60 protein-coding genes (1 of these 60 only partly in view) are annotated in these 56,295 nt (G+C 65.1%); 30 read left to right on the top strand and 30 right to left on the bottom strand.

Going from position 1 to position 56,295, the window contains the following annotated elements; translation table 11 throughout:
* Nucleotides 1-474, bottom strand: the start of a protein-coding gene (locus QM588_RS23600; protein WP_027494152.1) for an MMPL family transporter. Its footprint begins 1,593 nt before the window's first position; the window shows 474 of its 2,067 coding nt (coding positions 1-474); its start codon is at nt 472-474; its stop codon lies off the left edge, out of view.
* A gap of 962 nt (nt 475-1,436) precedes the next feature.
* Between QM588_RS23600 and QM588_RS23595 the strand changes: the two genes are divergently transcribed.
* The 5 genes from QM588_RS23595 to QM588_RS23575 all read left to right on the top strand — a co-directional run bounded on the left by QM588_RS23595 (nt 1,437) and on the right by QM588_RS23575 (nt 3,745).
* A complete protein-coding gene (locus QM588_RS23595) occupies nt 1,437-1,694 on the top strand; it encodes a hypothetical protein (protein WP_032374125.1) in 258 nt (85 codons plus the stop codon).
* A 357-nt stretch (nt 1,695-2,051) separates the two neighbouring features.
* Entirely contained in the window at nt 2,052-2,216 is a 165-nt protein-coding gene (locus tag QM588_RS23590) for a hypothetical protein (protein WP_155419085.1), read from the top strand.
* Between the two features lie 86 nt (nt 2,217-2,302).
* Complete coding sequence (locus tag QM588_RS23585) at nt 2,303-3,157, top strand: hypothetical protein (RefSeq protein WP_037174611.1); 855 nt, start codon at nt 2,303-2,305, stop codon at nt 3,155-3,157.
* Nucleotides 3,154-3,498, top strand: a complete 345-nt coding sequence (locus QM588_RS23580; RefSeq protein WP_283317019.1) for a hypothetical protein — start codon at nt 3,154-3,156, stop codon at nt 3,496-3,498. The genes QM588_RS23585 and QM588_RS23580 overlap by 4 nt, the downstream gene beginning before the upstream one ends.
* An 82-nt stretch (nt 3,499-3,580) precedes the next feature.
* Entirely contained in the window at nt 3,581-3,745 is a 165-nt protein-coding gene (locus QM588_RS23575) for a hypothetical protein (protein ID WP_155291232.1), read from the top strand.
* A 139-nt stretch (nt 3,746-3,884) separates the two neighbouring features.
* Here the strand turns inward: QM588_RS23575 and QM588_RS23570 are convergent, their stop codons facing one another.
* Complete coding sequence (locus QM588_RS23570; RefSeq protein ID WP_283317017.1) at nt 3,885-4,649, bottom strand: DUF2510 domain-containing protein; 765 nt, start codon at nt 4,647-4,649, stop codon at nt 3,885-3,887.
* A 960-nt stretch (nt 4,650-5,609) separates the two neighbouring features.
* On the opposite strand from QM588_RS23570, the gene QM588_RS23565 reads away from it, so the two are divergent.
* From QM588_RS23565 to QM588_RS23555, 3 genes are read left to right on the top strand one after another with little or no spacing between them, the layout of a single operon-like run.
* Entirely contained in the window at nt 5,610-5,888 is a 279-nt protein-coding gene (locus tag QM588_RS23565; protein ID WP_032382539.1) for a hypothetical protein, read from the top strand.
* 35 nt (nt 5,889-5,923) lie between these two features.
* Complete coding sequence (locus tag QM588_RS23560; protein WP_155289018.1) at nt 5,924-6,064, top strand: hypothetical protein; 141 nt, start codon at nt 5,924-5,926, stop codon at nt 6,062-6,064.
* A gap of 47 nt (nt 6,065-6,111) precedes the next feature.
* The gene (locus QM588_RS23555; RefSeq protein ID WP_080966390.1) at nt 6,112-7,122 is read left to right on the top strand and encodes a DUF4192 domain-containing protein; all 1,011 of its coding nucleotides are present in this window, start codon (nt 6,112-6,114) and stop codon (nt 7,120-7,122) included.
* Between the two features lie 185 nt (nt 7,123-7,307).
* Here QM588_RS23555 and QM588_RS23550 read toward each other — a convergent pair whose 3' ends face one another.
* Nucleotides 7,308-7,478, bottom strand: coding sequence for a hypothetical protein (locus QM588_RS23550; protein ID WP_155289019.1), 171 nt, complete (start codon nt 7,476-7,478; stop codon nt 7,308-7,310).
* A gap of 483 nt (nt 7,479-7,961) precedes the next feature.
* Here QM588_RS23550 and QM588_RS23545 point away from each other — a divergent pair, with 483 nt between their 5' ends.
* The 4 genes from QM588_RS23545 to QM588_RS23530 all read left to right on the top strand — a co-directional run bounded on the left by QM588_RS23545 (nt 7,962) and on the right by QM588_RS23530 (nt 9,988).
* Nucleotides 7,962-8,204, top strand: a complete 243-nt coding sequence (locus tag QM588_RS23545) for a glutaredoxin domain-containing protein (protein WP_008719967.1) — start codon at nt 7,962-7,964, stop codon at nt 8,202-8,204.
* 27 nt (nt 8,205-8,231) lie between these two features.
* Complete coding sequence (locus tag QM588_RS23540) at nt 8,232-8,363, top strand: hypothetical protein (RefSeq protein WP_254924082.1); 132 nt, start codon at nt 8,232-8,234, stop codon at nt 8,361-8,363.
* A gap of 87 nt (nt 8,364-8,450) precedes the next feature.
* Entirely contained in the window at nt 8,451-9,047 is a 597-nt protein-coding gene (locus QM588_RS23535) for a DnaB-like helicase N-terminal domain-containing protein (protein WP_053068867.1), read from the top strand.
* Between the two features lie 86 nt (nt 9,048-9,133).
* Nucleotides 9,134-9,988, top strand: coding sequence for a hypothetical protein (locus QM588_RS23530; RefSeq protein WP_048320457.1), 855 nt, complete (start codon nt 9,134-9,136; stop codon nt 9,986-9,988).
* An 84-nt stretch (nt 9,989-10,072) separates the two neighbouring features.
* Here QM588_RS23530 and QM588_RS23525 read toward each other — a convergent pair whose 3' ends face one another.
* The 7 genes from QM588_RS23525 to QM588_RS23495 all read right to left on the bottom strand — a co-directional run bounded on the left by QM588_RS23525 (nt 10,073) and on the right by QM588_RS23495 (nt 14,776).
* The gene (locus QM588_RS23525) at nt 10,073-10,402 is read right to left on the bottom strand and encodes a hypothetical protein (RefSeq protein ID WP_283317006.1); all 330 of its coding nucleotides are present in this window, start codon (nt 10,400-10,402) and stop codon (nt 10,073-10,075) included.
* Nucleotides 10,399-10,818, bottom strand: a complete 420-nt coding sequence (locus QM588_RS23520) for a hypothetical protein (RefSeq protein ID WP_283317005.1) — start codon at nt 10,816-10,818, stop codon at nt 10,399-10,401. Before QM588_RS23520 ends, QM588_RS23525 begins: the two co-directional genes overlap by 4 nt.
* Before the next feature lies 1 nt (nt 10,819).
* Nucleotides 10,820-11,626: a methyltransferase gene (locus QM588_RS23515; RefSeq protein ID WP_283316999.1), complete on the bottom strand. Its 807-nt coding sequence runs from the start codon at nt 11,624-11,626 to the stop codon at nt 10,820-10,822.
* 30 nt (nt 11,627-11,656) lie between these two features.
* Nucleotides 11,657-11,878, bottom strand: a complete 222-nt coding sequence (locus tag QM588_RS23510) for a hypothetical protein (protein ID WP_283316997.1) — start codon at nt 11,876-11,878, stop codon at nt 11,657-11,659.
* 3 nt (nt 11,879-11,881) lie between these two features.
* Nucleotides 11,882-12,301, bottom strand: coding sequence for a hypothetical protein (locus tag QM588_RS23505; protein WP_283316995.1), 420 nt, complete (start codon nt 12,299-12,301; stop codon nt 11,882-11,884).
* Nucleotides 12,302-12,442: 141 nt separating this feature from the next.
* Complete coding sequence (locus QM588_RS23500) at nt 12,443-13,819, bottom strand: pentapeptide repeat-containing protein (protein ID WP_283316994.1); 1,377 nt, start codon at nt 13,817-13,819, stop codon at nt 12,443-12,445.
* An 81-nt stretch (nt 13,820-13,900) separates the two neighbouring features.
* On the bottom strand, nt 13,901-14,776 hold the full coding sequence (locus tag QM588_RS23495) for a hypothetical protein (RefSeq protein WP_048320448.1): 876 nt from the start codon (nt 14,774-14,776) through the stop codon (nt 13,901-13,903).
* A gap of 421 nt (nt 14,777-15,197) precedes the next feature.
* On the opposite strand from QM588_RS23495, the gene QM588_RS23490 reads away from it, so the two are divergent.
* From QM588_RS23490 to QM588_RS23480, 3 genes are all read left to right on the top strand, one after another.
* Nucleotides 15,198-15,578, top strand: coding sequence for a plasmid mobilization protein (locus QM588_RS23490; protein ID WP_283316993.1), 381 nt, complete (start codon nt 15,198-15,200; stop codon nt 15,576-15,578).
* Between the two features lie 26 nt (nt 15,579-15,604).
* Entirely contained in the window at nt 15,605-17,323 is a 1,719-nt protein-coding gene (locus QM588_RS23485) for a relaxase/mobilization nuclease domain-containing protein (protein ID WP_283316992.1), read from the top strand.
* A 77-nt stretch (nt 17,324-17,400) separates the two neighbouring features.
* Entirely contained in the window at nt 17,401-18,465 is a 1,065-nt protein-coding gene (locus QM588_RS23480) for a hypothetical protein (RefSeq protein ID WP_283316990.1), read from the top strand.
* A gap of 13 nt (nt 18,466-18,478) precedes the next feature.
* Here the strand turns inward: QM588_RS23480 and QM588_RS23475 are convergent, their stop codons facing one another.
* From QM588_RS23475 to QM588_RS23385, 19 genes are all read right to left on the bottom strand, one after another.
* Nucleotides 18,479-19,027, bottom strand: coding sequence for a hypothetical protein (locus QM588_RS23475; RefSeq protein ID WP_283316988.1), 549 nt, complete (start codon nt 19,025-19,027; stop codon nt 18,479-18,481).
* 120 nt (nt 19,028-19,147) lie between these two features.
* Nucleotides 19,148-20,722, bottom strand: a complete 1,575-nt coding sequence (locus QM588_RS23470) for a hypothetical protein (protein ID WP_283316986.1) — start codon at nt 20,720-20,722, stop codon at nt 19,148-19,150.
* Entirely contained in the window at nt 20,719-21,498 is a 780-nt protein-coding gene (locus QM588_RS23465) for a DUF4913 domain-containing protein (protein WP_230678346.1), read from the bottom strand. The genes QM588_RS23470 and QM588_RS23465 overlap by 4 nt, the downstream gene beginning before the upstream one ends.
* A complete protein-coding gene (locus tag QM588_RS23460; RefSeq protein WP_283316983.1) occupies nt 21,495-23,360 on the bottom strand; it encodes a type IV secretory system conjugative DNA transfer family protein in 1,866 nt (621 codons plus the stop codon). The genes QM588_RS23465 and QM588_RS23460 overlap by 4 nt, the downstream gene beginning before the upstream one ends.
* Nucleotides 23,361-23,389: 29 nt before the next feature.
* Nucleotides 23,390-23,971, bottom strand: coding sequence for a hypothetical protein (locus QM588_RS23455; protein WP_048320439.1), 582 nt, complete (start codon nt 23,969-23,971; stop codon nt 23,390-23,392).
* Nucleotides 23,968-25,662 (bottom strand): peptidoglycan DD-metalloendopeptidase family protein, encoded by a 1,695-nt coding sequence (locus QM588_RS23450; protein ID WP_442972971.1) that lies wholly within the window; start codon nt 25,660-25,662, stop codon nt 23,968-23,970. The genes QM588_RS23455 and QM588_RS23450 overlap by 4 nt, the downstream gene beginning before the upstream one ends.
* Nucleotides 25,662-25,979 (bottom strand): hypothetical protein, encoded by a 318-nt coding sequence (locus tag QM588_RS23445; protein WP_048320437.1) that lies wholly within the window; start codon nt 25,977-25,979, stop codon nt 25,662-25,664. Before QM588_RS23445 ends, QM588_RS23450 begins: the two co-directional genes overlap by 1 nt.
* The gene (locus QM588_RS23440; protein WP_283316979.1) at nt 25,976-27,871 is read right to left on the bottom strand and encodes an ATP-binding protein; all 1,896 of its coding nucleotides are present in this window, start codon (nt 27,869-27,871) and stop codon (nt 25,976-25,978) included. The genes QM588_RS23445 and QM588_RS23440 overlap by 4 nt, the downstream gene beginning before the upstream one ends.
* 52 nt (nt 27,872-27,923) lie before the next feature.
* Nucleotides 27,924-29,417, bottom strand: a complete 1,494-nt coding sequence (locus tag QM588_RS23435) for an SCO6880 family protein (protein WP_283316977.1) — start codon at nt 29,415-29,417, stop codon at nt 27,924-27,926.
* Nucleotides 29,414-30,970 carry a hypothetical protein gene (locus QM588_RS23430; protein WP_048320432.1) on the bottom strand — a complete coding sequence of 519 codons (1,557 nt, stop codon included), beginning with the start codon at nt 30,968-30,970 and terminating at the stop codon, nt 29,414-29,416. Before QM588_RS23430 ends, QM588_RS23435 begins: the two co-directional genes overlap by 4 nt.
* On the bottom strand, nt 30,961-31,842 hold the full coding sequence (locus QM588_RS23425) for a hypothetical protein (protein ID WP_053068865.1): 882 nt from the start codon (nt 31,840-31,842) through the stop codon (nt 30,961-30,963). The genes QM588_RS23430 and QM588_RS23425 overlap by 10 nt, the downstream gene beginning before the upstream one ends.
* Nucleotides 31,839-32,498 carry a hypothetical protein gene (locus QM588_RS23420; RefSeq protein WP_283316972.1) on the bottom strand — a complete coding sequence of 220 codons (660 nt, stop codon included), beginning with the start codon at nt 32,496-32,498 and terminating at the stop codon, nt 31,839-31,841. The genes QM588_RS23425 and QM588_RS23420 overlap by 4 nt, the downstream gene beginning before the upstream one ends.
* Nucleotides 32,495-32,851: a hypothetical protein gene (locus QM588_RS23415; protein WP_008720864.1), complete on the bottom strand. Its 357-nt coding sequence runs from the start codon at nt 32,849-32,851 to the stop codon at nt 32,495-32,497. Before QM588_RS23415 ends, QM588_RS23420 begins: the two co-directional genes overlap by 4 nt.
* Nucleotides 32,848-33,141: a hypothetical protein gene (locus QM588_RS23410; protein WP_048320431.1), complete on the bottom strand. Its 294-nt coding sequence runs from the start codon at nt 33,139-33,141 to the stop codon at nt 32,848-32,850. The genes QM588_RS23415 and QM588_RS23410 overlap by 4 nt, the downstream gene beginning before the upstream one ends.
* A gap of 188 nt (nt 33,142-33,329) precedes the next feature.
* Entirely contained in the window at nt 33,330-33,887 is a 558-nt protein-coding gene (locus tag QM588_RS23405) for a hypothetical protein (RefSeq protein ID WP_283316970.1), read from the bottom strand.
* The gene (locus QM588_RS23400; RefSeq protein ID WP_283316968.1) at nt 33,884-34,651 is read right to left on the bottom strand and encodes a hypothetical protein; all 768 of its coding nucleotides are present in this window, start codon (nt 34,649-34,651) and stop codon (nt 33,884-33,886) included. Before QM588_RS23400 ends, QM588_RS23405 begins: the two co-directional genes overlap by 4 nt.
* Nucleotides 34,648-35,610, bottom strand: coding sequence for a hypothetical protein (locus tag QM588_RS23395; protein WP_283316966.1), 963 nt, complete (start codon nt 35,608-35,610; stop codon nt 34,648-34,650). The genes QM588_RS23400 and QM588_RS23395 overlap by 4 nt, the downstream gene beginning before the upstream one ends.
* 137 nt (nt 35,611-35,747) lie before the next feature.
* On the bottom strand, nt 35,748-37,025 hold the full coding sequence (locus tag QM588_RS23390) for an insoluble domain protein (RefSeq protein ID WP_283316965.1): 1,278 nt from the start codon (nt 37,023-37,025) through the stop codon (nt 35,748-35,750).
* A gap of 29 nt (nt 37,026-37,054) precedes the next feature.
* Nucleotides 37,055-38,620, bottom strand: a complete 1,566-nt coding sequence (locus tag QM588_RS23385) for a cutinase family protein (protein ID WP_283316963.1) — start codon at nt 38,618-38,620, stop codon at nt 37,055-37,057.
* 1,204 nt (nt 38,621-39,824) lie between these two features.
* On the opposite strand from QM588_RS23385, the gene QM588_RS23380 reads away from it, so the two are divergent.
* The 5 genes from QM588_RS23380 (at nt 39,825) to QM588_RS23360 (ending at nt 43,314) form a co-directional block, all read left to right on the top strand.
* On the top strand, nt 39,825-40,271 hold the full coding sequence (locus QM588_RS23380; protein ID WP_336620094.1) for a helix-turn-helix domain-containing protein: 447 nt from the start codon (nt 39,825-39,827) through the stop codon (nt 40,269-40,271).
* A gap of 259 nt (nt 40,272-40,530) precedes the next feature.
* On the top strand, nt 40,531-41,208 hold the full coding sequence (locus tag QM588_RS23375; RefSeq protein WP_283316959.1) for an XRE family transcriptional regulator: 678 nt from the start codon (nt 40,531-40,533) through the stop codon (nt 41,206-41,208).
* 203 nt (nt 41,209-41,411) lie between these two features.
* Nucleotides 41,412-41,759 carry a hypothetical protein gene (locus tag QM588_RS23370; RefSeq protein WP_283316956.1) on the top strand — a complete coding sequence of 116 codons (348 nt, stop codon included), beginning with the start codon at nt 41,412-41,414 and terminating at the stop codon, nt 41,757-41,759.
* 131 nt (nt 41,760-41,890) lie between these two features.
* Entirely contained in the window at nt 41,891-42,370 is a 480-nt protein-coding gene (locus tag QM588_RS23365; RefSeq protein ID WP_283316954.1) for a hypothetical protein, read from the top strand.
* A gap of 92 nt (nt 42,371-42,462) precedes the next feature.
* A complete protein-coding gene (locus QM588_RS23360) occupies nt 42,463-43,314 on the top strand; it encodes a hypothetical protein (protein ID WP_283316952.1) in 852 nt (283 codons plus the stop codon).
* On the opposite strand, the gene QM588_RS23355 is transcribed toward QM588_RS23360, so the two are convergent.
* Entirely contained in the window at nt 43,304-43,903 is a 600-nt protein-coding gene (locus tag QM588_RS23355) for a methyltransferase family protein (protein ID WP_283316950.1), read from the bottom strand. The genes QM588_RS23360 and QM588_RS23355 overlap by 11 nt on opposite strands.
* Before the next feature lie 72 nt (nt 43,904-43,975).
* Here QM588_RS23355 and QM588_RS23350 point away from each other — a divergent pair, with 72 nt between their 5' ends.
* From QM588_RS23350 to QM588_RS23305, 10 genes are all read left to right on the top strand, one after another.
* Entirely contained in the window at nt 43,976-45,001 is a 1,026-nt protein-coding gene (locus QM588_RS23350; RefSeq protein ID WP_283316948.1) for a DUF3068 domain-containing protein, read from the top strand.
* Nucleotides 45,002-45,134: 133 nt separating this feature from the next.
* On the top strand, nt 45,135-45,335 hold the full coding sequence (locus QM588_RS23345) for a hypothetical protein (protein ID WP_283316946.1): 201 nt from the start codon (nt 45,135-45,137) through the stop codon (nt 45,333-45,335).
* 334 nt (nt 45,336-45,669) lie between these two features.
* Entirely contained in the window at nt 45,670-47,508 is a 1,839-nt protein-coding gene (locus QM588_RS23340) for a hypothetical protein (protein WP_283316945.1), read from the top strand.
* Nucleotides 47,509-47,657: 149 nt separating this feature from the next.
* Entirely contained in the window at nt 47,658-48,698 is a 1,041-nt protein-coding gene (locus tag QM588_RS23335) for an acyl-CoA dehydrogenase (RefSeq protein WP_283316944.1), read from the top strand.
* 559 nt (nt 48,699-49,257) lie between these two features.
* A complete protein-coding gene (locus QM588_RS23330; RefSeq protein ID WP_283316942.1) occupies nt 49,258-50,052 on the top strand; it encodes a ParA family protein in 795 nt (264 codons plus the stop codon).
* Nucleotides 50,053-50,246: 194 nt separating this feature from the next.
* Nucleotides 50,247-50,456, top strand: a complete 210-nt coding sequence (locus QM588_RS23325) for a hypothetical protein (RefSeq protein ID WP_283316941.1) — start codon at nt 50,247-50,249, stop codon at nt 50,454-50,456.
* Between the two features lie 167 nt (nt 50,457-50,623).
* On the top strand, nt 50,624-51,553 hold the full coding sequence (locus QM588_RS23320) for a DUF2637 domain-containing protein (protein WP_283316939.1): 930 nt from the start codon (nt 50,624-50,626) through the stop codon (nt 51,551-51,553).
* Between the two features lie 200 nt (nt 51,554-51,753).
* On the top strand, nt 51,754-53,433 hold the full coding sequence (locus tag QM588_RS23315; RefSeq protein WP_094648402.1) for a Mu transposase C-terminal domain-containing protein: 1,680 nt from the start codon (nt 51,754-51,756) through the stop codon (nt 53,431-53,433).
* Between the two features lie 4 nt (nt 53,434-53,437).
* On the top strand, nt 53,438-54,376 hold the full coding sequence (locus QM588_RS23310; RefSeq protein ID WP_121113358.1) for a TniB family NTP-binding protein: 939 nt from the start codon (nt 53,438-53,440) through the stop codon (nt 54,374-54,376).
* Nucleotides 54,373-55,605 (top strand): TniQ family protein, encoded by a 1,233-nt coding sequence (locus tag QM588_RS23305; RefSeq protein ID WP_229745858.1) that lies wholly within the window; start codon nt 54,373-54,375, stop codon nt 55,603-55,605. Before QM588_RS23310 ends, QM588_RS23305 begins: the two co-directional genes overlap by 4 nt.
* Nucleotides 55,606-56,295: the final 690 nt, after the last annotated feature.

Below are 56,295 nucleotides of genomic sequence, written 5' to 3'. Positions count from 1 at the left end.
GTCCGACCACAGTGCGGAGGATCCGGTCGGGTAGACCTCGATGCCGTCGCCGGAGAGTTCGGTCAGCTCGCCCTTCACCTCGTCGACGGCCTTGACCATGTCGTCGGTACTCGCGTTTGCGCCGGCGATCAAGATGCCGGTGTGACCGTCGGGACTGATCGTCATGCCCGGCTGGGGGGCGATGACCTCACCGAAGCGAGTGTCACCGTCGAATACGGCCGCGACGTCGGTGAGTGTCTGCTGCATCGCTGCGTCTTCGATCGTGGCGGTGTCGGAGTGAACGACCACCTGCACTGCTGCAGAGGAATTGCCGCCGAAATGCTGCTGGGCGAGCTCGCGGACCTGGACGGATTCGGAACCGTTGGCCTGCCAGCCGGCCCCGGCCAAGGATGAGAACACCGATGGTGCAGCCGATCCCAGTGCAACGAGGGCGATCAGCCAGATGCCGAACACCCACCGGCGGCGGGCGACCATCGTGCTTCCCAGGCGGCCTAGTGCGCCGGGTGCCGGTGGCCGATGGCGGTCGTGGCGGCCGGTGGCCGCCGCGGTAGCGGGCTTGGTCACAATTGCTTCTCCTAATACGGGTGGGGGTATTCAGAAGTGTTGAAGACGCCCAGAGATTCCTGCGAAATGCAGTGGAGTGCTGTTGGGGTGGGGGTCAGCGACGAAACAGGGAACGAAAGAAGTTGTCGCGTGTAGCTGGGGCGGGTGTCTCCATGGAGCAGGAGCACTGCTGCGACCGCGGAACGTTCTTCATGACGCTGTCGACATGTCGACCGCAGCCAGCCCAGGTGGTCTTACCGCATGCCGGGCACGGGACGGGGTAGCACATGGCGGTCCTTTCTGGCGGGTACATCACTACTGTGACACATACCTAGGGGGGTATGCAAGTACCCGTGGGGGTATGAGGGAAGGGGTGGGCCGGAGCCGATCGGTAGACGGCAGTGGTTTTGCCGGATCCAACGCGAGGCTGTGCTGGCGGCCGCAGGAGGCGTTTGATGGTCGCCAGTCTGCGAATGCGGTTGTCCCTCAGGGGTTGATGCTCCACCCACGCGCGAGTTGCGCCGCTATCGTCCGCGAGTTTCTGTGAACCCGCGCAGTTGCGTCCCACTTCCATTCCCACACCCAGGCCGGTCCGGACGGGAGCGGCCCAGGAGTGGCGAGCATCGGAGACAACGGATTCGGGGGCATCGACGACGAATGCCCGCGTAGGGGATCGGCGAACCATCGAAAGCCGACCGCAGGCGGTCGCACGTCCCCTCCGGGGCCGCCCCATATGGGTCACCAATTTGGTCGTACGAGTCGCCCGAGTCTGACATGCCGGGGACCCCGACCAGTCAACCCACGGTCGCAAGCTCCCTCTGCGAGGTTGACAGGCCACCCTCGTCATGTCGATCGGGGACGTCTCATCCGAACCTTTGGAAGGTGTCCCTGTCATGAACAACAACCTGCTCAACGATCACCAGATCATCACCGAGCTCATCGGCAATGCCGCTCAGCTCCCCGCCGAAGATCCGCGCGCGGCCCGGTGGGCCACCGAAGCGCTCGCGCTCGCCAGCGCAGCAGAGCTGCCCCTCCTCATCGAGGAGGCCGAAGGAGTGCTCGGACGGATCGAGCACGACACCACCTGCCGGTGGTGCGCCGGGCAGCCGGGAGCAGCCATCCCGGTCGGGTCCTTCTGGTGCACCCACTGAGCACCAGGCCCTCCGGGGGTCCCGGTCCCACCACGGGGCCGGGACCCCCCTTTTTTGTCTCCCGCACAGGCTGGAATACCACCGACAGCACTGTCGTTGTAGGACTTGACGGCGTTCGATCCCAATGCCCCGGGTACCAACCATCAGCCGCTACGAGCGGCCATCTGCCGAGAGGCGCACTGGCGAACACCGTCACCCAACATCGAACAGGGCTGCGCATCACAGATGCGCGGCCCTGTTTCGTTCGAAGCGGCCCGTCGACGCGGCCACCGCCGCGCCTCCGAACCTTCTCGTCCAGTCATTCGAGTAAATGACTGTTGCCGGAACCGCCGCACCACCCCGTGCGTCCAATAAGACATGGACGACGACGAGCGCGCAGCAATCCGATCGGAAGGCCACGACCCCGACCACCCGGCCGTCTCCCAGGCCCTCGACCAGGTCAAACACGCTCTACGCCTGTACCGGCACCTCGCCTGGACCTTCACTGCGGATGACCTCGACGGCTGCGCCGTTCCTCGCTGAACCTGCTCACCAGCACATTCGACTATCGAACACGCGTTCGATAGTCTGGCGGTAGTTCCTACCGGCACGGCGAAAGGTCGATCCCCATGGCCACCGCCGACGCCATCCCCGACCTCACCGGCCTCGACAAAGCCACCCAACTCGACGTCCTACGCCGCCGCATGGCCACCGTCCCCGGCGGCCGCCGCGACCACGCACCCACCGACCTCCCCACCATCACCGCACCCGAACCAGCGGCACCCACCACGGGTGGTACGGACCTCGCGGGCGAGGCCGACGACCCGGAGCCGCTCAGCGGCGCTGTACGCGGCAAAACCCTCCGCACCATGCCCGTACCCCCACCGCTCGCCGCGCTGCTCCCACGCCGAGCCCTGGCCCGCGGAACCGCCGTCACCGTCACCGGCGCCGGGTCCATGCTCATCGCCCTCGTCGCCGAAGCCTCCGCCGCCGGCCACCACGTCGCCCTCATCGGCCAACCCCGACTGAGCCTGCTCGCCGTCCACGAACACGGCGGCGACCTCGCGAAAGTCCACCTCGTCGATCCCGGGGCAGGTGACCCGCTCGACGCCGCCTCGATCTGTCTCGACGGGCTGGATTTGGTCGTCACCACCGTGCACGGCCGAGACGTACCCCCAACGCGCGCAAGGGCTTTGCTCGCCAGGAATCGTCGACATGCCAGCATCCTGGTCCTGACGGATGGACACATGCCCGGTACCGATCTCACGATCGCCTCCACCGTCGCCGGTTACGGCGGAATCGAACAGGGCCGAGGGCGCATCAAATCCATCACCCTCGAAACCACCGTCCACGGCCGCGGAACACCACACCGCACCGGCCGCTACACCCTCACCGCCCCCACCTTCGGCGAAACAGGCCTGCGCTGGACACCCGCACCTGCCGACGACCTCACCGTCCACCGGCCCGTCGCCGTCGCGCAATGACCACCGACAACGAGGCCGGCATCTTCGATGCCTGGCCCACCACCTTCGAACCACCCACCCGCCGCATCGTCGACCCACCCAAATCGGTGAACGTCAACATCGCGCTCGCCATCGGACGATCCGGAAGCGGAGGATTCCGCGACACCACACCTTTGAAAGTCCGCGCCGAGGGCTTGGCCATGGACAGCATCGTCGAAGGAACCTTGTACGCCTGGGCACGGACCGGTACCGGCGATTGGCTTGCGAGCGTGTCGTTTTCGATCCCCACCGGCAACAAAATGGGACGGCTCGACCTCGATCGGCAGTGGTGCCCCGCCGCCGCCATCACACCTATTACATGACCGACACCACCACCGCAGAAGCCATCCGGATCGGCCTCGAGCACCGACAATCAACACACACCACCGCAGCACAGGAGACCCCGTGAATATCGGCGACCGCTACCACCTCGCACCCGGCGCACCCGGCATCGTCGTCGTACGCGAGATCCAAGACGGAGGTCTGGTGCTCGTCGAAAACGAGACACCAGGCCCCGGCGTCTACCCCTACCTCGTCAAACCCGACACCCTCGTACCCGCCACCACCTGACCGGCAGCACCCAAAAACCCTAGGGTGGAACGGTGGACGAGGGAAGCTGGGCACGCTGGGCCATCATTTACCTGGCTCTAGTTTTGAGAGACGAGAATGCTCTCGGCCGACCCTTGAGCGTTTCCTGAGGGCTACGGCGTCATCGGGTGAGGTCCACGACGCACGCGTCGACGGCCTGGACCTCGGGATCTCCGGGGGATACGTCCAACTCGGAGCTGGCTCGCGGCCAGCTCGTGGTGTTCCGCGCTCCTCCGGTCGAAGAGTAGACGGTGCCGTTGGCGACGACCCAGACATCGGATCGGTTCTCGACACCACCTGTGGCGTCGAGGGTGGTTCCGCCGATGTAGGTGTAGTCGCCGGCGTCGATGACCGTGCCGTTGGTCAGGGTCAGCCCAGATTCGGAAAAGCCGGAGGAGACCAGATCCACCAGCGACTGATTCGCGGGGGCGCATCGCGGATCGGATTTATACGTCGCGGGAGCAGGGGGAACGACGGCCACAGCTGACGTCGTGGTCGTGGTCGTGGTTGGCGGCACGGTGGTAGTGGCCGGCGGGGTGGTTGTCGACGGGGCGGGCGTCGACGTTTCTTGTGCCGCTGCGCTCGACGTCGTGGATTGTGCAGCAGCCTGAGAGTCGTCGAAAGGCTCGTCGTCGCCGAAGACGGCACCGAGCACGCCGATCACGACGAACGCCGCGACGATGCCACCGACGATCTTGACCGCGCGGGGCACGCCTGCCCGTGCGGGCCGGCCGGGTTCAGCGGCACCGGTGGGCGCTGATTCCTCCGCTGTCGGCTCTGTGCCGGGTTGTGTGTGTTCGGTCCATTGGGTTCCATCCCAGTACCTGATCAGTCCTGGTTCGCCCGGGTCTGGGTGCCATCCGGGCGGGGGTGTGGGGCTGGTCATCGGAGTGTCCATTCGTCGTTTTCGGTGATTGTTTGTCGAATCCGAATCGCCGGCAACCCTAAGCATCAATGTTGCAAGACTTCGTCCTCGTCGCGAAAATTCGTCCTGGTTGGGAACGATGCACTAAAACCAGGTCGCTACCCCTACCTCGTCGAACCCGACACCCTCGTACCCGCCACCACCTGACCGCTCTAACCACGACGCCGACGGAGCCGCCGAAGGTTCGCAGCATGAAGCCTCGCCGCCCGCTCCTCCGAATCGACCCGCAACGGATACCTGCACTGGGAACAGAAGTTGTCCAGCGGCAACGGAATCGGGCTACTGCACCGAGGACAGTCATCCAAATGCGACCGACTCGTCACGGCCTCCACCTGTATATCCATAGGCGGTGACCCTGCCACAGGCCACCGACAACCACAGTCCGGCTACCGACACAACTCCCCGCCATCGCGAGGCAAGACACCCTCTCACATCCAATCAGCGCTACCGCGACACCGAGCGTCGTCACCCTCCGTCGCTCCCGCACAATCACGTTCACAGCCGTACCCCACTACCGCGCCGCCGTAGAGCACCAGCTCCGGCGGCGTTCTGCGTCCCACCACCAGCGGCCGGCCACGTCCACAGGCAGGCCCTGGCGGGCCACACGCACCCCTACGGGCTGCACCGAATCGAACTCCGCTGCGCTCCGCACTCGAAAGAGCGAAAAGAATCAATTTCTTTGTGACGTGGTGGCTTCTCCGAGCATTCATCACCCGTGACCTCCGCATCAACCGCCGGCGTCCGCTCCGCTCCCGGCCCAAGGGCTCCGAAAACTTTTCAAAACGCCTCCGGCTGAAAACTTTTCGGCCCGACCCTTGACACTCCGGCCCCGTGCGCTGACTTCTCTCCCCAGCCACCACGGCACAAAGAAATTGACAGGGCAGCAGGTCCGGCCACCAGTCGAGAGGGAAGAGGCCCGTCATGCACGAGGACTACTACGCAGCAATCAAGAACAACCGGCTCTACGCAGGCGCGCTATGCGACTGCCGCGACTACAACTGCCCCGCAGGTGCCATCCCCGACCTCCCGTGCATCAACGAAGACACACGCGGCGCTCCCGACAGCTCGCCATGCGAAGACCACGACTGCCCCACCTGCTACGAGCACACCATCGACTGGTTCGACGTAACCGTCCCCGGCCCGCCGTCCATCACCGAACGAATCCGCCGCTTCCTGCGCAACCTCACCCGCACACGGTGAGACCCAGCAGCAACCAACCACAGGGAAGGACCGTCATGCGAGCACAACACCCCACCACCGCCGACGAAATCGACATCATCGTCCACCGCCACGGCAGCCGGAAAGTTCGCCGCACCGTCAAACGCGCCAGCGCACGCCGCGACCGCCGCACCGCACGCCGCGAGCTCCGCCACTGAAAACCGCGCTACCCCAACCCATCCCGCACACACCGAAAGGCATCACCATGACCCAACACCGCATGTCCCTCACCACCGCCGCAGACACCCTCGCCGCCATCCCCGCCCTGCTCGGTTTCACCCCCGACAACTCCGTCGTCATCATCGCCCTGGCCGACGACGGCAACGGCTCCCACCTGGTCGCGCCCACCGCCCGCGTCGACGCCCACCAGGCCGAAGCCGCCGCAGGCATCATCACCGACGCGCTCACCCGGCAGAACACCCCCATCACCGCCGTCATCCTCGCCGCCATCGCAGACACCACCCACGCAGGCGCAGCCCTGATCGGACTCGACGCCATCCGCGACGCGCTCGCCGCCGCCGGAATCCGCACCATCCGCGCCCTGCACACCTACAGCCTCACTGCAGGAACGACGTTCACCGATCTCGACCGCTTCACCGACGGCACCATCCCCGACCCCGCCACCACCGCACTCGCGACCGCCCGCACCGCAGACGGAGCCGTCATCGCCGCATCACGCGCCGACCTCGAGGCCCGATACGCCCCCACCACGGAGATTCCCGAATCCCTCGCCCTCGCCGCCGCCGCCACGATGGGCGCCGACTTCCTGCCCGTCACCTTCGACGAGCTCGCCGCCGTCATCCACGCCCGCGAAATCCCCAGCGCCGACCTCACCGCCCGCGTCGGCCTGGCACTGGCGACCGGGCACCTCGAGGTCCGGGACGCGTTCCTGGCCATGTCCGTTCACGGAGACGCCGACGCAGCCGACGCGTTCACCCGCATCGCCGCCCCGCTACGCGGCACCGCCCGCGCGAACGCTCTTACCATCGCCGCCTACTTCGTGTACTGCACCGGCGACGGCGCAGCAGCTCACGCAGCACTACAGGCCGCCGAACGCACCGCCGAACGAGCCAACGTGCCGCTGCCGAGCCTGACGGGAATTCTCCTCCGCGTCCTCAACGCCGGAATGCCACCGGAAGAGGTCAGGGGGATCGGCGCAGTCATCACCCCCGACTACATCGCCGCCCACATCGGCGCAGTACAGAGCTACACCTGACACCCGCCGCCGAGCGTGGCCACCGGTTCGAGGTGGCCACGCCCGGCAATCGCAGGTCGCGGGCGCGGGGCCGGTGCATCGGGCATCGAGCCCTCACACCGACAAACGCGCCGCCCGCAGCAACGACAGAAGAGCAGGCGGGTGGCGGTGAGGTCAGGCGTGGCAGAGAAAGAGCGGAACAGCGTTCAGAGGGACGTCGGACGGGCCGGCCACGCCATATCGACGTCGGCGGCGGGTGGACGGGTGTCCTCAACCGGAACACCGGCGACGATCGCATCGAGCGCCAGCTCCGACGGCGGCGGCTCAGCGTTCACCACAGCTTTGGACAGGGCATGTTCGATCCGCGAGCGCTCCATACCCCAGCACCCTACCGACCAGCACGAACACAACTACGGCCACGAGCTCCGCGCCCGCGACGACAAAGGGGAGGTTCTTTTCGGCCCGTCTGACTGCGCAACGAGAATGCATCACCCGTCGTCTCCCGGATCAACCCCTGGCTCCGCTCACGCTTCGGCCCACAGGGCCCAGCACGACTGTTCGCCCGACCCGTACTCGCTGCGCTCCCTGGCGAACACTCGCACCGGCCAGGCATTGACCGTCGACGCCGTGCGCCGCGTCTCTTTTCCGCGCCACCCGGAAGCGAAAAGAACGCAATAAAGGCAGCCCGATATAAGGATCCACACCCGTTTTCGAGGGGCCCGTCGGGCATCGAAAGGGGTAAGTACAAAACGCCGAAAACTGTTATAGCGCAACATAAATGACTGTATTTACACCTGGTGCAAAAGTCGTTTGTGACGTAGAATAGAAGCCAATAGAACAATTCCGAGAAGGAGGCAACCATGTCCATCACCGTGTACACGAAACCGAATTGCGACCAATGCGATGCAACGAAACGACGGCTCGACAAGCACGGTCTCCAATACCGAATCGTCGACATCACCGAAGACGACACCGCCCGCCACTTCGTCACCTCCGAGCTCGGCTACCTCCAAGCACCCGTCGTGGTCGTCGACCGAAGCGACGGTGACCGCGAAGACTGGTCCGGTTTCCGAATCGGCCGACTCGACGCACTCGCAGCCTGACACCCCCACCGACACAGGAGAACCGCCATGCACCTCGTCCCCGCCTACATCCCCGACGCCGACTACATCGACCGCCAGATCGATGCCGAACTCGCAGCAGAGCGCGACACCGAACAGAACGACACCCCGTACGGCGACGCCGAGCAAGTCGCATCGTGACCACCCCCGAAGGCGCGGCCGCCAGCAATCCCGCACCCGTTCACGACGACTTCTGACCCGACACAGACACGAACGCGAGGCCCGACGATGAACGCACTACGCGCAGTCCCCACACCCGGCGACGACCCGGCAGCGCAAGCACGCGCGGACCTCGCACCCGTACAGGACCTCGACACAGAGGTCGAACCCGGCTACGACCCGGCCACCGACCCCGAAGCAATGCTCCTGTGCGCCCTGATGGACGTCCGTAACCAGAGCGCCAACGGTGCGGACGTCGAGCGGATCACCAGCACGCTCACTGCGGCGGACTTCGAGGATCCCGCGCACGCACGCATGTACGGCCACATCGTCGACCTCATCACCGCCGGCCAACCCCACGACTTCGCCTCCGTCACCGGCGCACTCATCCGATCCGGAGCCGACGGAGCCAAAGACGCCCCGCTACGCAAACGCCTCATGGGCATCGTCACCGCCGGCGCGCACTCCGTCGCGGCCGTGCACTACGCCGACAACGTCCTGTCCCAGTCCTACCGCCGCAGCTTCCACATCGCGGGCCAACGACTGACTCAGGCCGCCGAAGAAGCACCCGAAGCCGACCTGTTCGACTTTATGGTCGAACTAGGCACCCGGCAGCGAGCAGCGTTCAACAGGCTCAACAACTTTCGGCAACCACCGACCTCCTGAACGAACCCGCAGGGATACCGGTCGGCGCGTCGACGACGCCGAGGGCACTACGGTGCTCTGCGGGCCACAATCGAAAGACGAGGACAGTGACAGAGACAGGTGAGCACGCCGAACGGCCGCCACAGGGCGCGCCGGACCGCACGAACGCACCCCCGACCGGTGCCGCTGTCGATGCGGGTCTGCCCGTCCACGTCCGCGCGCAGATCGCTGCTGTCGTCGACGCGTCCGGCGACCTCGAGCGCGTCCCGACCGGCAGCGGTGCACTGACTGTGCAGGTGTGCTCGGCATCGGAAACCTCGTACGACGCCGCGACGTGGAGCACCCTGGGCACCTACCGCGCCGTTGACGCGGCAACCTTGGCGGAACGGCTGCTCGACGCTCTCGGGGACAGTGCGAACATCGGCACCGACCTGGGGGTCCTCATCGTCACCCACACCCACACCGACACCCTGGAGGCATCGGCCATGACCGCACCCACCGCCGACGGAACCCGCGCGCCGGCCGCGCCGCTGCTCACTCTCGACCTCGCCAAAGCCAGCGTGCTCGACGACGACTTCGAGTGGCCCGAACCGGGCAGCGCGCAAGCGTTGTGGACGCCCCACTGGCTGCTGCAGGCCGCGATCAACTCCGGGGCCGTCACCTACGACCGGCGGTTGTGGGGCGAGCTCGCACTGTCGGCCGAGTTCACCGCCCCGAACCGGCACGAGCTCCAATTCGTGATCACCTACGAGATCGACGGCGCACCGAACATCGTCGACGGAGACACCACCGACTACCCGAGCAACTTCAATGAGCTCTCCGACGAGGAGCAGAATGCCGTTCCGTCGACGCTGGTCCCGAACCCGGAGACCGCAGCGTCGTGGCTGACATACCTCGTCGACGCCTTCAACGCCGTGCACGCGAGCACCGACAAGCTCGTCCGCGGCTGGCCCCAGCACTAGAACCCCGCCGGACAGCAGAAAGCCCCGACCATCATGCGTGGTCGGGGCTTTCTCTGTCTCGCGGACCGATGCAGGTGGCGTAGGTCAGTCCTGGCGGATGGTGCGCAACAGCTGAGCGAGCGCGAGCGCGGTGACCGGATCGTCGAGCGTGGGCGCGGCCGCGACGACCAACGCGAGGTCGCCCGAGTCCTGCACCGCGTCGAGCAGGTTCAACGATGCGTCGACAGCGAAGTTCGGGCCCGAGATGTCGTTGATGATCGCCAGCAGCTCGGCGAACCGCGACCCGGTCTCCTCCGGAACGGTGCCGTGCAGCATCTCGAACGTGGCCACCGCTTCCGGTGAGCGCAGTTCGGCGAGGATCGCGAGTTCGATGTTGTCGAGGTCGGACAGGGCGGGGGAGTCGTGCGTGCTCATGGTGTGGGTCCTTCGGTCGGTGCGTCGCCTGTGGGCGGCGAGGTGGGAGGGACGAGAAACAGTCGGGCCACCGCGACTTCGGAGATCCCGAGATGGCCGGCGACGGCGGCCACCGAGTCGGTGGCCACCAACTCGGTGACCAGATCCCGATGGATCAGAGCGGCGAGGCGGTGCTGATGGGACAGGTAGGCGAGCAGCTCGGCAGTGAGCAGTGCCGCACCGGCCGGCCCGCCGTAGTCCTGCGCCCAGTCCTCGCCGTCGCGTTCGGGGGCGTACAGCAGCGAGTCCGGGGCGCTGAGAACCTTGTCGAGGATCTCCGAGGTGATCCCGCACGCCTGCAGGCGCTCGATCACACCGGGGATCTCGGCGGCGGTGCGGTACCCGACAAGGCTTAGATACCACCCGACATCGATCACGTCACTCGCCCGATTCGTCGTCGAACGACCGGCGGGTATGGCTCTCCAGTACATGCAGCTCGGCAGTGAGGCCGACCGCGCATTCGGCGTCGGCCACCGGATCGAGGGCAGCGAGGTTCGCCCGTAGTTGCGTGATCCTGGTGTAGCGGGCGACCGCTGCGGCATCGGCGTCGAAGACCTCCGCCGGGTGTTCGACGACGAGCCTGCGTTGCCCGGGCACCGTTTTCACGGTCGCCTCGCTGTGGCCACCGCTGCGAATCGTGATCTCGCGGGCGAGAGCGCCGGCGAAGATGTGCGCCGAGTGGGCGGGGAAGTCGCCGGCCACCGTGGTCGAGTCCGGCAACGGATCGGGCCGGGTCGAGCGCACGGTGACGTCGATCAGGTCGGCCGGGTCGACGCCGGGAAGCGGCTCGATCGGTGTGGCGGTCCAGACCCCGATGGCGGTGGTGACGTAGCCCGGTGGCGGTAGTTCCGCCGACCGGACACCCGGCGCGTAGGCCGACATCGACGCCAGAGCGCACGCGATCTCACCGGGTGTCCCGATGAGGCAGAGCGAGTCGTCGACGGTCTGGGTGAACGTCGCGGCGACGGTATCGACCTGTCGGAGGTCCGCGATGGTTTCTGCTTGGCTCACCGCGAACCGGGCCGCGGTCGAGGGGGAGTGGAAGTGCCCGCGGGTGTGTACGAACCCGGGGTCGCCGTGTTGGTCGAGGGTCGAGATCTCGACTTCGATCAGCGTACGAGTCGAGGGCGCGGCCGAGTGGGACTCTGTGGCCGGCGGGAGCGAGTGGGGATCTGTGGTGTCCATGATGGATGCCTTCGATTGGGGCGAGACAGGTCAGAGCGGAATGGGGTTCGGGCCCCACGATGTCCAGGCCGAGAGAGCCAGGGTGGCGGCGCACAGAAGACCGATCAGGACCAGGTTTCGACTGATGCGGTCGTCCAACGGTCCACAGACGGTTGTGTGCCGGAGCGTGAGGCCGAACCGGGCACCGGCAACTGCCGTCGTGAGAAAGGACGTCAGCGTCAGGGCGACGGTCAGCCAGTACAGAACGGCCATCGGTCAGCTCGCGTTCGCGTAGCTCTCGGACGAGTTCTGGACAGCGTCCGTGCCGCCCGAGTCGAGAGCGTCGTTCTCGTCCTTCGCCGGCGTCGATGACGGTTGGAGTCGAGGCGGCCGCGGCGACGTCTTGGCGGACGTGGTGCTGTTGGACTTTTTGCCGCCCGCGGCGGAGGTGGGGACTTTGAGTCCGGCCTTGCGGAGCTCGGAGGCGGACCAGCCACCGTCCAGCGCAGCCTTGATGGCGGCGAGTTCGGTGGCTGCGGCGGCACGTTCGGTGGCCTGTGCTTCGGCGACCTTCGTCGCGGCGAGGGTGCGTTCGTTCTGCGCGGCGACGATCGCGTCGATGAGACCGAGCCGGGCATCGAGCGCGGCCTGAGCGGCGGCGCGAACGGTGGTGGGATCGAGAGCAGTGCTGGACATGTGCGGACCTTTCGGAGACGGCGTGCAGCGCACACGCAAACCGATGCGTGGCGCTGTTATGAACGCGGTCTCGGACGGCCCGCACGGCTGCCCGATATCCACCAGTAACGCTATCGGATCGGTGGCAGATCCGCACTCGCTCTACGCGGGCTCTGGCCCGTCAGTGTCGGCATCGGCGTCGTCGGTCCATGGCCATCCGGGGAAGCGATCACGGGTGTCCGGCGCAATGCGTGGGGGAGTGCTGCCGGCCGCGCCTTCGAAGTCGACACGTCTTGTGAACGTGAAATCGACTGTCGAGAAGTCGACCGGGCCGTCGAAACGGGCGCGGGCGAAGGTGATCATGTCGTTGCCGAAGTCGACCTCGTCGAACAGCGTTGAGCTCGTTTCCGAGAAGTGGGCACCGGCGAACGAGGCCGACGCGAGGAACCTGGCACCGTAGAAGGTGGCTGATTCCTCGAACTGTGTCCCGTCAAACGTGCAGGGCACGAGCATGCCCACGTCTTTGAAGATGGCGGTTCTCAGATGTGCCGCTGAGAAACTGGCACGCCCCGTCTTCAGCCCGTGTGTGTAGAACCGAGCGTTTGTGAAGTGGACTCGTCGAAGCTCCGATGCGCTGAACGTTGTTTGTCCGATGAACTGTGCGTTCGATAGATCGAGGTCGTGGAATGTGCAGCTGGAGAAGTCGGCATCGACCAATTCGGCACCGGTGAGGTCGAATCTGCGGTCGGACCACGGCCCGTCGACGAACTCTGCGTATGAGCCAGGAGCGGGCAGTGCCGCCGCTCGGGGTCTCGTTCGTTCGGCGATGATCCGGACAGCGGTGCGCCGTACCTCGTGTTCGGCCTTAGAACCGGCTTGAACGTCCTCGACGAAGACCGGTTCGTTGTCTTCGTCGACGTCTTCTTTCATCGGGATGGTGGGTGTGCGTAGGTAGGCACAGATGACATCGATGCACGCCTGCTGTTCGCTGGGTTTGTCGATTTCACGCCAGTCGTCTGCCAGGGCTGCGAGGGCGTACAGACCGGCCAGGCGGACTGCGAATGAGCTTGAGCCGAGTTGTTCGGTTGCCGCGGTGTAGCGCTCGCGGAGAATGCGCACGGTCTCATGCTCGAATTGTTTCTGTCCCAGGACGAGTTGCTCCTGACCGAGGATCAAGGTGTCGGTGCTGACTTGGAGCGACTTCGTACTGACCTCGAGGGCCTTCGATGCGTGTGTGGTCGTTTCCCGATTGATGTCCAACGTCTCTTCGGTCGACTTCTGTCGGCGGTAGGCCAGGAACGCCGCGCCGCCCAGGCCGACGACACCGACGAGCGTCACTGCGGTGCGCGCCGAATCGAATACTTGCTGTCCGGTCGCGTCACCCAACGACCACACCCACCACTGACCGAGTTGCTGCCAGGCGAACAAGTAGAACAGGGCTCCACCGAGAAGCGCGGTTGCCGCCGCTCCGTAGACAACCCACCTGCCGAGTGGCTTAGGTATGGACGAGTTGTTCGACGGAGAGCGTTCGCTGGTCACCTTGAGATCGAACCGTGTGTCGCTGCGCGCTGTCTACAGGCGCGCCGCGTGGACGGTTCGGTTGAGCTGAATCGGTCGTCGCTACCCTTTGCCGGGGTCTCTTCGCTGCCGAAAGTACGCATCGTCCTGCAACATCCAGCGGAAGAACGCGGACAGGTCGGGAACGTCTCCGTGTGCGCCGGAAGAGCCCACCGAGTCCTGGGCCAAGGCGGTGAGAATGTATGCAAGCCACCGCGCGGGTTGGAGCGCATACATCCGGCTGTACGGGATCAGAAGCTTGTACAGCTGCTTTCGGCTCATTGCCGATGGCAGATCCGTGTGCACATCTCCGAAGACATCCTGCCGACGGACCAGTGCTCCGATACTGAGTTTCGCCATATCGTCAACCAGTAGCCGCGCCCTTGCTGCTCTTGCCTCCAGCGTCAGTCGCTGCCGGTCGCTGAGATGCGCTGCTGCTATCGGCACCATCACGTCGGCGTCCCACTGTTTTTCGGCGTCGGCCGGTGCTGCCGTGGGCGCGCCGAGGCTGTCGAGATAGTTGTATCGGCCTTTGAGTGCGAAGCCGGTAAGGATTCCGGTTATGGCCGAGGTGATGTCACCCTTGGGCCGCACGCAATCGGGGTCGGTGTTGTACCCGCGGCGGATCGACATCTCCTCGACGTGGTCGAGGAGCGTGTCGATGTTGTGCCCTCGTTTTCTCATTTCTTTCTCGCTGAGAAAGTTGCCGGTCTCGATGCGCGCGTCGATCTGAAGCGCGACCTTGGCCATCCGTTCGTATCCGATCGACAGCGAGAAGAGCGCCGTGTGGAAGGAGCCGATCCGGATCGGGTCGAGGGCTCCGAGGCCGCGTGCCCCGGAAGCCATCTGCTCCGATGCCAACGTCGCCTCTGCGGTCAGCGCGCGCCAGTGCGGGGACTTCGGTAGCGCGAGGGACGGCACGTCATCGTCATCGATCATGTGCTCATTGTCGGTGGCGCGCGCGGGCCAAGTGCGGGCGCACTTCCGAGACCAGTAGCTGGCGGTTGCCCCCAACTGTGGATCGGACTGTGTCCTCATGTGGATGTCCGAGAGTTCCCAGGCCGCTCCGCTCGATCTCAGGCACCCACAATCGGGTCCGAATCCACAACCGGGGACAACCGCTGGCCGCGCACCTGCGGCGCGCGAAATCGGAACTCGCGCCGCTCGTCCTGAGCGTCTTTTCTGGCGACCCACTCCGCAGGCTCCGCGAGCCACCAGCGTGGCCCTGGCGGAGCAAGCTATAACTTAGGTGCCCTAAGTGTGGATTTCCTGACGGAAATCTGACACGCTGATTGCGTGGTCCCCAGGTTTGGGGTCGCTGCGCTGGGCCGAAGTGAGGTGCGAACGGGAGGAGCGGGTGATGGCAGAACGCAAAGCTGGGTGGCTGCGCACCCGTCAGTCGAACGTCGTCGGCGGCCGGGAGTACCGGCACGTGGTGAAGCTGACCGCCGAGCAGGAGATGGCGGTTCAGGCGGCTGCCCGCGTGCAGGGTGTGACGGTGGCCAGGCTGTTGATCGACTCTGCTCTCAAGGCTCCGCGGTCGACTGTCTCGCGTGAGGATCTGGCCGAGTTGTTCGCCGCGACCAAGCTCATCGCGGCTCTCGGACGGAACCTGAACCAGCTCGCGAAAGTGGCGAACGCGACGGGTCAGGTGCCACCGGAAACGACGGCGGCGATTGCGGCAGTGCGGCAGGTCTTCGATCGGGTGAACCGGTTACCGCGCGATCTGGTGGGACGTTGATACCGAACATCACTCGGGGCGCGAAGATGACCGGACTGGTGGTGTATCTCGCCGGTCCGGGCAAGTCGAACGAGCACGAGAATCCGCACGTCGTCGCCGGGCACGAGAGCATCGTGTTCGCGGCCCCGGCGGGGGAGCTGTCGCACGAGGACGCCATCGCGTTGGCGGGTGAACTGGACACTGCGCGTGTGGTGTTCGGTACCGAGGTGTCGGTGACGAGTCGACGGAAGATGAACGCTGCTATCGACGACGGTGTCCCGCGATCGGTGGCGTTGGCGGACGCGACGTCGGATCAGAACGTGTGGCACTGCTCCCTCTCGCTCAACCCCGAGGAGGGTGAGCTGTCGGACGAGAAGTGGGCGACGATCGCGGCCGACTTCATGAAGGAGATGGACTTCGACGACGCGGACTCACCGCGAGCCCCGGCTCGCTGGGTCGCGATCCGTCACGGCAAGACCACAGCCGGCGGGGACCACATCCACATCGCGGCATCGGCGGTCCGCGAGGACGGAACGAAGGTCAACACCTTCAACGACTTCAAGCGTGCCCAGGCGGCGTGCAACGTCCTCGAACGGCGACACGATCTGGTTGTGCTGGCCTCGCGGGAAGCCGAGCGCGGCACGCGGGGAATCAAGCCGGCCGAAGCGGCACGAGCGCGGCGGGCAGGTGCACCGGAAACTGCTCGCGAGTCGATGGAGCGGACGGTGCGGGCCTGCGCGACCGCATCGAAGACCGAAGCCGAGTTCGTCCGCCGACTACGCGCACGCAAGCTTCTGGTGCGCCCCCGTTACGACAAGGGTTCGGCCGGCGAGGTGGTCGGCTACTCCGTGGCCACGACACCGACACCCGCCGACCGAGCAAACGGCATCAAACCTGTTTGGTACGGCGGCGGACGCCTGTCGAAAGACCTCACCCTGCCGCGGTTGCGGGACGAATGGGACCAGAGCGAGGACGCCCGTACAGCGGCTGCAGCCGAGTGGAAGGCAACACGGCGCGGGACAGCGGTCACCGTCACCGACGGGCGCGAACGCGCGCCGATCGACCCGAAGCTGGTCGCCCGTGCCGCCGACGACATCGGCAAATGGAACACCTACCTCGAGTCGATCCCGGCGACCGACACCGCGCAATGGGCACGCGCCGCCGGCCGCACCTCCGGTGTGTTCGCGGCATGGTCGGCGCGAGTGGAGACCACGCCCGGCCCCTTGGCAGCGGCGGCACGGACGCTGGCCGACTCGGCGCAGATCTCGGCGCACCAACGAGCACCGGTACCGAAGAAGACGATCTCCGCGGGCGGGGCAGCGCTGATCATGCTGCAGCTCGTCACCGACGACCCGACAGCGGCGTACATGTTGCTGCTGCAACAGCTGTCCAAGACCGTCGAGGCGATCGCCAGCGCTCACCGCGCTGCCGGTGATCTGACGCGTGCACGCGCCGTCGAGACGATGTCCGAGGTGCAACTGCACTCTGTCCAAGCGCGGTTGCGTGAGACCCAACTCGCAGGTAAGTCGGTTGCCACGATCGAGCGCCCCCGGACCCTGTCCGCGCGTGAACAACGGGCGGTGTACGCGGCCGAGATCGACGCCCGAACCGACATCTCGGACGAGATCAAACAGGTGCTCAAAGCTCGGCACGCCGACACCGTCGGCATACCGACAGGCAACAAGCGCGGGCTAGCTGACTCCCCGGACACGCCCCCCAACCGAAGACTCGACTCTCCTGAACTCCGCAACGAGAAGGAGCGCTAGGCATCCTCATGCTGGATGTCGGTGGCTGCTCGTAACGTGGAAAGCCACATACGGGGAAACCCGGACCAGGAGGGGTAATGAGCAGCAGTCAGTACCGGGGACAGCTCGATCGCAAACGCAAGTTGCGCATTGCTGCAGAGACCAAAGCCGGGGATCTCCGGTCGAAAGAGTCGAAGCATCGCGCCGACGCTGCGAGCGCACGTCTGGCCGCAGAAAAGACGACCAACGCAACGACCCGAAAGTCGAAACTCAGCAAAGCTGAGCGCGAAGACAAGCATGCACAGGCCGCGGGTAAGGATGCGTCCGCAGCGCAGTCGAAAGCATCCGGGTATCTCAGAGAGGAGTCGGCCCTCATCATCAAGGTCGCCCGGGCCGAAAAGACCGAGAGCGATGCGGCCGAACGCAAGCGAAAGCGCGAACAACAGCAGGCAGAGCGGAAGGCAGCCAGCGATCGCACTGCGATGGAAGCACGACTTTCACAGACCGAGTCCGTGGTCAGATCCGCCTTACGAGACCTGCCTGAACCGAAACCGGAAAAGCTCCGAGTGTTGATGCTCGCTGCGTCGTCAGAGGGTGATCTGAGGGTGGGTAGAGAGCAAAAACGCATCCGCGCCGCCGTCGAGTCAGCTTTACACCGGGACCATATCGAGTTCGATGTGCGCCCAGCGGCCACCGGGGCTGATCTTCTGGACGGCATCACCAAGTTTCGACCACACGTAGTGCACTTTTCCGGTCACAGCGACGATCAACTCATCGTTTTCGAGGATGAGCAAGACGAGGCTCACCCAGGCGTGGTCGTGTCGGCGCGCACGTTCGCCAAAGCCATTCAAGCGACCGACACCCCGCCGCTCCTCGTGCTCCTGAACTCCTGTAACTCAGCGGCGCAGATCGACGACCTCGTAGCCGAAGTCGTACCGTTCGCGATAGGCATGGCAGACAGTATCGACGACGTCGACGCCATCAACTACGCAGCACAGTTCTATGCCGCCATCACCAACGGTCAGTCGATCGATTCCTCGCACCTCTCCGCTCAGGTAGCACTGGAATTGGCGGGATTGGATGGGGCCGAGCTGCCCACGCTCGCGTGGGCAGACGACGTCGACCCGACTACAACTGTGTTGGTCACAGGAACGGGCATCTAGGCGACGCCCGTCGTCAGGACGACAGCAGGTCCACGCCTTCCGCGATGTACGCGTCTTTCTTCTCGGTCAGCTGCTTGCTCAGTGAGTTGAGTTCGTTGTGCCATTCTTCGTTCGTTTTCGTTCGGGTGGGTTCCGCATGTTCTGCGTCCCAGTCGTCAAGGCACTTCGAGTAGTCCCGCATCGCTTCCCGAAATGAGGTAGCGGCCGGTTCTAGGCCTCCTGGACCTGCCAGGCGTGCAGCAGATGTACTCGTGAAGTAGACCCGCCAGGCCTCGATGTATTTCTCTTTCGTAGCTTTGATTGTCGCGTCGTCGGCATCGTCGTCGAGCAGGCTTCCCCAGTGCTGCCGGATCTTCTCCGTGAGCTCGTTCGCGGCGTCGAGGAAGGCAACTTGTGAACTGAACTGCCGGTCTGTGACGGCGTGTTCTCGCTCCTGCTCCCGTTGCTTTTTCGCAGCTCGATTGGTTTGTATGTTGGCGAGCAGTGTCACTGCGCCGCCGATTGCTGCGCCCCCTCCGGCACTTATTGCCCCGATCCACCCAACCGCGATGTCCATATCCATTGGGGTACCCAAGCACGCAGCGGGACGCAATGGACCTCGAACAGCCCTTCTGACTGGGGTAGCTCAAGAAGAGCAAAGCCCCACCCCCAGGGTGGGGGCGGGGCTTTGCCGGGGCTGTGACTATCGGTCACCTTTTTCGGTACTGACTTCGACACCGGCGCTGCGGTCACCCTTGCGGGCCTTCGGCGATGAAGACGCGCCTGCGACAGGAGCGCCGATCGGGTGGGCGTTGTCGCGATCAGCGGCGAGCCGGGCGGCGATCGCATCCGGATCGACGCCGGCAGCTGTCAGCGTCGCCGACAGCGCGTCGCGGCGTTCCTTCGAGTCGTACTTGAACGGGACCGCAGGCGGCGCTAACGCGGATATGACATCGACGTGGGGACGTCCTGCGGCCGTCCATTCCCCGATCAGTTCCGTTCTGGCAGTGAGATAGTCCTCCCGGTTCGCCGACGCCTCGCTCTGCGCGAACTGAGCTGCAAGTGCGGGCGCGTGGTCTGCAGCCCATCCTTTCGACTGTGCTACCTCCCAGCCAGTGATGATGGTCTCGCGTGCAGCGTCCTGTCGGCGGCCGACCGTGTCGACGTAGCGTTCAGCGTCGCGCGGAACAGCCTGCTTGGCCCACTCCAACGCGTCCGCGAATTCCTGCTGTTCGCGGGGAGAGGGTGCGGGCTCTTGCGCGCGCTGCGCGGTGGCCTCGCTCGTCTGGCGTCGGGTGGCCGACTTGTCGATCGCGTCTGCCTGCGCGATCGCAGCGGCGGCGTCGACTCGCTCTCGGGTGCCTTTGTCGTCGGCGCGTTCCTTGTCGCGTTCGGCGGTGACAGTGCTGATGCGGGCTGCGAGGTCGTCCGGTAGGCCGGCGAACGGTCGGGCGTCGATGCCGTAGCGGCGAGAGATCTGATCTTGCATGTGGGCGATGCCGTAGGCGCTGCCGTTGTGGATGAACTGGTCGTGGATTTCCGCGATCTGGTGCTCCGCGGCCATCTCCCACCACCAGTCCTCGTAGGCGAGATACAGCGGTGGGATAGGGCGGTTCAATCCGGCGGCGTCGGAGTCGGTGCAGAAGTACTCGGGCGTCCAGTCGCCAGTTTCTTTGTCCCGGGCGAGGTAGACCGCCCAGTGAGCGGGTGCGGCGTCGATGGTCTCTCGATCGACGTTCTCACCGCTGGCTTGCCGGAGGTCCCAGGTGGGAATGAATCCTCGGCCGGCGGGACGGTCCTCGACGACGGTGAAGCCGCGCTCGGTGAACGGCTCGGATGCCTTCTCGCGGGCGATGCGTTCGTTCATGACCGCCTCGACCTTGTCCGCGACGGCTGCTCTGTCGACGCCAAGCTTGCTGGTGTCGATTCCGTGCCGCTGCGCTAGTTGCTCGTCGAGGTGGGTGAGAGTGTCGGCGGCGAGCGGTGATTGGTCCTTCCAGACGTACGCGGTGCGGTAGGTGTTCGCGAGGATCTCCGGGTTTGCGGCAGTCCACCAGCGCGGAGAATGAACCGGACGTAGTTGCGCCTCAGCGGAGGCACGTTCGGCACGTAGTCGAGCGGTGAGGGCGGCAGCGCGTTGCTCGCTGTCCTGTTGCGCCTGGCGGAGTCGGTTCTCGCGTCGACGCGCGATGTCTTGTCCGGCGAGCATGGCGACCTGCAGGGTGGTGCGGAGGGCCCGGGCGAGGTCGTCGGTGAGGGCGTCGGTGGGGTGAGTCATCGGTGTTCGTCTCCTTCGGATGCGGCGGGTACGAGCTCAGGTGCGGGCGCGGCGGTACGCGGATCTGCGGGTGTTCCGAACAGGGCCGGGTCAGGTGGATCGGCGGGCAGCGGCGGCAGGGACGTCTTGTGTCCGTGTTTGACGCTGCAGGCGGAGAACGGGCCTTGCGGGTCGAACAGCTTGCTCATGTGGTGGTCGGCGTGATCTCTCCACCACACGCTCATCCCGGTGTTCGGGTCTTGCCTCAGGTGCTCCCATGCGCGCCAGAGAGCGTCGAGACGGCGGTACGCCTCACCGTGCGCCCACCACTGCGGGCACCATTTCCTGCTGTTGCCGTCGACCACCTCGCGGCGATAGTGCGGCCGGATCATCTCGTCGACGAAGTCGAGCAGGGTCTCGTACACCGGCTTTGCTTCGGCGTTGTCGGCGTCCGCTTCGGCTCGACGTGCTGCTTCCTCGAGGTGCGCCGCCAGTGCGCGTGCCGTGGCGGTCTGCATCCGTTCGTACAGCTCGGGTGTCAGGGCCTCCTCGAACTGCGCCTCCGCGATCGTGGCGAGTTCTTTGCTGATGCGTCTGTTCACGCTGTGCTCGACCAACGCTTGCAGGCTCGGTGGCAGCTCATCTACCGACGCGTATTCCGTTGCGTCGCCGTCTGTCTCGTTGCCTGGACCGAACGGCGGGGCTTCCTCGAACGCGGGAAGGTCGTCGTAGGGCGGGGGTTCGTTGGGCGGCGGGATCTCGCTCAGCGGATCGAAGTCGGGATCGTCCTCGCTCATAGCGGCGTGGCTTCGGTTCCGCTGAACTCGGGTGTCTTGTCGAGTCGGACGGTGCCGGCTCGGTCGTCGGCGGCGGCCTTGTCGGCTCGCTCCTGCGCAGCGGCTACGGCGTCGGCGTACGGGCCGTTGCTCCACTGCACCGTCTTGATCAACACCGGAAGGTTGCCCGACGACCGGACCAGGGCGCGGCCGCGGGGGAGTGCTTCGAGGGCGTCTTCGGTCAGGGTGCGCACCTTGGTGCGCTGCCGCGATTGCGATCCACCGCCGCGTCCGGACGAGACCGATCCGGACAGTTCGTAATGATCGCCCACGGCGGTGGACATGTTGCGCAGGAACGGTCCGTCGTCGACGGCGACACCGCCGCCGTAGACCTTCACGTTCGCGGCCGACCACAGCGCTTTCATGCCGTCCTCGCCCCAGCATCGCACCCCCTGCGACCACGACTGCAGGATGGACATGATGATGATGCCGCGCGAGCCGAAGTGGCTGTAGAGGCCGGGAAGCTCCTGCCAGCGAACGACATTGGCGACCTCGTCGAGGGCGAACAGGACCGGAGTCCGCAGACGCCCGCCCTCGATCTCGCTGGCGTAGTCGAGGATCTCGTCACACACCGCGACGGTGAGTGCGGTGACCAAAGGTCCGACCGATCCGACGCCTTCCTTCGACAGGCTGTACAGGGTGTCGGCCTTCGACCGCGCGAACGTGGCGGGGTCGAACTCGGGCCGGGTGTCGCCCGGTCCGGTCCGCTCGATCCAGGGGTGGACCGAGCTGAGCTTGAGGCAGTTGATCATTTTCTTGGCAGTGGTGAACACGCCGCTGCGTTGCTTCGGGGTGGCGTTGTAGTGGGCGGAGAGGCCGTCTGCCATCAGGGAGTAGCCGCCCTCGCGGAGCAGCTGGATCGGTTCGAGGTTCTGCTCGTCGGTCACCCACCGGTACACCTGGGTTATTCCATAGCGGGAGGTCGCGGCGGCGAGGATCAGCGATGCCAACAGGTCCTCGCCCTCGGGGTCGAAGAACGAATCCTTGCTCGCAGCTTGCCCGTCCGGGCCGACGGCGAACTGCTTGGCCAGCGCCGCGGCTTTGCGTTCGTGCACCGACACGTCCGTGAATACATCGTCGACGTCGTCGGTCGCGGCCGTGGTCGCGGTCTCCGATCGCACCCAGGACAGTGGATCCCAGAACCACGTCGGGGGTTCGTGCGCCACCCTCTGGGGATCGAAGACGCGGATGGTGCCGACCTCGGCGCGGTATGCGCGGGTGATGTCGACGACGTCGCGCTTGTTACTGGTGGTCAGCACAGACCCGATCGCGGCGAGGATCGCCGGAACGACCCGGGAGGTGGTCTTACCGGTACGCGGACCCCAGATGTCGACGTGCGTGGACTCTATGTCGGCGTACAGCCTGGCGTTCGTTCCGACCATGACCCCGAGCGGCACCCCGGGTGGGCAACCTTTCTCGATGGAGGTTCCGAGCCTGTCTGCTGCTGCGCGGCATGACTTTTCGGTCAACGACCGGACATCCTTGATAGAGGCGAGATATTTGGCGGCGTCGTCGACGCGGCTGCGGCCGGCCCTGCGACGGGCGAGGCCGACCGTCACCGCCCCGAGCAACACCAGCAGCAGGAAGGTGAAAAACACTGCGACGATGGTGGCACCGGTCGGCCACACCAGATCACCGGTGTAGAGCTGGGAGACGACGTCGGCAGGGTTGGCCGGCACATTCTGTTCGGTATCGGACAGAGCGCTACCCAGATGCAGAGAGATCGACGCTCCTCCTCCGACGAGTACTGCAGCACTGGCAATTCCGCCGAGCAGCCACGTGGCGGCGGTGTCGTTCGTGGGATCTTTGACGTCGTTGTTCACGCTGGCTCTCCTAGAGTGGGTGTGGTGGATCAGGTTGTGCGGTAACGGAAGTCGGACAGTTTCCACCCGTTTGGGGTGGTGATGACGGTTGCCCGCCACGGTTCGGTGGGTCGCTGTGTCGAGGAGCCGTCAGCGTGGAGGACGCGTTGCCGGCATTCGAGGTCGACGATGACCGTGCGCATTCCGGCCGGCGGGGCGGTGGCACCCTCGACGGGCCAGCAGGTGGCGGTGAGGGAATCTTTCGAGCGGGCCCAGGCGTCCCACTCCTTGTCTGGACGTAGCTCGGTTGTGCTCTGTGGTGCATCGAGGGTGTCGATCAGGGGGGTGGTGATCCACGGCCGGGCGCGGGCGAGCGCGTCGGCCTTGCTGCCGTCGACAGCGGGTTGCCAGGACAGAATGGCGTTCATCGCTGTCGTCGCGGCACCGGGGGCGTCGAGGCCGGAGGGGTCGAGTGGGTCGATCTGGACGTGGGCGTCGGTGCCTTCGGGGATCGGATCGGGATCGGGTGATCCACCGCAGCCCGCGACAGCGAGTACCGCGGCGATGGCCGCAGCGAGCAGGAGTCGTCGACGATGGACCAGTGCGGTGCGAGCGTGGGTGTGGGCGTTCATGAGTTCTGCTTCCTGTACTTGGCTTCACCGGCGATGATCTTGTCGGCGTACGGGCGGGTCTGAACGACGTAATCGGTGGAACCGGTGGGGAATCCGCCCGAGGACAGCACGGCTCCCTCGCCGGCGTTGTAGCCGGCGAGATACAGCTCGGTCGGACCGTTCGGCGCGTCCACACGTCCGTCCGCGATCCCGGCATCGATGGCCTTGGCGATATCGCACATGTACTGGCCCTGGGCCATGACCGCGTCCCCGATGGAGTTGACGTCGACCCGTCCGTCGCCGTCGTAGTCCTTGCCGTAGCTGGCCCAGGTGCCCGGCATGAACTGCGCGGGCCCACCGGCACCGGTGGAAGACACGGGAGCGTTTGCGCCGTAGGCGAAGCCGTTCTCGGCGTCGAGCTGAGCGGCGAGGAGCGAGGGCTTGATCTGCGGGCAGATCCCGCCTGCTTTGCGGATCCACTGCTCGAACTCGGGTGGGACCGATCCGTCGGCGAGATCTTCACCGAGGCCTCCGCCGGCGACGGTGCAGCCCGGGCTCGTGGCCGCAGCGTTCGACCCCGCCCCGCCGCCGGGTAGCTGTCCCCAGACCGCGGCCGCGTCGTCGAAGCCGGAGGCGGCGACGGTGATGTGGACGTGGTTCATATGGTTCTCGTTGTCCGAGCCGCGGTCCTCCATCAGCGAGGGCTCCTGGCCGGGGAAATGGATGGTCTGACGCCAGATCGCGTACTCGAGGTGGAAGAAGTCCGCGTTGGCCATGACGTAATCGAGGACCTCGTTGCCGAGCGCGACGCCTTCGCCCGAGGAGTAGTTCGGGATCATCGCGTCGACGGCGCGGCCCTCGGGGTGATCGGCGGCCGCTCCGCCGTTTGCTCGCCACCCGCCGAGCGAGTCCAGCCGGTCCCCGAACTTCATGGCCAGGGCGCGCATCAGCCGCTTGGTGCCGACCTGCAAGTTCGCTTCCGAGCCCATCGACGCCGGTGTCGGGGCCGAAAGGTCACCGCCACCGGCGGTAGCGCCGGCCAGCTGGTCGACCGGGCCAGCAGGAGCAGCCGGTGCCGGACTCGGCGCAGCGGGAGCCTGACCCGGTGCGGGAGCGGCTTCGTACTGGGCGAGGGGGTCGATGGCCTGCCCGCCGGCGTGGCCACCGTCCCAGATCTCGAAATGCAGGTGCGGGCCGGTCGACTCACCCCGGTTACCGAGGGTGGCGATGAGCTGCCCGGCGCGCACGGGTTGGCCGGCGGCGACGGTGAAGGTGTCGATGTGGCCGTAGACGGTGGAGATGGTCTTGCCGTCGATGACGTGGTCGAGCACGACCCACTGCCCGAAGCCGGACGCGTTCCCGGCGGCGTTGACCGTGCCGTCGGCGGCGGCGTAGATAGGGGTTCCGATCGGTCCGGCGAGGTCGATGCCTTGATGCTGGGCACCCCAGCGAGTACCGAAACCGCTGGTGAACGTCACTTGGGTGGGGTCGACGGGTTTGATGAACGAGCCGGGCGCGGCAAGGAGGTTGCCCGGCGTCTGTCCGGTCGCTCTGCTGCCGGGCATGCAATCGAGTGCCCCGATCGCGGCCTGGTCCTCTTCGTCCTGAGCGAGGAAGGCCATCATCACGACCAGGCTCATCATCACCGCCACGACGGCCGCGAGCACACCCATCACGGCCGACGAGGAAGAGGAAGAGGACGACGACGCCATCAGCTGGTCGCCGTCCCGAACATCGACCCGCTGGTGCGCCCGGCGGCGAGCCGGTGGTTGAGCTCGGCGGCGGCTTCGAGGGCGCGGCGCAGCTCGAGGACCTGCTCGAAATCGGCACGCGGACGCCGACCGGAGTCGTTCACCCAACCGCGGACCGTCGTTTCGGCGACGTCGAGGTGTTGGGCGACGACCTTGCAGGCCGCCGTGAACGATGTTCCCTTCTCGATCGCGTCGCAGACGGTGCCGATGGCGGCGTCGCGGGTGGCGTCGTCGACGATCCGGTACTTGCGGCGTTCACTGCCACCGAACGCGGTCATCGGGTCACCGCCGCGCGTCGCTGCTCTTCGGCGGCCGCGTCGAGCCGCTCATCGGTGTCGTGGATTCCCGACTTCTTCTCGGCCGGGGTGACCCACACCCGGAACGGGACACCGGGGCGGCCGCCTTCACCGAGCTTGAGCAGGAAGTGCCCCATCCCGGAGGGTGGTTGTTTGACCGCTTCGAGTGGTTCGGCGATGCGGTCGGTGGCCTGCGTCTGGAAGTGCGCGTCCTGTTGCGGGTCGACGGCGTCGCAGTACCGCGCTTCGCTGTCCTGGTGCACCCATTCCGGTGTCTGGGTGCCGGCGAGGTAGAGCAGCGACCGTGAGCAGTGCTTGCAGCGAATCCGTGCCGCGGTCATCGCGGTCGCGGCCGAACCCAGGTCGGCCGAGTCCGACCAGTTGGTGAGCATCGTCTTCTCCCGCTCGGAGAACTGCATGACCTCCGAGAGGCGGGCGACTTCGCTGCGGGGGATGGGGCCGATGATGCGGGCGCGGGAGCGTTCGAAGAATCCTGAGGCACCGACTTTTTCGAGGTCGGCTACCGAGTGGGTGACCGCGATGACGCCGACGCCTTTGGTGCGCTGCAGGCGTTGGACGCCGTCGAGGCGGTCGACCATCGTCGGACCGCACGAGAGGACCTGCCAGAGCTCGTCCATGAGGATCGAGAAGGCCAGGTGTGGTCCGTTGCCGCTGGTGGCGCGTAGGTGCGCGGCGTCGACGGCGGCGAAGCACTCCGACCAGCCCGAGACGAGTACGGCGGCACGCATCAGGGAGTCACCTTCGGGGACGGCGGACATGTCCAGGCAGGTCGAGGGGTTGTCGATGTCGATCCGGACGGTGGTGTTCGAGTCGAACGTTTCTCCGAACCGGCCTTTGGTGAGCGCGCGCAGGGTCCGGAGCAGTGGTTTGACCTGCCCGCGGTATTCCTCGGCGCTGTCCGCGACGACGTCGTTCTGTAGTTCCTCGGGGCAGCTGTCGACGAGGTCGAGTAGGTCCGACAGGCGTGCGGGCCGCTCGACGTCGTGTCCGCGGCCGCCGTCGGAGACGGGTGTGTAGAGCAGGCGGATTCCGGAGTCGATGACCGCTTCTTCGTAGTCCTGCAACGGACTTCGGCGGACGATCTCGCACAGTGCCAGCACGAGGTTGACCTGACGGAAGTGCAGCGCGAACTCGTAGCGGCGTCGCAGGTCCGGGTCGATGGTGACGTACCGGACCAGAGCGACTCCGATCGGGCCGGGATCGAGGGGATTCAACGAGCCTGTGCCGTAACCGACTTCGTTGACGCCGGTGGTGCAGACCGCTTCGGTGAGCTTGCGGCCGTCGGGCTTGACGTCGCCGGGCCACATCACCCGGATACCGGCGGCGATGTCTCCCAACGCGATACGGCGCAGCAGGGTCGACTTTCCGAATCCGTTGAGCGCGATGATGATGCACGCCGGCGCGGTGATCGCGCCGCGTTCCTTCGCAGCGAGCGGCGAGAAGCCGACCGGAGCGCCGGTCGACAGGTGCGGTCCGAGGATCGGTCCGAGGATCGGTGCGGAGGCACCGAAGATCCACGGATACAGCCCCGCGACCTGCTTGGTGGTGCCGCGGTACTCGACCGGCGGCAACACGATGGCCATGCGGCCGCTGCTCGAGCCTTTGAATCCGCGTGCGTCGGATTCGGTGAACCGCGCGGTGTCGGTGCCGTCACCGAGCAGGGCCAGGTCGCGGTCCCGGTTGCGACGATGGTTCGCGTCACGGTTGAGGCGGGCACGCAGCCAGAAGGCGGTGATACCGGTCGCGGCCGCGCAACGCCTCTCGAGCGCGGCACGCTCCTCGTCGGACATGACTTTGTATTTGTCGACGCGGGTCGATGCGGGCTTGGGTGGGCGGGCGTGGGTGGTGGGCACCGGGGTGGTCCTCTCGATCGGTCGACGACGCAGCAGTGGTGGTGGGTGTGGATCAGCCGTCGGCCAGGCGCGGCAGGGAGGTGTGTTCGGGTGCGGAAACCCCGACACCGAGGCCGACTGCGAATGCCGAGTCTTGCCAGTAGTTGCTGCGCCGCACCGACAGCAGCGCTTGGACCGAGACGTCGCGCAGGATGGCATCGATGCGGGGCACGTCGGTGGTCTCGGCGGGGCCGGTGACGGTGATCAGGACCGCGAACCGGGTCATGCCGTGCCCGAGGGACTGTTCCCTTTGGGCGAGGGTGGCGGCGCGTTCGTCGTTGACGTCGTCCATGTTGTCCAGGCCGGTGCGTCCGGATCGGCGGGCGCGGGCGTTGCGGTAGTCGCTGGCCGCGACGTCGGCGGCCTCGCCGGCGGGGTGAACGCGGTAGATGATCGTCACCCGCTTGTGCGGCAGTTCGGAGTGCGGGCGGATCAGGCGCTCGAGGACGCGTTCTGTGACAGCGCGTTTCGGTGCGGCCCGCATTTCCCAGGTCACCGACACTGCGCCGTCGTGCAGGTAGCGATCGCGTTTACGGAACGCCGTGCGTGGCCCGCAGTCCGCCCAGTTCAAGCCGGTGCCCTGACCGGAGTAGAGAGCGGCTTCGACGGCTTCGAGGGCAGCGGGATCGTACGAGCGGCGCACCGTTCCGGCGACCTCGTCGGCGGTCATGGGGGTGCAGATGACCCCGGCAGCGGCTGCGGCGGCGGTGATTTCGGGGAGGCGACGAGCGATCTCGACGGCCTGCTCGGCGGGGTCCTTGCGACGCTCGTCGGTCTGGGCCTCGAACGTGATCGCCAGGCGCGCGGCCATCCGGACGCCGCCTTTGGCGGTGCCGGTGGCTGTTTCGTACATCGACTGCCGCGCGAGCTCGGGGGCATCGCGGCGCACCCGGCCCCGCACGGTCTCCATCAGAACCGTGCCGGTGTCGGGAACGGTTTCGAGTACCGCTGCCACCAACGGGATGTCGGAAACGTCGCCGAATGCGGTGAGCTGCTGTCCCCAGTTGTTCACCGCGCGGTCGAGGTGCTCCTGGTCGAAGTTCTCTCCGCCTTGCGGCTCGGCAGCGAGCTCGACGGTGTAGATGTTCTTGTCGGGCATGTGGATCATCGAGAACGTGCGGCCGGCGGAGTCGATGGCCTCGTAGAGGTCCGTACCGGCGAGAACACCCGGTAGCCGCAGCATTCCGCCGGGCACCTTCGAGAAGGCCCCGGAAGCGTAGGTGTCTTCACCGCGACGGCTCGAGGTCAGAGCCGAACGCCAGCCGGAGAATCGGCGGTGCCCGCTCTGCCCGTCCTTGTTCATCACCATCGGCACGAGCACCACCGCTCCGGCTGCGACGACCAGACCCGAGGCCATCAACGACCGCGTGAACAGGTACGTGGCGATCATGGCCACGGCCACGCCCATACCGATGATGGTCACTGCGAAGCTCACACCGAACGCGCCGCCCGAACGCGGCAATCTCCACGCGCCGTACGTCGTCGGGCCTTTGCTGGCCTCACTCATATCTGGAATCCCCTGTCATCGTTGCTGTTCCCCACGGTGCGGTCGGCCGCGCCGTCGACGCCGGACCCGAACGAATCCGGGGCCGATCCACCCCCGGCGGCCGGTCCACCGGCGTCGGTGGCCCGACCGGCTGTCTCTGCGCCGGAATCGCCTGCACCTGCGCCGCTGGGCATCGATCCACCGCCGCCTCCACCGTCCGATCCGCCGCTGCTCGGCCCCGAGCTGTCACTTCCGCCGCCGCCTCCGCCGGAGGGGCCGACACCGAAGGACGCCGGAACCGATCCGGACGAGCTCGACGGAGCCCATCCCTCCACTGCGCCGCCGCCGGCCGCACCGCCCGCTGCGCCTCCGGCGGCACCCGCGCCTGCGCTGGCACCTCCGGTAGCGGCCATGCCGCCGATCTGGACAGCGGCACCGGTGAGAGCAGCTGCGGCCGCGAGACCGCCTGCACCGCCGGAGGTTTCAGGAAGCAGTAGCTTCATCAGCGACGGCAACACCAATGCGGTGCAGGCCAGCAGGAGTGCTCCGACGACGGCGGTCATGATCCCGCCGTCGGCTTCCTGCGAGGGGGCCGACTGGGCGAAGAGCATGGCCGAGATCCCGATGACGAACGCGCCGACCGGCTTGAAGAGCAGGAACGCCAGCGTCCAGGCGATCAAGCGGTCGTACGCTCCCGCACCGATCCGCGTTCCACCCGCGGCCGCGACGATCGGCAGGAACGCCGAGACGACCACGAGCATGCCCATGCGCATGATGAGCAGAAACGCCATCAGCAGACCGCCGAGGATGCCGATCAGCCCGATGACGAACAGCATCGCGACGCCGCCCGATCCGGTGAACACCGTGATCCGCACCATCGCCTCGACGAGCTTGGCGGGATCGTCCCCGACGGTGGAGGTGATGAACCAGCTACTGACCCCATCCGATATCCGGGTGCCGATCACCACGAAGAAGCCGATGGAACCGGAAATGATCGTGGCGCGGGCGAGTTGGCGGAAGCCTTCCTCCGAGACCTGCCGAATTGCTCCCGATCGGGCGAGGGCGAGCTTGCCGCCGAGCAGGATGATCGAGACGATGAGGAACGCCAGCTGGATGTCGTAGGTGTAGCCGCCGACAGTGGACAGAACGCTCTGGAATGCCTGTTCGTTCTGGCCGGGTATCTCGATCCACCAGCCCAGAGCGAATTTCAGGGCCGCGCCGCCGGCCTCACCGAAGCTCAGACCGGCCTTCTCGAATGCGCCTTCGGCGACGTTCTTGACGGCGTTGATCGGTGCTGCCGCGACGTCACCTACCGCGTCGAGGCAGCTCGGCGCACCGTCGGTCACGCCCGTCGCATTTGCGATCTCACTGGCTATGGCGACGCCGAGCCCGACGGCGTTCGAGCACGTCGAGGCTGTGGCGGCGTTCTCGACGAATGACGGGTCATCCGGCGGCGGGTCCTGTGCGGCCGCGATGCCGGCGTTACCCGCGACCAGCGCGAAAACAGCAACGAACATGAGCGTGGAGCGCAGCAGGTAAGTCAGAAGCGTTCGGGGCTTGTGGGTTACCACCATGTCAGCCACCCCGGCTCGAATGGCGTCTGGTCGGCGGTACCGCCGACGGTCGATCCCTGGGGGGAGTTCAGCGGTCGGACCTGGATGACCCATCCACGGTCCTCGCGCCAGATGAAGTCCGAGAACACGCGCCGGTACTGGGGGGAGCCGTCCTTGAGAGTGGCGGTGTAGCCGAACGAGACGCGGGTGAGGGCGTCGGTGTAGTTCAATTTCAAGGAGGGCAGGGCAACGTATGCGGAGCCGTCCGCGACGGACCCGAGAACGCCGGTGGCGTTGTAGCGCTTGGCTTCCGCGATGGTGCCGGTCGGATCGTCGGCCTGACCCGACGCTGCGATCATGTCGATGCGGTCGTTTCCGCCGGTGAAGTAGGCGATGTAGTGCGCCGCAGCCAACGCCGCACCCTGAGGGGTGTGGCCGAATCCTGTCGCCACACCGGAGGAATCGATGGCAGTGGGTCCATCGGAGGTGGAGAACGGCAGGACCATGTTGCCGTGCACCCGCTGGAGCATCACACCCTCTGGAGCGGTCTCGGGCGTGCGTCCGGCAGGTGGGGTCTTCTGCTCGAGGATGACGCCGTTCGGGTCTTTCGGGACGTAGACGACCCGGTCGAGGGAATCGAATTCGGGATCGGGCTCGAACAATCCGGCAGTGTCCTGCGGGGTCACCTGTGCCGCGGTGCCGCCGTCGTCGAGGGGGACTAGTGGGGTGTCCTGGTCGCGGGAGAGGACCACCAGGCTCACGGCGAGGCCGGCGAGCATGATGACCACCACCATCCCGACGCCGATCCAGCCGACGGTGCCGATGCGCTTGCCTTCCGGCTCGGTCGGTTCTGTTGCAGGCGTCGGGTTTTCGTCGTAGTGCGGTTCGGTCATGGTCTGGTTCCTTCCAGGTCGACGATGTCGTCGGGAAGGGTAGCCAGATCCTCGACCGGGTTGGTGTCGCTGACCGGGAGGGTGAGCTTCCAGTCATTGCCGGACCAGGTCACCGGGGTCAGGGTCGAGGCCAGCGAGTCGTCGGGGAAGCGCTGGACGATCGAGACGTCGGCTGCGTCGGCCGAGTACTCCTCGATCGTGTAGCCGACGATCTCGGGGGCGACGGAGGGATCGATGCCGCTGGTGGAGATCAACGCTCGGTTGCCGGCCCACAGGTCGCGGCCAGGGCCGGGAACGGTTACAGCGGGCAGGATTTCCGCCCAACGTCCGTCGACGGCGGTGGCGAGCTGGACCGATTGGTCGATCGCGGCCAGCGCTGCCCCTTGGGGGGTCTGGGTGTAGCCGGTGAACGGTGCCCCGGGGGACGAGGTCGGACCGTCGACTGAGCCGAGTGGTACCGCAATGCTCCCTGCTGTGGTCCAGGAGGCGATATCGGGTGCCCGGTGGATGTCGATGCTCGGTGCTGCGGGAGCATCGCTCTGCGGTTCCGTCTCGTCGTTGCTGCAACCGGCCAGTAGGAGGCCGACCGTGATCGCGGTGGCCGCACCTACGGTCAGGTATCGACGGCCCGTGCGGGGGTGAGTGGCGATGGTCATTGTCCGCCTTCCAGAGGTGGGTTGATGCGTTCGATGTCGTCGACGACGGTGGGGCTCGGCTGGGGATCGTTCGAGACGGTGCCGGTCGCGTCCAGTAAGGCCGCGGCGATACCGCCGGCGGCGACGGCGGCGAGTATCCAGCCGATGACTGCGGCGAAGAACTCGGCCGAGACAGGCGATTCGACACCGGGGGTGTGCTGGTGATCCCACGCCATGCGGGCACCGACGAAGATGATCTTTCCTACGCAGGCCACCGCGACGAGCCCGAGCATCCACCCGAGGGCGGTGTTGATGTTCTCGACGACATCGGCGGGCATGGCCAGGACAGTCCCGCCGTCGGTGGCCCCGGTCATCCGCCGGCGACTGCGTTGAGGATGGCGTTGGCGCTACCGGCGACGATCGCGCCGACCAGAGCGCCGAGCAGGATCTTCGGGGCTTGGATCGATCCCTGGTTCCACTTCTCCCAGGCCATTTTTCCGCCCGAGAACACGATCGCGGCCATGCAGGCCAGCAGCACTCCCCACAGCAGCCAGTTCAACAGTTTGAGCAGTCCGTTCGCGCCGGGCGGGAGTTCGGCGGTGACGTTGAATTCGATGGCCTGGACCGAGAAGTCCTGCACGGCCTGTGCGGTTGCGAGAATCATGGGCGATCATCGAGCCTTTCGTGTCGTGTTCGGTGAAGCGGTGAAGCGGTGAAGCGGTGAACATCGGTCGCATCAGTACTGCGGTCCGAAACTTGTTGTGAGGCAGCAGCGGTGAACCGGTCATGAGATACAGAGCGAGAGGCTGTAGGTGCCGGCCATGATCAGGCATCCGAGGATGGATTCGGCGTTCACGAGGCGACCTGTCCGGTGAACAGTGCCGGGATGCGTGCGTGTACGGCGTTGGTCAGGGCGATGCCGACGGTGTGAATATCGGTCGGTAGTGCTGGGCTGGGTGCGGTTGCATCGACGGCGAGGGGATGCCAGCGCGGGAGCCGATCCACAGACGCCGACAGCAAGCTTCGATGCCATCCGATGTGCCAGGACTGCTCGAACGCCCCACCGACGACGTCGCGGTGTTGGCGTATCGGCTTGTCCAAGGTGGGGGCCGACGCGACGGTGATCAACCCGAGCAGCTCCGATCCGGCCCCGATTTCTCCTCGCTGGTGTGCGAGTGCGAGATTCTGTGCGGCGGTGAGCGATTTGAAGCTGTCGCGCGCGACGATGACGACGTACGGAGAGACCCGCTCGCGGTCGTCGCCCGGTGGCCACGATCCTTCGCTGTCGGCGGTGAACGACCAGAATTGTTCGAGGGTGCTCACCCCTGCCTCGCGGGTGGCCCCGAGCAGCCACAGTGACGGTGAGATCCACTGTGCCGCTGAGCCTGTGGTGTCGATGGTCTCGGTCATGCTTGCTCTCGCTTTCGTTGCTGGTCGCACTCGGGGTCTACGGCGGCGAGCGACAGGGCCAGCGCGGCAGACGCGGCGGTGGACCATGCGGCCGTCGTGGCCGGGGCCACGCGGCGGTGATCGAACATGCCCGGTGCAGCCAGAGCACTGTCGAAGGGCACCTCGATCAATGCGCCGAGAACAGGGGTCAGTCCGGAGCGGACGGCGGTGAGATCGACGCTTCCGGCGGGGATGGTGTGGGAGATGACCACGACGGTGCGAGCGAGCACAGTCGCCCCGTGGGTGGCGCGAATGTGCTCGAGGCGTCCTCGTAGGCGGGTGAGTGGTTCGGCGCGTGCGATCGCGGTCAGGACGAGCACGGCCTGTCCTCGCAGGCTTGCCAAGCGAGGTGCGTCGAGCGCCGTGCCGACGTCGTAGATGCGCGCTGCTCCGCGTGAGGCGAAGATGCTGTCGATCAGGGTCAGGTCGCTGCGGTCCGAGGTCGGTCCGCACACCGTTGCGTTCGAGGTGGTGGCGGCGCTGCTGACGGGCAGACCGGCGGTGACCGGGTTGTCGAGGGTGTGCGCGGCGGCGCTCTCGAAGAGGTTTCCGCCGTCGGTGGTCCCGTCGGCCACCACGACCGGGAACTTCGGTGTGGTCATGGCGGTCGCGAGCCCGAGGGCGGTGGTGGTCGAGGACGCACCACCCGAGGACGATCCGACCACGATGCAGACCTGCTGTGGCGGTGGGGTTTTGCCCGGTCGGATGGGAACCACGGTGCTCACCGAACCTCCTCGACGTTGCTGATGGCGTAGTTCGCGCCGGTGCGGACGGTGGTGATCCGTGAGGCGATGGCCGATTCGGAGCCGGACGGCGTTCGTAGCGCGAGGGCGACGGCATGAACGTCCGGGTTGTCGGTGGCGGCGATCGTCACGCAGTGCTCGGTGCCGGCCGGGGTGCGGTCGATGACGGCCTGGATGCGTTCCGGTGGTGCCGGAGAGACCATGAGGGAGGCGACGGCTGCGCCGGAGCGCTCCACGTAGTAGGCGTGCTCGAAGGCTGCGATGACATCGACCGCGTTTCCGCGTCCCCCGGCAGCGTCGGTGGTCGTGGCGTCGGGGGTACTGGTGGTGGTGCAGAAGGGAGCCGGGGCGGCGCTGGTGGGCGCGATGGTGCTCGCTCTCGGTGCGGCGGTCGGCGCAGCCACCACGGTCGGGGTCTGCGGGGCCGGGGCGTCGTCCTGGCCGTTGACGATGACAACGGCACCGATCAGTGCGGCGGCCGCGACGCCGGCAGCAGCGATCCACGTCGGGGAGATCCGTCGACGCGGGCGCGCGGCCGGTGCCGGCAGCGCCGATGTCGTGTCGTCGACGGAGGGAGCCGGTGTGGGCGCGGTGCGACGTCGACGAAATCGCCGTTGTGGTTGATCCATCACGAGGCGGTCGGCCGGGACGTGTGCGGCGACCCAGTACGGAACCGGAGCGGTCTCGGGGGCGATGTCGCCGAAATCATGGTCGGCATCGGCGGCGACATAGTCGTGTTCGGTGCCGAAGTCGTAGGTGTGTGCCGGATCGGTTGTCGGGGAATCGTGGTCGCCTACTGCTGGCATCGCCGGTAGCAGCGGTGCGGGGGTCGGCGTCCGGTGCACGGCGGAGTCTGCGGCCGGCTGCCACTGCGAGTGGTCGAAGTTTTCCTGGGGGTCAGGGAACAGCATCGTGCTGTCGCGGTGATTGTCGGTCGCCATTGTTTTCTCCTGTGTCCCTGAGACGTTCGATGAGAGCGCGAGGGGTTCGGGTGGAGTGGGGAGCTTCGGGAAGGCCGGTTCCGGCCGCGTGCGGGTCGGTCGGAACGCGGCCTTCCCGAAGCAGGTCACTGGGTAGGTCAGGCAGGCACTGCCGGAGCGAGCGGGTTGGACAATCCGGCGGCCGCGAGCGCGTTGTCGATGGCAGCGAAGGCAGGTGCTGCATCTACCACCGCGGCCTGCACCGCCGGCGTCGCATCGGCCACAGCGGCATCGACGGCGTCGAGTGCTTGCTGGCCACCGGCGATCTGTGTCGTGACGAATCCGCGCGCGGTGTCGACAGGTTTGTCCGGAACAGTCCAGACCGGGGCGGCCTGCTCGATGACCGGCGCGGGTGCGGGAGCCGGTGCGATAGGTGCAGATGCAGGTGCAGGTGCAGGTGCAGGGGCGGGCTGCGGGATGTCCGGCAGTTCGATCTTCTGCGGCTCACCGAGATCGCCGGCACCGTAGGTGGTTCCGAGTGCAACTCCCGTCGCGAGACCGACTGCGCCACCGATCGCGGCCGAGGGCACACCGCCGACCAGTGCGCCGATTGCTGCACCGCCTGCGGTGCCGGCGATGCCGGTGGTGATCGGTGCGATGCCGGGGGCGATCGGGATCAGTCCGCCGGCGAGTGCGCCGCCGATACCGCCGATGGTTCCGCCGGCGAGCGAGCCGAGGACAGCACCGGGGACACCGGCCGCCACAGCGCCGGTGACCAGGCCTGCGCCGCCCGCCGCGATTTGGGCGGCACCGAGTCGCTGAGCGCGGTCGGTCGGGACACCGATCGAGCGCCAGAAGTCGGTCACCTGCGCTTCGATGACGGCCGTGGAGTTGTTGGTGCGGTCGCGGTCCTGGTCAGAGAGCCAGCTGGGCTGGTCGGCGTAGAAGTCACCGATCTTGACCGTCTTGTCCGGTGCGGCGATCGGCGCGGTGGGGTCGTCGATGGCGGTCGGGCCGTGGAGGGTGTTCACGTCCAACGGTGCGGCGGGCTCTGCCGGTGCGGCCGGTTCTGCGGGCTGTGCAGCGGTGTCGTTGGAGCTCGTGCTGTTGCCGCCGGTGGTGGCTGGGGTTTCGTCGTCGTAGTAGGCGTCCCAGGTCTGCCATTCGGTCTGGTCGTACTGCGCGGGCGGTGCCACCCAGTAGACGCGTTCGGGCTGCGGGGCGGGGGCGGTCAGTTCACCTTGGGTGGACGGTGCATCGGAGGTCAGCGGTCCTTGGGTCGAGGGTGCAGCGGTGGTGATGTCGCCCTGGGTGGCCGGGGCGTCGCCCGGTGCGGCTGCTGCGGTGCCGTAGCAGAACACGGCCATCACCGATGCTGCGGTCGTGGCCGTAGCGATGCGGGCCAGTGAACGGGTGGGGATCTTGTGAGTGCCCATGAAGGAGTAAACCTTTCGAGTAGGTGGAGCTATTGGACGGGGCTTGCGGACGGAAGCGAGGTGACGCTCCCGGGCGTGGTGGAGGGACGAGTCGAGGGCAGCACCGAGGTAGTGCCGGTCGACGTTGTGGGCGTTGCGGTGCGTGTCGTGGTGGAGCTCGACGGAGACGATGTCGTCGACGCCGTATCGCTGGAACTGTCACCGAGATCGGCGGCGGCGGCCGCGAGCCAATCGGCCACGAACTGTGTCGTCGACTCGCCCTGTGGAGTCGCCGCCGCAGTGCCGTAACCGGTATGTGCGGCAATGGTGTTGGCGTAGGACGTCAGCGCTGCGAGGTCGAACAGATCCTTGTTGGCCGTCACTTCGTTCTTGACGACGTTGAACGCCTGCTGCACGACCCGCTTCGATGTCGCAGGTGGTACGAGCTCGATCACGGCCTTGGCTGTCTTGGCTGCGATCACCGCGAACGCCGCTGCGGGATTGGATAACCCGGCAGCGGAGACCTCCGCGATGGTCTGCGGGGTGATGACCTTCTTCGCCACCGACACCACCGCATTGACCGCGACCAGACCGACTTTGGTCAGCGCCGCGATCGCTTCCTGCCCGGTCGGCGGAGTCGCCTTCGGGTCCGACGCTTCGGCGAACCGCTGCGAGAGCGACTTCTTCGGCGCTATCGACAGGTTCTCGAGGGAGTTCTTCGGGACCGAGACGTCCTCGTTGATGACGTCGACCGCGACGCCGAACGACGTCGACGCCAAGGCCATGCCGATGGACGACACGGCGCGGAACGGGTCACCGCCGACCTCTGCCTGGCCGGCGACATTGGTGACCGCTCGTGCGATCGGGGCGTTCGCGGGTGCATCGCACGCGAGGTCGCCGGTCTGGCACATCGACGCGACACGGCCGCTCAGTGATCCGTAGTTAGACACGACGTCACTGGTCGGTCCGATTCCCGACCCGGCAGGGGCGGGCGCAGAGACCGGGGGCAGGTCCGAGACGTGGCTACCGGACGAGCCGGGCGCAGGTGAGGGGTCGTCGCTGCTGCTGCCTGGGAACACCGGCGAACCGGCGGCCCTGGTCGGCGAACCGAACAGGGCGCCCACTGCCACCTTCTCGGCCGGGATTGCGCTGGTGCCGGCACCGATTGCTTCGAGAACGTTCGAGGCTGCGTGCGCACCCTGGCTGTAGCCGATGATGGCCAATCGGGTTGCCGGGCAACTGGAGACGACTTTCTCGGCGGCAGCTTCGAGGTTGGCGGCTGCCTCCTCTACCGAGACGGTGTAGGGCTGCTTGCCGCCGGGAACGGCACCGCCGAACGCGGCCGGGTACGGCACATACGCGCGGTCGAGTGAGGATCCGATGACCCGAGCTGCCTCGAGTGCAGGGCCGAGGACCGTTCCGAGCATTCCGGTGTCGGCCTTGATCGGTGCATCCGGCGAGGACTGTCCGGTTCCCTGGACGGCGAGGGTGTAGAGGGCGGGGCAGTCGGTGACCAGTTCGTCGAGCCACGGCTGCTCCGGGCTGGCTGACGCCGTCGCTGGCGTCACCAACAGGTGTGCCGCGGTGACCGACATCGTGCACGCTGCGACGGCCATTATCGCGGCGATAGATCTGAAACGAGTTCTGTCGGACAATATTTCGACTCCTGTCAAAACCGAGAGAAACTGCGGGCGGTGGCGTCGACGACGCCGGACGGGACTTCGGTGCGCTCTTCCTGACGGTGCCGGGTCGATCGAGGATCGCCCGGCCCTCGCTGGTTCCGGCGCTATCCGAGGAACGGAGGGAGGGACTACGGGAAGGGAATCCACTGTAAGAAGAACGGCACTAGGCGAGATCCTTTCTGTGAGAACGACTATGGCGGGTTCGATATCTCGGCGGGTCAGCGCGGCTCGGCACACGATTAGGGTCGGAAGCGTCGCCGTGCTGCCCTCACGCCGGTCCATCGGGTGAGATGGAGAGGCAATCTCAAAATTGAGTTGCCGGACCCCGTCTCAGGTTTCTTCAGCGGGGGTGGGGAAGCGCGTGGGCTTGAGGACGCCCGGACCTTCTCCCCACCCCCGCTGTGGAACGTGGCGGATCGCACCGGGCGTTGGCGCGAACCACCACGTCCTGAAAGCGACACTTGTTGGGCAGGTGTCGATTTCAAGCACTGGGTTCTTTAGGCGACGCGCTGGAAGTGGGTATCGTCGGCCAGCTCGGAGCGGCTCGACGGTGACGTCCACTCTGTGAGGATCTGGCCCGTCGAGTCATCGATCTCTTGGTGAGGCCGATCGCTCTCGTGCCCGGCGTCGAGTGAGCACAAGACCAGGCCGATGACTGCGACCGTGGTGAGAGAGGCGCACGGAGTCGAATCCGTGTCGCGGTGAGGGGGCGTGGAAGAGGGTCGAAACCGTAACGGTGGAGGTTTCAGCAGCGATGTCATGGGTGCTCCAGTCGTGTGGACTGCGCTGTGCACCTAGGCTGGTAAGCCTGCGGGTGCGGTGCGTTCAGGCGCAGTTGTCATTCGCAGATACGGGACCCCGGGGCGTTCGGACGCCAATCACTTGCGCACCCGGGGTTTCTCTTAAATCGCTCTTTTCTCTCCTTCTGTCAGGTGTGTTGCCACCTCCAAGTTTGTGAGAGAGGAGGGAACTGTGCGGTTGGATGCAGCGACAGGGGTGAAAGGTTCCCGCCGATCTCCCGTATCGCTCTGCGCCGTGCGAGCCTTCCTATCACGACATTTGCATCGTTTAAAGTCATGCACAGGTCAGACCTTAGTGGAGGTGCGGCATGGTGTCTAGCAATGAACGGAATGCGACAGTGAGTCGACGTGTCCTGCGGGGGTTCGACCCGGCACGGCTGACGTCCTTGCGTGAAAGCAAAGGCATGAGCCGTGCGGATCTCGCACGAAAGGCTGGACTCGGGGGTGCCACGGTCCAACAGTGGGAGACCGGCACGCGGAGCCCTCAGGTCGACACGCTGGCCCTCGTGGCGAAGACCCTGGACGTGCCCATAGGCGATCTTGTGGACGTACCTCGGGACCGACGCTTCCCCGGAGATTGGCGTGTCCTTCTCGGGCTCACACAGCCGCAGCTCGGCCAGCAGGTCGGTATCAGCACGTCGATGATTGCCCGCATCGAGCGCGGCGAGGTGAAGCTGACCGATGAGAATGCTCGCCGCCTGGCTTCGGTGCTCAACATCGAGATCGACGAACTCGTTCGCAGCTACGAGCGTGCGCGAGACCGGCCGGCTGGCGTTCAGGCGTGACGAGGCTCGCCAGTTTCTGAATGAACAAGGTCGGTGAGTCGACGTCGTGGACCGCAGCGACGGTGAGGGTGGCGCGGCGAGCGACGGCATGAGTGCAGTATGTACTGGCAATTGAAAGCAGAGCAACTTAGAAGCAAAACTTTTGCAAATCAAATCGAGGTCTAACGACATCCCTATAGTTCTGAGCTGGTTCTATGCCAGTCCGGTACATTGATCCAGAAATTGCGATTTTTTTGCTAATCGGACATAGGATGCAGGAATGCAGGAAACAGACGACCTGGCCCGTTTTGGCAAGGTGGTGGCGGCGCGGCGGGCAAGGCTTGCGTTGACCAGGTTCGAGGTCCGGGATGCTGGTGGACCGTCGGACACCACACTTGGCAACATCGAAAACGACACTCTCGGTCGGGCGCCCAGTCCGGCCGTGCTCAGGAAGCTCGACCAAGGCCTGCGGTGGAGCAAAGGGAGCGCAGCTGCTGTTCTCGCCGGTGGCGATCCTGTCCCCCTGGAGAGCCTGTCGAACAGAAACTCCAGATCAAGCAGTGCGGCCGCCGAGCCGGATGCGATTGTGCTTCCTCTGGACGAAATCAACAATCTGTTCGGGCTGCACCGGCAGCTCAATGCCGCGCACGAGAGCTGTCATGGCGCGGATCCCCCACTAGAAGACTTCGACCAGGTCGTCGGGGGATTCAACGCCTTTGTTTCCCGCGTAGCCGGACGGTATGCCACCGCGGTCTTAGAACGAAGTGGGGGCCCTGGGAGAACCCTCCCTCCGATGGCGGAGATGGCATTCGGCCCCCTCCTCGATAAACCCGCCGTCGAGTACGACCCGGTCGAGCGCGAAGAACAGCTCTACCGTCGCTGGCTGGCTGGGCGGCACGACGACATCGACGACGAGCTGTACGCCAGGTTCCAGGAGCGATGGGCGGAGCGCGAGTGAAGCAGTTGAAGTTGCGCAGGAAATGGGCAAGGGTGCTTGCTCGGGACCAAGCCTCTCGTAGTACTCCGCGGGGAGAGAACGTTCGGAAGGAACAGGCCACAATGGACAGCCAGCTACCGCTACACAATCGAATCAGCAGGCTATTCGGGGGTTTCCGACATCTGGGGACACCCGATGATCTGGACCCGCAGGTCGCGGCGCATGTGAGCAAGAACGTCGGCCGCCACGTCACTGCCGAAGAAGTGAAAGTGCTCCGCAGCCAGGCGGTCGACACCGCCGAACGAGACGTCCTCGAGGCAGTAGCCACCTTCTTCGAGTCGCCGGTTACCTATCTGGTCGGCACCACTGCTGAGCAGATGGACTACAACGCGCAGCTCGATTACTTCGACAATGTTAGGAACTCCCAGGCCACGGTATTTGCTCTACGAACTCGCGTACCGCAACTGACTCCGTCGATCGCTGAGCGTCTGAGCGAGCTGGTCCGGGACACGCACGGACGTTTCGAGAAGCAGAATCGGCACGAACCGGCCGAGGCTGGCGAATCGACATAATGAGCTCGGTCCGAGACGCTGCCGCTGCAGCGAGAACTATCGGCGACCCCGAGCTACGTGCCAGATCCTTCCTCGACACACTGCAACTGCAGTTCACGAGACCCTGGTCGATCGACCGATTCGTTGCCGAGGTGGGGTTCAAGATCGGGCGCGTCATTGTGATCCTCGATCTACCTGACGATCTGAGCGAAAGCGGCGAGGTCTCGGGCTTTTGGGTACGAACTGCCCCGGTCGATGTCATCTACGTCCGTGCGGACGTAGATCCGCTCTTTCGTGAACAATGCATCCTCCACGAAGTCGCACACATACTTCTCGGTCACGATGCCGATGTTGTTGTCACCGAAAACATTCTGGTCGAATCGTTCATGAGGATGGCTCCTGCCATTCCGAGGACAATGATCAGCGCACTTGCCGAGGAACAACGGGCGAAGGTGTGCTTCACACGAGTCCCGGATTTCCTTCAGCCCATCGAAGCAGAGGCCGAATGGCTCGGCACACTCATGCTTGCCCGCGCCGATTCCCTACGCAAGCCGTTCTACCCGGAGAACATCGACTCGAAAGACAAGGAGACCCTGCGCCGGGTGGCCACAATTTTTGGGTGGCAGATGTGAGCACGTTCTTCGAGGCAATACTGCCAATAGTGTTGCTGGTGTTCGGTCTTCAACGCCTACCGCTCTACAGGCGGCGACCTCAAACACGCCCCATGACGGTGCTACTGCTCACTCTCAGTATTGCGCAGATGTTCAGAGTTCATGCGCTGGCGGACGACAAGCTCGACCCTGTCATACACGACGTAACCGGCCTGTGGAACATATCTGTCCTGATAGCTCAGGCCTTGGCGCTTTGCGCTGCAACGCAATGGGTCGGGATGGTGGCTCACTCGACCCAACGTAGTTTCCCGCGTCGCTCTCGCTACGCAGTCACCACGGCGTTGGTCGGCGGTCTGGTCATCTCATTTCTGCTCTCCCCCGCGCCGTCGAGACCGACTTACTACCTCAGTCAGACCTTTGCTGCCGAAGGCTGGATGCTGGTCTACTGGGTCATCTTCCTCGGAAGCCTGTCGTTGTGCGTGGTAGTGCCGTTCTACCTGTTGGTCCGCATGGCTTTGATCGTGAAGAGCGGAGAATTAGCGCGCGTGCTCACCGCTGCTGCGGTGGCGTGCGGGATGATCCTGCTGTACGCAGTTCACAAGATCGTGTACCTAGTGGCGTTCGCCAGCGGCATAGAGAACTGGTACACCGCCCACACCGTTCAGATATCGCTCTTTCTCATCATGTCGCCGCTGCTCGTCGCCGGATACGTTGCGTGGGTGTACATCTGGACGACACTGCTTCCTCGCGTCCAGCGGTACCGACGCATCGTTGCGTACATGGACGAGTGGCAGGCCTTGGCGACTCGAAGCAACGCCATCCTTGCGGACACTCTGATCCCGAGCTCCAAGCGGGCTGCCTGGCGTGCCAGCAGAAATTCCGTCGCGTCCACCCGGCTCATGGTCGAGATGGTCGACGGCGAAGACGGTAAGGCGACGACCTCCGCGCGGGTGGTTAGAAGATGAACGGGATCAAGCGCTTGGAGCGCGACATGTACTCGGCGTACCCCTCTCCTATGCCCTCGAGCATTGCGGTCTCTTCCGACGGGATCCGGTGGACGTATCCGCCCGCCAGAAACGACACCATGACGGGGGCAAGCCAGTTCCCGTACGCGATGGAGAAGCCCAGCGCGCAGATCAGTGCCCCTGTGTATGAAGGGTGCCGGATCAACCGGTACGGCCCCGTCTGCACCACCAGTTGCTCTGGATGCGTGTGGACCTTGAATGTGAAGGACTCCCCGAGCTTGCGCGCCGAAGCTAGCCGGAGGGCTTGCCCGAGTGCAGCGGTGGTCAATCCCGCAAAGAAGATCGTTCGCGGGTGCCGAGTAGCGACGGTTGCCGTCGATGCCACGCTGAGCACGAGGCCCCCGCCGTACGCCAGTGCAAGGCCACGGCCAACCGCTTTACCGGACCCGTTGTCCCGATTGACAGAGCCCGCGCGCGGTTTTTGCTTGCCCATCTTGTACTCCGACAATGCAAATCCCGCGAAAGCGGTGGCCAAGACCGCAGCGGCCGGTCGACTGGTCACGAACAAGGGCAGCCTCTTGACGATCATGCGACACAGCTTCTCAGACTCAGTAGCCGCTCCGAGGCGAGCAGGGTACCGACCAACTTCAAGGACTAACGCATGACGACGGCGACACGACCGATCAAAGGCCTGGCACTGGTTGGGGTCGGTGCGTTTCTCGCCGCGTCCTCGGCAACGATGGCCTTCTACATGGCTCCCCAGCTGGTGAAGACGCCTCTCGACGTCGACTCCGCAACGGTGGCAACGGGCACCGCGACCTTGCTCGACACCGAAGCGCTCATTCAGGGCGTCTCGAAAGTCGATCGCGACGTTCCCATTCGGGTTTTGCAACAGGTCACTGTCGAAGAACCGTCCGACAGCGACAAGATCACGATGCAATCCGCTGTTCTGCTGCAACGAGACGACAGACCTGGTGAACGAGGAACGGTCAACGCAACCGTCGATAGGTTCACGGCCGACCGCAGAACTGCGATGCCGATGGACGATCCGATCGGGTCGATCCAGAAGTACAACGATCAACCCGCGGACGAAGTCACGCACGATGGGCTCTCACTCAAGTTTCCGTTCGACGTCGAAAAGAGGTCCTATCCGTACTTCGATACGACCGCGCGCCGCAGCCAGGAGATCGAGTTCGACGGCGAGACCACCATGAACGGCTTGGACGTTTATCGTTTCGTTCAGGACGTCGCGCCGCTCGACACCGGCGGCAAGCTCAGCCTCCCTGCGTCGTACTGGGGTATCGACGGGGACGAAGAGATTCTGATGCACCGGTTCTACAAGGCACGCCGTGAGCTGCTCGTCGAGCCCACGACAGGTGCAATCGTCTTCGGGAAACAAGCGGTTCACCAGTACTACGGCCGCACCGCTGACGACCCCTCGGCGGTCACCATCGTGGAAATGTCGCCGGAGCTCGACGCCGCCACTGTCGACGAGCAGGTGCAGCGGGCAGTCGAGTCCAAACGACTCATCGACTGGGCCGAGATCTACGGTCCGCTGACGGCCGGCGGTCTGGGCCTTGTATGCCTCGTTTCGGGGGCGGTAGTGATTCTCCGACATTCACGCACGTCGGACCGGCTGGCGGTGGAGTCAGTCAATTCGCAGGACCTGGCCGATGCCCACCGCTGATGACTGCCAGACAGTTAATGCAACAAAAGCTTGGCCCAGTTTCGGCGTGTCTGCAGAAGATGCCGCGACACTCGAGACAGGATTGGCGGACGCGGGGATGACGGTCCCTCGTAGAGACCGGAGGAGACCACCAGTGCCTCAAAACAGCAAGGGCAAGCGCAAAGCTCTGAGAGCTCGCGCGCCCGAGGAGATCATTCCGACAATCGAGCGCATGGCGCGAGAGGCCGGCTGCAGTTCGGTCAGTCAGTACCTCTCCGACATGCTGTGCCTGGTGGCCGAACGACCCGATCTCGTTCGAGAGCTGAACCGGGAGGTGTTGCCGCTCTCCGCATGACGTGACGCAAGGCCTCTCAGCTCGAATACGGAAGGGCGTCCGTAGAACCAGCTGGAGGAAAATACAGCGACACACGCCAGACCCGAGACACGAAAAACCCCCCGGCTCTTGTTGGGCAAGAAACGAGGGGCATTCGAGTTTGGTGAGAAGCGAGCTACCAACTCGATTCTCGGTGTTGCGCTTCCCCACGAAAGGGACTGTCTTGGTGGACAGGTCTCAGGGTACATCGCGCCCTGATGAAGATTCAAGATTTGGTGCTCGTGTCGGGTCAACGATGTCGACACCCGACAACACTTGGAGACGACTGTCTCCGTTGATGGCCGCGCGTCGGTCTATGCGGGTCTGGAGTGCCGTCAGTGGCAAGTTCGATACCTCGCGGAGTCTGACGAAGCACCTACCGTCCGTGCCGGCCGCACTGCCGATCTACGCGCGCGGCCGTACGACCCTGCTAGCGCTGGACTTCGACGCCAAACACCACACGCCGGCACAGGTCGACGCCGATGTCGAACGTGCCTTGGGATGGCTCCACGAATGCGGCGCGCGCACAATCACCGACCGCTCGACGAGCGGTGGCCGCCACATTCTGGTCCCCATGGCCACCGACATCCCTCTGCGCGTCGACGACATCAAAATGGTCATGCAGCTCCTCGGTGCCCGGTTGGTCACCCTGGACGCCACACCGATGCTCAACGCAGACTGGGGATGCATCACTCCCCCCGGCTCACCCTGCCGCGAGGGCGGCTACCGACTCCTCGATGGCACCCTCGACGACGCAATAGACGCCTTCACCGTCCGCTCCGACCGCGGTGTCATCGCGCGCCTGATCGCCCTGCTGGGTGGCGCAACCACTCCCCGATACCGAACCCCTGTGGCCGCAGTCGCAGCCTCCCTCACCCAGGACGAACGCCTCGTCGGCATCGGACGCGATCGACGCCTGGACCCACGCTTCCACCGCACCACACCTGTCCCCCAAGCCGTCGAGACGTACGCGGCCACCGGCAAGTTCACCAAGGCCCACAAAGCACTCTGGACATCCCCGTCAGAAGCACGCCAGTCCGTCATCAGCCACGCAGTCCTGCGCGGTGCCAGCACTGCGGACATCGAGAAGGCAATCGCCACCACCGAGTGGGCCGGTCTGCGCCACGCCTACATCGACAAGTACGGGACTCATTCAGCCGCAGCCTTACAACGGGACGTGGAGAAGGCCCTGACCTGGGCCGCCACGATCGTCCGACCATTCCACCAACTCACGCACAAGAACAAATACACAGGGGGGGATGGTTCTTTCCTGAAAGATCGAGTTCGTCAGCAATGGCTTGCTCACGCGAAGCTGTGGATCGACTCAGAATTCCTCGGTACTCGCCAACGCCCCGTTCTCCTAGCAGTGGTGCAGGCCCTCGCTTACACATCCGCCTTGGCCGGGGAATTGGTGGAGGGAGTCCCAGTGGTCGCCGTTGGTGGCCGAAGCCTCTCGCATGCAGCGGGTCTGATGTCGGAATCGACTGTGTGGAGTGGGCTGAGACTGCTTCGAGAGACACCAGGCTCTCCGCTGCTGTTGATCTCGCGCGGGGCAGGTCGAGAGGCCGACCGCTACGCCCTGACCACTCCAGCCACGATCCAGAATCCAGGAGCAGCGCACATCGAGCGAGCGCGGGTCGAGCCCGTGCATCCGGCATGGAGCGTGCTTGGTTTACGTGGGCGTCCGATGTACGAGCTTCTCAAGGCTGGCCTGGCCACCAACGTCGAGGACATCTTTGCCGCCGCAAAGCTCCGGCCATCCAACGGATACGCGATTCTCGCGGACCTAGCAACCGCTGGGCTCATCGAGCGAAACAATGCAACCTTGACCCTGGGACGCCGCACGCTGGACGACGTAGCGGCCGCTCATGGCGTTGAAATGGTCGTAGCCGACCGCGTTGTTCGGCACCGAGCCGAACGGCTCTTGTGGCAGGTGTGGCTCGAGAACCGGTTCTCCGCTCCACCCCGTGACTCCGCTACGCGCGACCAGACGATTTTCCCGCCTGCCGAGGCCGCTCCCCTGCCTCGCGACGCAGATTCGGAGGCTCTGTGGGGAGTAATCATGAAGGCGGGTCCACCGCCAAGAGATCCGGTGTTAGAGGCGGTCGAGATACTCGGTGACCTCCTCGGGGCGGTCATTGTGGACACGTCATAGCCCGCTTCGGGAACGCGTCTTGAGGTCGGTCGCCGGCCCGCTTATCTGTCAGCTGTGCTGCGTACCACCCTTCGGCTCTCCGCATCCGAGGACGGTCCGACGCTAGCGTGGTGCGGCGATGCTTGAGCAAACCTATAGAGAGGCGGGGTATGACCGACTGGGTTGTAGCGGCGGAAGAATTACGCGCCGAGCTGTTGGCCCCGGACGCGAATGATGTCGACTGCTCGGGGGTGATACCGGCCTCGCATTTCGACGCGCTGCGCAGCAGAGGGTTCTACGGACTTGCGTTTAAGTCGCAGGATCCGATCCGGACACTTGCGGACACCGGCGAAGTGCTGGTCAGCGGCTGCCTCGCCACAGCATTCGTATGGGCGCAACACCACGGCACGCTGCTACGCCTGGCCACGTCGAGCAACGAGGGCCTGAAAGCTAAGTATCTGACGGCACTGCAGACGGGCGACATGCGCGCAGGTGTTTCCGGCAGTGGCTATGCCAGTCCACGGAAGCCGCTGGTCAAAGCAGTTCGAGTAGCTGACGGCTACTCGATTACAGGGACCTCGCCCTTCGTAACGGGATGGAACGGTCTCACCGAGGTCATCGGTGTGACCGCGTACGACGAGGCAGCGGGACAGCAAGTTACGTTCCTTGCCCACGCCGAGGACGTTTCAGGCTTGGTAAGCGATCGCCTAGAACTGACGGCCGCGCACGCCTCACATACGGTCAGACTCACCTTCGACAAGCTTCATGTACCCGACGACATGGTCATGAGTGTGTCATCGGCGTCAAAGAAAGACGGTTCGGAACTGAGTGACATGGATCGGGCTGTGACCCGCTTGAACGGCTCCCTCGCTCTCGGAACGGCGAAGGCATCCCTCTTGGAGTTGGCTGCGATGGGCCGGTCCAACGACATCCTCGATGCGAGACACAACGAGATCAGAGCCACGCTCACTCACGCGATCACCGAGCGGCAGATTGACATCTTCGGAGTGCGCGCTGCCGCAAGCCGATTCAGTGTGGACGTTGCGAACCATTTGGCGAGCGAGGCTGGAAGTGGAGCGATATTGCGAGGCGCGACACCTGAACGGCTTCTCCGTGAAGCTGCTTTCAGTCTTGTATGTACAACGACGCCGGAGATGAAGGCGCATTTGCTACGTGAGGCGGCACATCGGTACGAGCTCTCGGTTGCGTAAGACGGAGGCCGCAAACCCGCGTGCTGACTGTTGCCTCAACTGATCAACTGGATCTCGGACGCGCAACGGGGGCTGCCCCAGTCCCCCGGTTGGGGCAGTCGTGCCCGTCTGTGGAAGACGTTTCGACCTCCCCTAGTGGCTATGGCCGCCTATATGGGCGATCGGAATGGCGCGCCGCCGCCCTGGTGAGCGGTGGTGAACGCCGGAGTTGTAGGCCGTTGCGGGCCGTTGCGGGCCGTTGCGCTCAGACGCAATTAGCCTGTACGCCCATAGGGGCACTTATATAACATTATATGTCCTTACAGTACCTAGCCTAGATAGGCTAGGTACTGTAAGCTAATGGTACTGAATACCATCTAACCTCTGCTTAGCTATTCTTTAATAGCCAAAGCGTATATACGCTGCACTTACTTACTATTCGCTAAGCACTACTGGTTTCACTTCGGTCCACATGTCCCTGTAAGTGCCCCCACCTGCTTTGCTCCTCGGCTCTCCCTCTGACACGGGGGAGGGGAGGGAGTGGTCGCATCAACGAACGAGAGGGAGAAGAAACACCGCTATGACAATTACTGCGATCGCGAACCTGAAGGGTGGCGTCGGCAAGACCACCATCGTGAACGGCCTAGCCCATGCAGCGGCCAGCGTGCAGGAAACCTGCTTGGTCGTTGACGCTGACTCTCAGGGGAATTCGACCAAGCATCTCACCAGTCACACTGTCGAAGATCCGCCTGAAGCGAGTCTCGCGGATGTGCTCGACCGAGATGTCGACTGTTCGACCGAGCAAGCCATCATTCAGGCGCGTCGTCCAGGCATAGATGTTCTGCCGAGCGGGTTCAGTGACCTTCAAGCAGTCATGGACACGCTGGTGGGGAAGACCGGCGGCGAGATGGCCGTCGACAGGGCGCTGAAAACGGTTGCAAACAAGTACGAGCACATCCTCATCGACTGCCGTCCCGCGATCGACCTTGTGTCCCGTGGAGCGCTGTTCGCCGCCGATAACGTTCTGATCGTCGTGAACCCCGAATCGGACGCAATCGACGGGTTCGACGCTATTCGCCAGTCGATCGAGGACCTTGAGCAGTACATGGGCAAGGTACTGCCTATTGCAGGCGTAGTCGTCAACAAGATCGACGGTCGCCGTGCCGATCATGCGAAGACGCTGGAGTACCTCAAGGAGTACGTGCAAGAGGCTGATATCCGAATCGTGGGGGAGCCGATACCGATGCTGACCGACATAAGCAAACTCACCAACGTGGGAATGGGCCTCGACGAACACCCCCGGCCCACAGGACGGATCCGCAACCTTCACGAAAACTTCGTAAAGATTCTCAACGCAACAGGAGAGAAGGCATAGTGAGTAAAGAGATTCCGGCACCGCAGCTACCCGCGGCGCGCGCACCTCGGCGCAACACGTTCGCGCAGGCGGCGGCACCGGCGCAACGCGAAGCTGAGGCCGCGACACCGCCGCTAGCGTCACCGTCTCGGCCGCCGTCTCAGCCGGCGAACACGCCAGAAGTTGAGGTTGGCGCGAAGGAGAGATCCAAGCGGATGGAAGGAACGAAGGACATTCTGCTCTCGATGCCCTCGTCTCAGAAAGAACGGATGGAGGCCACCATCGCCCACACGCAGGCATTCACCGGTGTGAAGCATCAGCAGGTCTTCATCAGGACTGCAGTCGAGCGGTTGTGTGAACAGCTGGAACGGCAGTACAACAACGGCCAGCGATACACGTTGCCGCCGACCGCACCCTCCCTATAGCCCCTATGGGCGCTATGGGGGGTATGGGCGAGTCATTCCGCACTGCCCACATCCCGGCAGCGTCTTAGGCGTCGCGTTCGTATCAAAGCCCACGCCGAACCCCGAAAGGCCCCGACAGTGCGCTCACACCACCGGGGCCGGTCGATCACAGATTGGACCTGCGATCAATGAACAACGCTAGTACCTCTATCGAACCGGCCGAAGACCACGTCGACCACACCAGCGTCGAACACACCAGCACGGTATTCATCCACCCTCGAGTTCTGATCGGCGCACTGGCCACTGCCATTGTGCTGACAGTCGGCATCGCCGCCGCGTCATTCTGGCTCTCCTTCGGAGCACTCCGGGATCTCGCCACAATGGCCGGCACCGAGCCTGGCCGAGCCTGGGTGATACCCGTAGTCCTCGACGGCGCAATTGTGGCCACCACCGTCACCGCAATTGCACTGTCACACCACACGGACCCACGGACGGTACGCGGACGGCGATTCGTCCTCTGCGTTCTTGCAGTCGCAGCCGGCGCATCCATAGCCGGAAACGCGTACCACGCAACGCTGACCTCGACCGTCATGCCGGCTTTCGTCGCCGCGGGCATCGCGACCATCGCCCCGGTCTTCCTGCTCGCCATGACCGAAGTCCTCGCTGTCATCCTCCGAGCTCCACGCGCCAGTCGCGCCGCAGCAACGCCTTTGTCGCAGAACGTGATCGAGTGCGTGCCGAGTCCAGACAGCCCGGGGGAGGTGCAGAGCGCGCCTAAAAGCGACAACAGCGCGCAGCAGCTCAGTGATCTACTCGACGCACATGGAGCACTCAACGACGACGTCTGGGAAACGGTCTACCTCTATCACAAGCATCCCGAGGTGCAAGGCAACTTCTCGGCTGTCTCCCGGATGCTCGAGGTAACCACCTCCACAGTCACACGTCGGTACGACAAGCTCGTCCAACTCCTGATGGAGGTCGCTGCGACGAAAGTGCCGAACCGTGCTCTCGCACCCCGCGACGACTCGCAGGACGAACTCGGACCAGTTGAGCCGGCGGCCGGAGTCGCGGTGACTCATGAGGCGCGCGTTGGGGGATACGCGGAGGCAACACGATGAGATCTCTTGAAGTTGATAGAGGGGTGACAGAAACGATCGTTTCTGTCACCGGTCCTGTACGTAGATCCGGTGTCAGTTTCAGAAGACGGCTGCACTCTTTGCAGGCGTTTCGAGGGTGAGTGCACGTGTCTTCTGACATTCTGATGTCAGAAGTGCGGTGCACGGTCGCGTTCGGCTCTCGGTGATAGGGGAGGCTTGTGATGGACCCCGACAAGCTCGCCATCGTGGAGACCGGTGTGCTGACAGCGTCGGGGGAGCGGTGGTCCCAGGCCGAGGCCCGTTTCGGTGTCCTGGCTCCCTTGCTGGAGATGCATCCGGTGCGTTCGGAAGCGGTCGACGCTGCAGCGCAGCGCTTGGGACTATCCAGGCGGCGGGTCTACACGTTGATCGGCAGGCTCAGGAACGGGACGGGGACAGTCACCGATCTTCTGACGAAGGTCTCGTCGGGTGGGCGTGGCCGCAGCCGAGTAGCGGCTGAGGTTGAGGAATTGATCGGCGACCATCTCACCCGATATTTTCTTCATCGCCAGAAGTTGAGTGTCGCTGCGCTGCATCGACGTATCGCGCTGGCGTGTCACCGCGCGGGTCTGCCAGTGCCGGCCAGAAACACCGTCACCGCACGAATCGCCGCCCTCCATCCGGCATCGGTGGCCAGGTCCCGCGGAGGACCCGATGCCGCCCGCCCGCGTCAGTCCGCCGGCGACAGTCCACCGACAGTTGCGGGGATTCTCGATCAGGTCCAGATCGACCACACCGTCGTCGATGTGATGATCGTCGACGAGTACGAGCGGCAACCGATCGGTCGCCCCTACCTGACGATCGCCATTGATGTCTTCAGCCGTTCCGTACTCGGGTTCGTCGTCACTTTGGAGCCGCCGTCGTCGATATCGGTCGGGTTGTGCCTGGGCCGCGTGTGCTGCGAGAAGCAGACATGGCTGGAGGCATGCGAGCTCGCTGAGCAGGTGCAGTGGCCGATGGCAGGGAAGCCGAAGCAGTTGTATCTCGACAACGCCTCCGAGTTCAAAAGCGAAGCGCTGCGCCGCGGATGCGCCCAGCACGCCATCACCCTCGAATACCGTCCTCCGGGCCGACCGCACTACGGCGGGATCGTCGAACGCATCATCGGGACGGCGATGACGGCGGTGCACGAGCTGCCTGGGACCACCTTCTCGAACCCAGCGGACCGAGGAAGCTACGACTCGGACAAGCATGCGGCGTTGACATTGCGTGAGTTGGAACGCTGGCTGGTCCTGGCCATAGCCTCGTATCACGCGAGTGTTCACGCAGGGATCGGGAACACTCCGGCCGCGGTGTGGGCCGGCGGGGTCGCCGCAGTTGGTCATGCCCCTCGTGTGGTGCTCGGCGAAACCGCGTTCCTGGTGGACTTTCTTCCCGTCATCCGGCGACGTCTGACGCGTACGGGCTTCGTTCTCGATCACGTGCACTACTTCTCGAACGCGCTCAAACCGTGGGTTGCGCGGCGAGAGGATCTGGGGCGGTTCGTGATACGACGTGACCCACGCGATTTGAGCAGAATCTGGGTCCTCGAACCAGACGGTGCCGGCTATGTCGAGGTGCCGTACCGGACGATGTCACATCCCGCGGTGACACTGTGGGAGCACAGAGCTGCTATCACCCGTCTCCGCGAACAAGGTCGGTCGAACGTCGATGAGGGCGCACTGTTTTCGATGATCGAGCAGATGCGCGAGGTCACCGACCGCTCGCAGAAAGCCACCCGCAAAGCCCGGCGCAACCGTGCCCGCCGCATGCATCTCACCGGCGCCGCGTCTGCGCCGATCCCGGCGATCTACCCGCCGGTGGAGCCTCGAGCGGACGGCGGCACCGCAACGCCGGTCTTCAGCGATATCGAGGAATGGTGAGCCGATGACCGCATCGACAGGAAGCAGCGACGAAGCCACCGAGTCGTCCGGTGAGGATTTGGGGCACCTGCGGGAGTCGGTTCGTCCGCTCGCCGCACTCGACGACGCGGACAGGATCCGGTTGATCCGGTCGGAGAGGTGGATTGGGTATCCGCAGGCCCGTACGGTCATCGACCATCTGGAGACGTTGTTGTCGTGGCCGGACCGACAGCGTATGCCGAACCTACTGTTGCTCGGTCCGACGAACAACGGCAAGTCGATGATCATCGAAAAGTTCCGGCGCACTCATCCGCCGATCAGCTTGTCCGATCGCGAGCAGATACCGGTGTTGTGCATGCAGATGCCCCCGGACCCGTCACCCGGCCGGTTCTACCTCGCACTGCTCACAGCGTTGGGAACACCGACCAGGCCCCGCAATCGGGTCCACGAACTCGAACAGCAAGCATTGATGCTGCTCCGCGTCACCGGCGTACGGATGTTGATCATCGACGAGCTCCACAATGTTCTCGCCGGCCGCGACAACGTGCGCCGCGAATTCTTGAACGTGCTGCGGTTTTTGGGCAACGAACTACGCATTCCTCTTGTCGCTGTCGGCACCCGTGATGCTTACCTCGCCATCCGGACCGATCCCCAGTTGGAGAATCGATTCCATCCCATGACTTTGCCGGTCTGGACCAACACTGCCGACACCAGATCACTGCTGGCCAGCTTCAGCACGAGCTTCCCCCTCCGCAAACCCTCGCACGTGACATCACTGGAGATGACCGACTACCTCCTTACTCGCTCCGAGGGCACCATCGGTGAACTGGCAACGTTGCTCACTGCCGCAGCAGTGACCGCCGTCGACAGCGGAGAGGAAGCGATGACCTCATCGGTGCTCACGCGCACTCCGTACCTCGGCCCCACGGAGCGACGCCGCCAGTTCGAACGCCACCTCGCGTGAACGCGCGGCTCGCACCGATGCCCGGTGATGCGTACGTTCGCCCGTGGCCGCTGCACCCGCAGCCACTGCCAGGTGAGGTCCTCTCGTCATGGTTGGCCCGGATATGCGAGCTGTATCCGCACATCAGGCCCTCTGACCTTCTTGCAGAACTCGAAATCGATTGTGCTGTCGAAGATCTCGACCGCTACACACCGGAGCCGATACTTGCCGAGCTGGCCGGTCGCGGTGCAGTCCCGGTAGAGAGGGTGCGGATGATGACGTTGGCGGGGTGGACACCGTGGCTGCTCGACAGCACCGACCCCGCCGGCTGCGACTTCGACACCTACGTCCACCAGTTCTCGATCCTGCTACCGGCCGACCTCGCGAGGGAGGATCGACGACGTCGCACACCCACGAGCGAGGCATGGTTGCCGTGGGCGAGCACTCCGCGTAGTCGGGCATGCCCGGCATGTGTCGACAGCCTCGAATCCACTGCTGGTATCAACATGGCTCTGCTGCAGCAATATCCGGTGCTGAGCAGCTGCCTCGACCACCGTTGTCGACTCGAACCCTGCTCTGTTTTCCCTGGTCATGCGATCTTCTGGGATCAGGTCCGGTTCGGTTCGGACGAACGGGTCTCGCCCGTTCCGGTTCCCTCGGCGGTCACGGACCTCGATCGGCGCAGCACCGAGGCCCTGACGACGGGATGGGTGGAACTCGGCCCAGGCCGGGTACATGCCGCAGTGTGGTTCCGGCTTCTGCGCACCGTCGTCGACGAAGTGTCCTCGCCACTGGTTCGCACCGGACGGTGGGCGACGAGGCTCGTTGCGATCTGGAAGGCCGCCGGTCGTTCTCGCCCGTTGCGGACCGCGTGGGTTCCGTTCGAGGACCTGCACTGGGACGAGCAGGCGAAAGTCCTCAAGGCCGCGGCGATCGCCATTGCGTTGGTCGAGAGCGGTGAGATCGATGCCGGCGGTGCGCACGCATCTCTGCTGAGCCCACGACCCTATGAGCCGGTCGATCCCGGGACAGCTCCGACGCGCTCGTCTTATCCCGCACCCGAGCGCGACCTGTGGGCTGACGCGCACGCTGCGGCCGAGGCCGCCATCGCGGCGGCGCGTGTCGATCCCGCATCCGCCAGTTCGTTGTACAACTTCCTGCGCATGGGGTGCCGCACCGCGGCGGAGCTGGATGAGACGGTGCAACTGTTCCTTGACCACGGGATCCCGCTGCACCATCCGCCGACATAGCTCTCGCCCGATGGAGCGGGGTCGTCCGCGATGTGAAGTGACACCGAAGTTGTCCAATCGGACCAGGTAGTTGTCCACCGCGTTGCTGGGGGAATGCCTGGTCGGGTGCCAAATAACCTGTCCAATGATCGAAAATCTTCGGTCTCTGCGCGTGTTGTCAGTGAAGTTGTCCAACGTGAAGACCAGCCGGAGCCCGTCCTCGTGTTGGCGATGAGGGGGTCTGGACCTGCGGCGATGACAAGGAAGCTAGCGCGGCCGTGGGGAGCTTTCATGCGGGCGGTCTTCAGGAGTGGACATGCCCTGGTCACGATTGGACAGAAAGGCTGTCAATTGGACAACCAGCGTGTCACTTCACACGCGACGCACACGCGGCGATAGCAGAGGAGCCCGTTTTCGCGCCGGGGTCATAGTCACCAACGTTATTTGTGCGGTGACCGACGAGAATTTTCCTTCCCGCACCGTCTCCGCGGAAACGCCTGCTCAGCGTGCTTTCGGCCTGAGAAGTCTGTCGGGAGGGCCCGCTACAGTCCAGCCATGACAGATCGCCAGCTCGTAGACGGCCCGACCACGATCCCGGCTGTCGTGCCGGGTGCCGCGGCGGTGTTTCCAGACCTACCGCCCGAGGTTGCTGCTCGGATCGAGCGTTCCATGGCCGCGTCCCGCTCGACCGGTACCCGCCGGGCCTACACC

The organism is Rhodococcus sp. IEGM 1354 (assembly GCF_030056855.1).
In the GTDB taxonomy this organism is placed as follows: Bacteria; Actinomycetota; Actinomycetes; order Mycobacteriales; family Mycobacteriaceae; genus Rhodococcoides.
The sequence above is the reverse complement of the archived record's forward strand: the minus strand, read 5'-3'. Positions and strand labels throughout refer to the sequence as shown.

What these genes read in the sequence shown, in the direction of transcription:
- QM588_RS23485 (WP_283316992.1), top strand. Translation starts at nt 15,605, where the DNA reads ATGACCGGACTGGTGGTGTATCTCGCCGGTCCGGGCAAGTCGAACGAG.
- QM588_RS23555 (WP_080966390.1), top strand. Translation starts at nt 6,112, where the DNA reads ATGACCCAACACCGCATGTCCCTCACCACCGCCGCAGACACCCTCGCC.
- QM588_RS23415 (WP_008720864.1), bottom strand. Translation starts at nt 32,851, where the DNA reads ATGACCGGGGCCACCGACGGCGGGACTGTCCTGGCCATGCCCGCCGAT.
- QM588_RS23510 (WP_283316997.1), bottom strand. Translation starts at nt 11,878, where the DNA reads ATGGCCGTTCTGTACTGGCTGACCGTCGCCCTGACGCTGACGTCCTTT.
- QM588_RS23385 (WP_283316963.1), bottom strand. Translation starts at nt 38,620, where the DNA reads ATGGCCGTCGCAGCGTGCACGATGTCGGTCACCGCGGCACACCTGTTG.
- QM588_RS23445 (WP_048320437.1), bottom strand. Translation starts at nt 25,979, where the DNA reads ATGACCGCGTTCGGTGGCAGTGAACGCCGCAAGTACCGGATCGTCGAC.
- QM588_RS23475 (WP_283316988.1), bottom strand. Translation starts at nt 19,027, where the DNA reads ATGGATATGGACATCGCGGTTGGGTGGATCGGGGCAATAAGTGCCGGA.
- QM588_RS23490 (WP_283316993.1), top strand. Translation starts at nt 15,198, where the DNA reads ATGGCAGAACGCAAAGCTGGGTGGCTGCGCACCCGTCAGTCGAACGTC.
- QM588_RS23480 (WP_283316990.1), top strand. Translation starts at nt 17,401, where the DNA reads ATGAGCAGCAGTCAGTACCGGGGACAGCTCGATCGCAAACGCAAGTTG.
- QM588_RS23360 (WP_283316952.1), top strand. Translation starts at nt 42,463, where the DNA reads ATGACGGTGCTACTGCTCACTCTCAGTATTGCGCAGATGTTCAGAGTT.
- QM588_RS23375 (WP_283316959.1), top strand. Translation starts at nt 40,531, where the DNA reads ATGCAGGAAACAGACGACCTGGCCCGTTTTGGCAAGGTGGTGGCGGCG.
- QM588_RS23355 (WP_283316950.1), bottom strand. Translation starts at nt 43,903, where the DNA reads ATGATCGTCAAGAGGCTGCCCTTGTTCGTGACCAGTCGACCGGCCGCT.
- QM588_RS23470 (WP_283316986.1), bottom strand. Translation starts at nt 20,722, where the DNA reads ATGACTCACCCCACCGACGCCCTCACCGACGACCTCGCCCGGGCCCTC.
- QM588_RS23330 (WP_283316942.1), top strand. Translation starts at nt 49,258, where the DNA reads ATGACAATTACTGCGATCGCGAACCTGAAGGGTGGCGTCGGCAAGACC.
- QM588_RS23580 (WP_283317019.1), top strand. Translation starts at nt 3,154, where the DNA reads ATGACCACCGACAACGAGGCCGGCATCTTCGATGCCTGGCCCACCACC.
- QM588_RS23335 (WP_283316944.1), top strand. Translation starts at nt 47,658, where the DNA reads ATGACCGACTGGGTTGTAGCGGCGGAAGAATTACGCGCCGAGCTGTTG.
- QM588_RS23410 (WP_048320431.1), bottom strand. Translation starts at nt 33,141, where the DNA reads ATGATTCTCGCAACCGCACAGGCCGTGCAGGACTTCTCGGTCCAGGCC.
- QM588_RS23550 (WP_155289019.1), bottom strand. Translation starts at nt 7,478, where the DNA reads ATGGAGCGCTCGCGGATCGAACATGCCCTGTCCAAAGCTGTGGTGAAC.
- QM588_RS23505 (WP_283316995.1), bottom strand. Translation starts at nt 12,301, where the DNA reads ATGTCCAGCACTGCTCTCGATCCCACCACCGTTCGCGCCGCCGCTCAG.
- QM588_RS23450 (WP_442972971.1), bottom strand. Translation starts at nt 25,662, where the DNA reads ATGGCGTCGTCGTCCTCTTCCTCTTCCTCGTCGGCCGTGATGGGTGTG.
- QM588_RS23425 (WP_053068865.1), bottom strand. Translation starts at nt 31,842, where the DNA reads ATGACCGAACCGCACTACGACGAAAACCCGACGCCTGCAACAGAACCG.
- QM588_RS23540 (WP_254924082.1), top strand. Translation starts at nt 8,232, where the DNA reads ATGCACCTCGTCCCCGCCTACATCCCCGACGCCGACTACATCGACCGC.
- QM588_RS23455 (WP_048320439.1), bottom strand. Translation starts at nt 23,971, where the DNA reads ATGAACGCCCACACCCACGCTCGCACCGCACTGGTCCATCGTCGACGA.
- QM588_RS23525 (WP_283317006.1), bottom strand. Translation starts at nt 10,402, where the DNA reads ATGAGCACGCACGACTCCCCCGCCCTGTCCGACCTCGACAACATCGAA.
- QM588_RS23430 (WP_048320432.1), bottom strand. Translation starts at nt 30,970, where the DNA reads ATGGTGGTAACCCACAAGCCCCGAACGCTTCTGACTTACCTGCTGCGC.
- QM588_RS23465 (WP_230678346.1), bottom strand. Translation starts at nt 21,498, where the DNA reads ATGAGCGAGGACGATCCCGACTTCGATCCGCTGAGCGAGATCCCGCCG.
- QM588_RS23395 (WP_283316966.1), bottom strand. Translation starts at nt 35,610, where the DNA reads ATGGCGACCGACAATCACCGCGACAGCACGATGCTGTTCCCTGACCCC.
- QM588_RS23315 (WP_094648402.1), top strand. Translation starts at nt 51,754, where the DNA reads ATGGACCCCGACAAGCTCGCCATCGTGGAGACCGGTGTGCTGACAGCG.
- QM588_RS23565 (WP_032382539.1), top strand. Translation starts at nt 5,610, where the DNA reads ATGCACGAGGACTACTACGCAGCAATCAAGAACAACCGGCTCTACGCA.
- QM588_RS23590 (WP_155419085.1), top strand. Translation starts at nt 2,052, where the DNA reads ATGGACGACGACGAGCGCGCAGCAATCCGATCGGAAGGCCACGACCCC.
- QM588_RS23325 (WP_283316941.1), top strand. Translation starts at nt 50,247, where the DNA reads ATGGAAGGAACGAAGGACATTCTGCTCTCGATGCCCTCGTCTCAGAAA.
- QM588_RS23515 (WP_283316999.1), bottom strand. Translation starts at nt 11,626, where the DNA reads ATGGACACCACAGATCCCCACTCGCTCCCGCCGGCCACAGAGTCCCAC.
- QM588_RS23535 (WP_053068867.1), top strand. Translation starts at nt 8,451, where the DNA reads ATGAACGCACTACGCGCAGTCCCCACACCCGGCGACGACCCGGCAGCG.
- QM588_RS23420 (WP_283316972.1), bottom strand. Translation starts at nt 32,498, where the DNA reads ATGACCATCGCCACTCACCCCCGCACGGGCCGTCGATACCTGACCGTA.
- QM588_RS23545 (WP_008719967.1), top strand. Translation starts at nt 7,962, where the DNA reads ATGTCCATCACCGTGTACACGAAACCGAATTGCGACCAATGCGATGCA.
- QM588_RS23570 (WP_283317017.1), bottom strand. Translation starts at nt 4,649, where the DNA reads ATGACCAGCCCCACACCCCCGCCCGGATGGCACCCAGACCCGGGCGAA.
- QM588_RS23340 (WP_283316945.1), top strand. Translation starts at nt 45,670, where the DNA reads ATGCGGGTCTGGAGTGCCGTCAGTGGCAAGTTCGATACCTCGCGGAGT.
- QM588_RS23350 (WP_283316948.1), top strand. Translation starts at nt 43,976, where the DNA reads ATGACGACGGCGACACGACCGATCAAAGGCCTGGCACTGGTTGGGGTC.
- QM588_RS23405 (WP_283316970.1), bottom strand. Translation starts at nt 33,887, where the DNA reads ATGACCGAGACCATCGACACCACAGGCTCAGCGGCACAGTGGATCTCA.
- QM588_RS23390 (WP_283316965.1), bottom strand. Translation starts at nt 37,025, where the DNA reads ATGGGCACTCACAAGATCCCCACCCGTTCACTGGCCCGCATCGCTACG.
- QM588_RS23310 (WP_121113358.1), top strand. Translation starts at nt 53,438, where the DNA reads ATGACCGCATCGACAGGAAGCAGCGACGAAGCCACCGAGTCGTCCGGT.
- QM588_RS23320 (WP_283316939.1), top strand. Translation starts at nt 50,624, where the DNA reads ATGAACAACGCTAGTACCTCTATCGAACCGGCCGAAGACCACGTCGAC.
- QM588_RS23560 (WP_155289018.1), top strand. Translation starts at nt 5,924, where the DNA reads ATGCGAGCACAACACCCCACCACCGCCGACGAAATCGACATCATCGTC.
- QM588_RS23585 (WP_037174611.1), top strand. Translation starts at nt 2,303, where the DNA reads ATGGCCACCGCCGACGCCATCCCCGACCTCACCGGCCTCGACAAAGCC.
- QM588_RS23435 (WP_283316977.1), bottom strand. Translation starts at nt 29,417, where the DNA reads ATGAGTGAGGCCAGCAAAGGCCCGACGACGTACGGCGCGTGGAGATTG.
- QM588_RS23495 (WP_048320448.1), bottom strand. Translation starts at nt 14,776, where the DNA reads ATGATCGATGACGATGACGTGCCGTCCCTCGCGCTACCGAAGTCCCCG.
- QM588_RS23595 (WP_032374125.1), top strand. Translation starts at nt 1,437, where the DNA reads ATGAACAACAACCTGCTCAACGATCACCAGATCATCACCGAGCTCATC.